Annotated in this window: 51 protein-coding genes and 1 pseudogene (1 of these 52 only partly in view); 19 read left to right on the top strand and 33 right to left on the bottom strand. The window is 69.0% G+C overall.

The annotated features are described in order from the left end of the window. The 3 genes from D7Y15_RS11130 to D7Y15_RS11120 form a co-directional block, all read right to left on the bottom strand. Positions 1-344: the 5' portion of an HAD-IC family P-type ATPase gene (locus D7Y15_RS11130; RefSeq protein WP_233604897.1), read on the bottom strand. Its footprint begins 2539 nt before the window's first position; the window shows 344 of its 2883 coding nt (coding positions 1-344); it begins with the start codon at positions 342-344; its stop codon lies beyond the left edge, outside the window. A gap of 175 nt (positions 345-519) precedes the next feature. Further along, positions 520-1767, bottom strand: a complete 1248-nt coding sequence (locus tag D7Y15_RS46550; RefSeq protein ID WP_121752539.1) for a TerB family tellurite resistance protein — start codon at positions 1765-1767, stop codon at positions 520-522. 247 nt (positions 1768-2014) lie between these two features. Beyond that, on the bottom strand, positions 2015-2521 hold the full coding sequence (locus tag D7Y15_RS11120) for an SgcJ/EcaC family oxidoreductase (protein WP_120574991.1): 507 nt from the start codon (positions 2519-2521) through the stop codon (positions 2015-2017). A 269-nt stretch (positions 2522-2790) separates the two neighbouring features. On the opposite strand from D7Y15_RS11120, the gene D7Y15_RS11115 reads away from it, so the two are divergent. Continuing rightward, positions 2791-4341: a hypothetical protein gene (locus tag D7Y15_RS11115; RefSeq protein WP_121752538.1), complete on the top strand. Its 1551-nt coding sequence runs from the start codon at positions 2791-2793 to the stop codon at positions 4339-4341. Here the strand turns inward: D7Y15_RS11115 and D7Y15_RS11110 are convergent. Further along, the gene (locus D7Y15_RS11110) at positions 4335-4880 is read right to left on the bottom strand and encodes a DUF2378 family protein (protein WP_233596678.1); all 546 of its coding nucleotides are present in this window, start codon (positions 4878-4880) and stop codon (positions 4335-4337) included. The two genes, D7Y15_RS11115 and D7Y15_RS11110, sit on opposite strands and share 7 nt — an antisense overlap. A 213-nt stretch (positions 4881-5093) precedes the next feature. Between D7Y15_RS11110 and D7Y15_RS11105 the strand changes: the two genes are divergently transcribed. From D7Y15_RS11105 to D7Y15_RS11095, 3 genes are all read left to right on the top strand, one after another. Next, positions 5094-5912, top strand: a complete 819-nt coding sequence (locus tag D7Y15_RS11105) for an SDR family NAD(P)-dependent oxidoreductase (RefSeq protein WP_121752537.1) — start codon at positions 5094-5096, stop codon at positions 5910-5912. A 198-nt stretch (positions 5913-6110) separates the two neighbouring features. Continuing rightward, a complete protein-coding gene (locus tag D7Y15_RS11100; protein WP_120574987.1) occupies positions 6111-7289 on the top strand; it encodes an efflux RND transporter periplasmic adaptor subunit in 1179 nt (392 codons plus the stop codon). Positions 7290-7308: 19 nt separating this feature from the next. Continuing rightward, positions 7309-10416 carry an efflux RND transporter permease subunit gene (locus tag D7Y15_RS11095; protein ID WP_120574986.1) on the top strand — a complete coding sequence of 1036 codons (3108 nt, stop codon included), beginning with the start codon at positions 7309-7311 and terminating at the stop codon, positions 10414-10416. A 66-nt stretch (positions 10417-10482) separates the two neighbouring features. Here the strand turns inward: D7Y15_RS11095 and D7Y15_RS46380 are convergent, their stop codons facing one another. The 3 genes from D7Y15_RS46380 to D7Y15_RS11080 are packed head-to-tail and all read right to left on the bottom strand — an operon-like array spanning position 10483 to position 12157. Further along, the gene (locus D7Y15_RS46380) at positions 10483-10614 is read right to left on the bottom strand and encodes a hypothetical protein (RefSeq protein ID WP_255424544.1); all 132 of its coding nucleotides are present in this window, start codon (positions 10612-10614) and stop codon (positions 10483-10485) included. A 5-nt stretch (positions 10615-10619) separates the two neighbouring features. Further along, on the bottom strand, positions 10620-11219 hold the full coding sequence (locus D7Y15_RS11085; protein WP_120574985.1) for a hypothetical protein: 600 nt from the start codon (positions 11217-11219) through the stop codon (positions 10620-10622). Beyond that, the gene (locus D7Y15_RS11080) at positions 11216-12157 is read right to left on the bottom strand and encodes a 3-hydroxyacyl-CoA dehydrogenase family protein (RefSeq protein WP_255430341.1); all 942 of its coding nucleotides are present in this window, start codon (positions 12155-12157) and stop codon (positions 11216-11218) included. The genes D7Y15_RS11085 and D7Y15_RS11080 overlap by 4 nt, the downstream gene beginning before the upstream one ends. A gap of 301 nt (positions 12158-12458) precedes the next feature. Between D7Y15_RS11080 and D7Y15_RS11075 the strand changes: the two genes are divergently transcribed. Further along, positions 12459-13967 carry an aldehyde dehydrogenase family protein gene (locus D7Y15_RS11075; protein WP_121752535.1) on the top strand — a complete coding sequence of 503 codons (1509 nt, stop codon included), beginning with the start codon at positions 12459-12461 and terminating at the stop codon, positions 13965-13967. Between the two features lie 80 nt (positions 13968-14047). Continuing rightward, a complete protein-coding gene (locus D7Y15_RS11070; protein WP_121752534.1) occupies positions 14048-15733 on the top strand; it encodes a hypothetical protein in 1686 nt (561 codons plus the stop codon). Here D7Y15_RS11070 and D7Y15_RS11065 read toward each other — a convergent pair whose 3' ends face one another. Continuing rightward, positions 15734-16588 (bottom strand): class I SAM-dependent methyltransferase, encoded by an 855-nt coding sequence (locus tag D7Y15_RS11065; protein WP_120574981.1) that lies wholly within the window; start codon positions 16586-16588, stop codon positions 15734-15736. Positions 16589-16663: 75 nt separating this feature from the next. On the opposite strand from D7Y15_RS11065, the gene D7Y15_RS11060 reads away from it, so the two are divergent. Continuing rightward, on the top strand, positions 16664-17095 hold the full coding sequence (locus D7Y15_RS11060; protein WP_121752533.1) for a helix-turn-helix domain-containing protein: 432 nt from the start codon (positions 16664-16666) through the stop codon (positions 17093-17095). A gap of 20 nt (positions 17096-17115) precedes the next feature. Here the strand turns inward: D7Y15_RS11060 and D7Y15_RS11055 are convergent, their stop codons facing one another. The 5 genes from D7Y15_RS11055 to D7Y15_RS11035 all read right to left on the bottom strand — a co-directional run bounded on the left by D7Y15_RS11055 (position 17116) and on the right by D7Y15_RS11035 (position 22226). Continuing rightward, the gene (locus tag D7Y15_RS11055) at positions 17116-17433 is read right to left on the bottom strand and encodes a hypothetical protein (RefSeq protein WP_120574979.1); all 318 of its coding nucleotides are present in this window, start codon (positions 17431-17433) and stop codon (positions 17116-17118) included. Beyond that, positions 17433-19079 carry an SH3 domain-containing protein gene (locus D7Y15_RS11050; protein WP_121752532.1) on the bottom strand — a complete coding sequence of 549 codons (1647 nt, stop codon included), beginning with the start codon at positions 19077-19079 and terminating at the stop codon, positions 17433-17435. Before D7Y15_RS11050 ends, D7Y15_RS11055 begins: the two co-directional genes overlap by 1 nt. A 72-nt stretch (positions 19080-19151) precedes the next feature. Beyond that, entirely contained in the window at positions 19152-19679 is a 528-nt protein-coding gene (locus D7Y15_RS11045) for a glutathione S-transferase domain-containing protein (RefSeq protein WP_304988679.1), read from the bottom strand. 164 nt (positions 19680-19843) lie between these two features. Then, positions 19844-21076 (bottom strand): serine hydrolase, encoded by a 1233-nt coding sequence (locus D7Y15_RS11040; RefSeq protein ID WP_121752530.1) that lies wholly within the window; start codon positions 21074-21076, stop codon positions 19844-19846. A gap of 94 nt (positions 21077-21170) precedes the next feature. Next, positions 21171-22226 carry a lipocalin family protein gene (locus D7Y15_RS11035; protein ID WP_121752529.1) on the bottom strand — a complete coding sequence of 352 codons (1056 nt, stop codon included), beginning with the start codon at positions 22224-22226 and terminating at the stop codon, positions 21171-21173. A gap of 176 nt (positions 22227-22402) precedes the next feature. Between D7Y15_RS11035 and D7Y15_RS11030 the strand changes: the two genes are divergently transcribed. Then, positions 22403-22768: a hypothetical protein gene (locus D7Y15_RS11030; RefSeq protein WP_121752528.1), complete on the top strand. Its 366-nt coding sequence runs from the start codon at positions 22403-22405 to the stop codon at positions 22766-22768. A 3-nt stretch (positions 22769-22771) separates the two neighbouring features. Here the strand turns inward: D7Y15_RS11030 and D7Y15_RS11025 are convergent, their stop codons facing one another. Beyond that, entirely contained in the window at positions 22772-23560 is a 789-nt protein-coding gene (locus tag D7Y15_RS11025) for an AraC family transcriptional regulator (protein WP_121752543.1), read from the bottom strand. A 77-nt stretch (positions 23561-23637) separates the two neighbouring features. Here D7Y15_RS11025 and D7Y15_RS11020 point away from each other — a divergent pair, with 77 nt between their 5' ends. Then, the gene (locus D7Y15_RS11020; protein WP_121752527.1) at positions 23638-24129 is read left to right on the top strand and encodes a DUF1772 domain-containing protein; all 492 of its coding nucleotides are present in this window, start codon (positions 23638-23640) and stop codon (positions 24127-24129) included. A gap of 1 nt (position 24130) precedes the next feature. On the opposite strand, the gene D7Y15_RS11015 is transcribed toward D7Y15_RS11020, so the two are convergent. Continuing rightward, positions 24131-24538, bottom strand: coding sequence for a DUF3224 domain-containing protein (locus D7Y15_RS11015; protein ID WP_121752526.1), 408 nt, complete (start codon positions 24536-24538; stop codon positions 24131-24133). Positions 24539-24682: 144 nt separating this feature from the next. On the opposite strand from D7Y15_RS11015, the gene D7Y15_RS11010 reads away from it, so the two are divergent. After that, positions 24683-25480, top strand: coding sequence for an intradiol ring-cleavage dioxygenase (locus D7Y15_RS11010; RefSeq protein WP_121752525.1), 798 nt, complete (start codon positions 24683-24685; stop codon positions 25478-25480). A 24-nt stretch (positions 25481-25504) separates the two neighbouring features. Here the strand turns inward: D7Y15_RS11010 and D7Y15_RS11005 are convergent, their stop codons facing one another. Next, a complete protein-coding gene (locus D7Y15_RS11005; protein ID WP_120579859.1) occupies positions 25505-25948 on the bottom strand; it encodes a DUF4437 domain-containing protein in 444 nt (147 codons plus the stop codon). Between the two features lie 102 nt (positions 25949-26050). On the opposite strand from D7Y15_RS11005, the gene D7Y15_RS11000 reads away from it, so the two are divergent. Next, positions 26051-26974, top strand: coding sequence for a LysR family transcriptional regulator (locus tag D7Y15_RS11000; RefSeq protein WP_121752524.1), 924 nt, complete (start codon positions 26051-26053; stop codon positions 26972-26974). A 27-nt stretch (positions 26975-27001) separates the two neighbouring features. Here D7Y15_RS11000 and D7Y15_RS10995 read toward each other — a convergent pair whose 3' ends face one another. The 6 genes from D7Y15_RS10995 to D7Y15_RS10970 form a co-directional block, all read right to left on the bottom strand. Then, the gene (locus D7Y15_RS10995; protein ID WP_121752523.1) at positions 27002-27505 is read right to left on the bottom strand and encodes a nuclear transport factor 2 family protein; all 504 of its coding nucleotides are present in this window, start codon (positions 27503-27505) and stop codon (positions 27002-27004) included. A 93-nt stretch (positions 27506-27598) separates the two neighbouring features. After that, the gene (locus tag D7Y15_RS10990; protein ID WP_121752522.1) at positions 27599-28183 is read right to left on the bottom strand and encodes a hypothetical protein; all 585 of its coding nucleotides are present in this window, start codon (positions 28181-28183) and stop codon (positions 27599-27601) included. A gap of 11 nt (positions 28184-28194) precedes the next feature. Then, positions 28195-28953, bottom strand: coding sequence for an ABC transporter ATP-binding protein (locus D7Y15_RS10985; RefSeq protein ID WP_120579855.1), 759 nt, complete (start codon positions 28951-28953; stop codon positions 28195-28197). Beyond that, the gene (locus tag D7Y15_RS10980; RefSeq protein WP_120579854.1) at positions 28950-29921 is read right to left on the bottom strand and encodes an iron chelate uptake ABC transporter family permease subunit; all 972 of its coding nucleotides are present in this window, start codon (positions 29919-29921) and stop codon (positions 28950-28952) included. Before D7Y15_RS10980 ends, D7Y15_RS10985 begins: the two co-directional genes overlap by 4 nt. Then, positions 29911-31005 (bottom strand): ABC transporter permease, encoded by a 1095-nt coding sequence (locus D7Y15_RS10975; RefSeq protein WP_233604895.1) that lies wholly within the window; start codon positions 31003-31005, stop codon positions 29911-29913. Before D7Y15_RS10975 ends, D7Y15_RS10980 begins: the two co-directional genes overlap by 11 nt. Then, on the bottom strand, positions 30968-31993 hold the full coding sequence (locus D7Y15_RS10970; RefSeq protein WP_121752521.1) for a siderophore ABC transporter substrate-binding protein: 1026 nt from the start codon (positions 31991-31993) through the stop codon (positions 30968-30970). Before D7Y15_RS10970 ends, D7Y15_RS10975 begins: the two co-directional genes overlap by 38 nt. A 162-nt stretch (positions 31994-32155) precedes the next feature. Between D7Y15_RS10970 and D7Y15_RS10965 the strand changes: the two genes are divergently transcribed. Continuing rightward, complete coding sequence (locus D7Y15_RS10965) at positions 32156-33745, top strand: family 43 glycosylhydrolase (RefSeq protein WP_120579852.1); 1590 nt, start codon at positions 32156-32158, stop codon at positions 33743-33745. 12 nt (positions 33746-33757) lie between these two features. Beyond that, entirely contained in the window at positions 33758-34276 is a 519-nt protein-coding gene (locus tag D7Y15_RS10960) for an SHOCT domain-containing protein (protein WP_120579851.1), read from the top strand. Between the two features lie 32 nt (positions 34277-34308). Here D7Y15_RS10960 and D7Y15_RS10955 read toward each other — a convergent pair. The 3 genes and pseudogenes from D7Y15_RS10955 to D7Y15_RS10945 all read right to left on the bottom strand — a co-directional run. After that, positions 34309-35042: pseudogene (locus D7Y15_RS10955) on the bottom strand (IS5 family transposase); the annotation flags it as partial. A 141-nt stretch (positions 35043-35183) separates the two neighbouring features. Beyond that, on the bottom strand, positions 35184-36599 hold the full coding sequence (locus tag D7Y15_RS10950) for a PDZ domain-containing protein (protein ID WP_120579652.1): 1416 nt from the start codon (positions 36597-36599) through the stop codon (positions 35184-35186). Between the two features lie 10 nt (positions 36600-36609). Continuing rightward, the gene (locus D7Y15_RS10945) at positions 36610-36882 is read right to left on the bottom strand and encodes a DUF2277 domain-containing protein (protein WP_120579651.1); all 273 of its coding nucleotides are present in this window, start codon (positions 36880-36882) and stop codon (positions 36610-36612) included. Positions 36883-37018: 136 nt separating this feature from the next. On the opposite strand from D7Y15_RS10945, the gene D7Y15_RS10940 reads away from it, so the two are divergent. The 3 genes from D7Y15_RS10940 to D7Y15_RS10930 all read left to right on the top strand — a co-directional run bounded on the left by D7Y15_RS10940 (position 37019) and on the right by D7Y15_RS10930 (position 40075). Beyond that, positions 37019-37420 carry a hypothetical protein gene (locus tag D7Y15_RS10940; RefSeq protein ID WP_121752541.1) on the top strand — a complete coding sequence of 134 codons (402 nt, stop codon included), beginning with the start codon at positions 37019-37021 and terminating at the stop codon, positions 37418-37420. A gap of 263 nt (positions 37421-37683) precedes the next feature. Next, the gene (locus D7Y15_RS10935) at positions 37684-38877 is read left to right on the top strand and encodes an LLM class flavin-dependent oxidoreductase (RefSeq protein ID WP_120579650.1); all 1194 of its coding nucleotides are present in this window, start codon (positions 37684-37686) and stop codon (positions 38875-38877) included. A 91-nt stretch (positions 38878-38968) separates the two neighbouring features. Then, complete coding sequence (locus D7Y15_RS10930) at positions 38969-40075, top strand: ferrichrome ABC transporter substrate-binding protein (RefSeq protein WP_169821614.1); 1107 nt, start codon at positions 38969-38971, stop codon at positions 40073-40075. Position 40076: 1 nt separating this feature from the next. On the opposite strand, the gene D7Y15_RS10925 is transcribed toward D7Y15_RS10930, so the two are convergent. The 4 genes from D7Y15_RS10925 to D7Y15_RS10910 form a co-directional block, all read right to left on the bottom strand. Continuing rightward, complete coding sequence (locus tag D7Y15_RS10925) at positions 40077-41393, bottom strand: PQQ-binding-like beta-propeller repeat protein (RefSeq protein ID WP_120579648.1); 1317 nt, start codon at positions 41391-41393, stop codon at positions 40077-40079. 111 nt (positions 41394-41504) lie between these two features. Continuing rightward, complete coding sequence (locus D7Y15_RS10920; protein WP_233597324.1) at positions 41505-42662, bottom strand: trypsin-like serine protease; 1158 nt, start codon at positions 42660-42662, stop codon at positions 41505-41507. Positions 42663-42837: 175 nt separating this feature from the next. Next, positions 42838-45486, bottom strand: coding sequence for a winged helix-turn-helix domain-containing protein (locus D7Y15_RS10915; RefSeq protein WP_148712743.1), 2649 nt, complete (start codon positions 45484-45486; stop codon positions 42838-42840). A 48-nt stretch (positions 45487-45534) separates the two neighbouring features. Continuing rightward, positions 45535-46164 (bottom strand): histidine phosphatase family protein, encoded by a 630-nt coding sequence (locus tag D7Y15_RS10910; protein ID WP_121752517.1) that lies wholly within the window; start codon positions 46162-46164, stop codon positions 45535-45537. Positions 46165-46654: 490 nt separating this feature from the next. On the opposite strand from D7Y15_RS10910, the gene D7Y15_RS10905 reads away from it, so the two are divergent. Continuing rightward, a complete protein-coding gene (locus D7Y15_RS10905; protein ID WP_233604894.1) occupies positions 46655-48535 on the top strand; it encodes a nucleoside-diphosphate sugar epimerase/dehydratase in 1881 nt (626 codons plus the stop codon). Between the two features lie 77 nt (positions 48536-48612). Here D7Y15_RS10905 and D7Y15_RS45640 read toward each other — a convergent pair whose 3' ends face one another. Next, entirely contained in the window at positions 48613-49170 is a 558-nt protein-coding gene (locus D7Y15_RS45640; RefSeq protein WP_255424680.1) for a GNAT family N-acetyltransferase, read from the bottom strand. 625 nt (positions 49171-49795) lie between these two features. On the opposite strand from D7Y15_RS45640, the gene D7Y15_RS10895 reads away from it, so the two are divergent. Both D7Y15_RS10895 and D7Y15_RS10890 read left to right on the top strand, forming a co-directional pair. Further along, complete coding sequence (locus D7Y15_RS10895) at positions 49796-51169, top strand: hypothetical protein (protein WP_121752515.1); 1374 nt, start codon at positions 49796-49798, stop codon at positions 51167-51169. A gap of 124 nt (positions 51170-51293) precedes the next feature. Continuing rightward, positions 51294-52445, top strand: a complete 1152-nt coding sequence (locus D7Y15_RS10890; protein ID WP_121752514.1) for a DegT/DnrJ/EryC1/StrS aminotransferase family protein — start codon at positions 51294-51296, stop codon at positions 52443-52445. Here the strand turns inward: D7Y15_RS10890 and D7Y15_RS10885 are convergent. The 3 genes from D7Y15_RS10885 to D7Y15_RS10875 form a co-directional block, all read right to left on the bottom strand. Next, positions 52366-53112: a sugar transferase gene (locus D7Y15_RS10885; RefSeq protein WP_121752513.1), complete on the bottom strand. Its 747-nt coding sequence runs from the start codon at positions 53110-53112 to the stop codon at positions 52366-52368. The genes D7Y15_RS10890 and D7Y15_RS10885 overlap by 80 nt on opposite strands. A gap of 68 nt (positions 53113-53180) precedes the next feature. Then, positions 53181-54506 (bottom strand): lipopolysaccharide biosynthesis protein, encoded by a 1326-nt coding sequence (locus tag D7Y15_RS10880; RefSeq protein WP_121752512.1) that lies wholly within the window; start codon positions 54504-54506, stop codon positions 53181-53183. Continuing rightward, positions 54503-55723, bottom strand: a complete 1221-nt coding sequence (locus D7Y15_RS10875) for a glycosyltransferase family 4 protein (RefSeq protein ID WP_121752511.1) — start codon at positions 55721-55723, stop codon at positions 54503-54505. Before D7Y15_RS10875 ends, D7Y15_RS10880 begins: the two co-directional genes overlap by 4 nt. Positions 55724-55755 lie beyond the last annotated feature (32 nt).

The raw sequence follows: 55755 nt of genomic DNA, 5'->3' as shown, positions 1-55755 counted from the left end.
AGCCGGACCAGCACCGCCTCCACCGTCATCGCGTGCCACGACTCCCGGGGAGCGCTCCGCGTGCCTTGCACCGGGCGGGCCTGATGCGGGACGGGCCAGGGGACCGGCTCGTCGGGTTGCTGGCGCAGCTGGGCCAGCAGCGGGGCCCCCGGCGCGTAGCGCACCAGCAGGCGGCCGGTGCGGGGCTCCGCGCTTGCCTCCTCGATGCCGGGCCAGGTGGCGAAGGTGCGCTCCAGCCGCTTCCCGAGGGAGTGGTTCCACCGCAGGCCGGGGACCTCCAGGCGCAACCGCCGCGCCGCGGTCGCGTGGCGGACCACCCTCGCGGGTGCCGACTGTCCATCCATCAGGAACACCACCATTCGCCCACCCCCCCCCGACTGGCATCAAGAAATGGGGAGGGTGGTGCGTCCGGACAAGGAGGCTCGGCGCGCTGTCGGAAGATGAAGGTGTGACATCCGCGCGCCGGCTGTTCCACCCGTCAACACCCCGCTCCTCCTCCAGGGCCTGAAAGGGGGGGCCTCAGTGGATGCGCGTCGGCTCCTCCCGCGCTCCTGCCGCCCGCGGGGCCGGCGCCCCCTTCCGGCCGGCCGGCTGGCGTGCCGGTCGCGCGGCTCGCGCCGGGGCGGCGAACGCGTGTGCCACGCCCTCCTCGCGGTAGCGGTGCACCAGCGTGTCCAGGTGCCCGCCGTCCATGGAGGTGTGCAGGGCCTCCGCGGCCCTGTGCAGCAGGTCGCGCTCGGCCGCGGACACGGTGAGGTCCGCGGCGGAGAGCTGGTGGAGGGACCACATGAGGACCTCGCGCGCCCTGGCCGGCGCCGAGCGCAGGCGCTTGAGCCACGCGGAGACATCCTCCACGAAGTGGCCCACGGTCTCCTGGCGCCGTGTCGGAGAGAGCCGGGAGAGCTGGTGGGTGAGCACGGCGGACTCCTCCTGCCGGAGACGGCCGTCGGAGACGAAGAGGAACCACGCGCTCTCCAGCAGCAGGCTCACCCCCTCCGGGGCCACGCGGCGGATGGCCGCTTCGGAGTCCTCCAGCGCGCGGCGCAGTCGCACGTAGCTCAGCACCGAGTTGCCCAGGTGCCGGGTGCGCCGCCAGTTGGCCACGGAGGACGTCACCACGTTCAGGAACGGCACGAGGTTGCGCGACACGCTCTCGCCCAGCAGCTTCGCCCCCAGGTCCTCGCCCAGGTCGGTCGCCCTCGCCTGCGCCAGGTGCTCCACGCGCCCCAGTCCGAGCGAGTCCTCGTCCTTGTCCTCCGCATGTTCCCCCTGGCCGCGGGTGATGGCGTAGAGGCGCGAGAAGTCGGAGGGGTCCTCCGGGTCGAAGCGCACGCGGAAGGCGCTGGCCAGGTCGCACGCCATCCCCAGGTTGATGAGGGCGTTCACGAGCATCTCCGTCGTGATGACCAGGCCCGAGGCGGGGATGGCCAACATCAGTCCGGGGGCGCCCGCGTCCGCCGAGACCGCGGTGATGCCGGAGGTCAGCGAGCCGCTCCCCGCGCCGGAGAGGAATGCGGCCCCGCAGGCCCGCCGGATGATGGCCTCGGTGACGGCCGCGCCCGTCCCCTTCGCGGCGGGGGTCCTTTGCAGCATGTGCGCGTCGTAGTGCCGCAGGTAGATGGACAGCAGCTTGGTGAACCAGCGCCCCGTGCGCAGGTCCTTGGGGGAGAGCTCGTGCGTCAGCGCCCCTGCCAACTGCACGGAGCGTTGGAGGAGCGCCGCGCCCTCCCCTCGCTCTCGTGGAGCCAGTTCCATCGTCGCCGTCATGGTTCCTCCTCGCGGACCCTCGCCAATGGGGCCGGTCAGGCATTCCTGTGTGTCATTGCCTTGCAGGAACGTTGGACACGCGCGGACGCCCTGACAGGCACTGGCTCCGGAGGGACGGCCGCTGCCTGGGGCGCTCGGGATCCATGACCGCACCGGGCTGCGCCTACTCTCCGGCCTTCAGTACGTCGGAGCGGTCACGGATCACTTCGACTTCTTCGTCACGAAGAACGGCTGGTTCTTCGTCCGTCTACGGCACAGGCTTGGGAACCGGCTTCACGTCGGTGTTCTGGCCCGAGACGATGCGCCACTGCTTCTGGGTGCGCTTCAGCACGTACCGCATCTGCGTGCGCAGCAGCCCCTCCTCGGTGTTCTGCACGCCCGGAGGGAGGCCCGTGTGACCGGTGACCTCGTGCAGCGTGTCCACCACGGCGATGTCCTCGCTGGGGAAGCGGATCTTGCGCACGGTGACCTTGGCATGGCTGGTCTTGAAGATGCTCGCGAAGATGGCGGCGTGGCGCGTCTCGATTTCCGCGCGGCCCTGGAACACCGTGCCGACGATGTTGATGAAGTCAGCGTCGTCCGCGAAGTCCCGCGTCCATGCCGCCGCGTCGTGGGCGTTCCAGGCCTCGGTCTGCGCCTTCACCCACTGGCGGAGGTCCTGCTCGTCCCGGGCGTGGTCCGGGGCCGTGCACGCCGTGGACACCAACACCAGACTCAGCGCCGCGACGATTCCGAAAGAAGAAGAGCGGGTCATGGCCGCAGTCTGCCATGAGGGACGGTGATGGAAGGAGCTCACTTGCGAGTCCCAGCGCACGGGGAGTCAGTCGAACTGGACCACGCTCCAGACGTTGCTGAAATCCATACATGCCAGCGCTTCCTTCTGACGGACATAGAATCCCGCAGAACCTGGCGAAGGCGTCCGGTGTCGAAGTGCATGGGAGCAATAGGTAGGGAATGTGGGATATCGCTGCCATGCCGAGCGACGTGGAGCTAGACTCTGACGGAGCATGCGACTGAGGGCATATGCGTCTTCATCCCTTGCTGTTCACCGTGTTGCTGGCCGCGTGCGCCTCCCAGGGGCCCGCGTCACATCCGGTCTTCTTCATGCCCCAGGCAGCCGCGGTGGCTCCCGCCATCCCTGCCGAGGACTACGGCACCGCGCATCCGTTCGTGCTCGTGGACTCCGCACCAGACGGGCGGTGGCTCCTCGCCTGCCAGGCACGAGAGGACACCAACGGCGATGGGCGCATCGAGACCGTCTTGGGCTTCCACGGAAACATCGTGGGTGACGCGCTTCGCCCGTACCTCTTCCTGGAGCCCGGAGCGGGCATCCGCATCGACGAGGTGCTCGCCGTGGCTCCCACGGGACGCTTTCTCGTCCTGGTGCGTGACACCACGCTCTGGCTCCTCGACGTGGAGACCCGCGAGGAGAAGGTGCTGGTCTCGGATGTCACGCCCGACACGACGAGCCCCCATCCACCCATCCGCGCCAGCTTCTCCCGGGATGGCCTGCGGCTTCTCTACCTGCGTCCCGAGGGCGGGCGCCCCGTCGCCGTCGTGCGAGACCTGCTCCAGGGGACCGAGCGTGTGCTCGATGCGGGTCGTGGCCTGCTCGGACAGGCCCTGCTGGATCCCTCCGGTCAGTGGGCGGCGTTCGACGTGGTGGAGGACACGAACTCGGATGGAAAGGAGAGCTGGCCCAAAGAGGACACCACTCTCGCACCCGCCACATGCCGGGGGCCGGTCATGTCCAGTTCGCACTTCGGCTGGGAGGGCGACACCCCCGTGCGCCGCTACCGCCGGCTGGAGGGAGGCCCCCTCCTCCAGGGCGACGACGTCCTGCAACCCATGGGTAAAGGAATGCTGCGTCGCGCTCTGGACCGCTCCATCGCTCTCGAGCATGCGGATGGACGGCGGGAGACCTGGGTCCCCTCGGGCTGCAATGGAACCCTGTTGTTCGCGGACGCGGCGCACGAGCAGGTCCTGGTGGTCTGCGAGACACAGCCGGACCTCGGCCCCCTGGAATTGCACGGCGCCAGGGTTCATCAACCCCTGGGTTGGCAGATGTCTCCCCCATTTTCGGACCGGTACATCCACGTGTCCGGAAGCGACGGAAGGCTGCTGTCGTTGTTTGTTGCTTCCGAGCTCGAGCCTTCCAATGCGGTGCACGCCGTCATCGATCTGGAGCGGCGCACCGTCCGAGTGGTGCCCTTGGGGCAGGTGGTGGCTTCCCTGGGGGCGCATGCCCTCCTGGAGGAGAGCATCAGACCTGCTGAGCCCGGCGGCCAGTGGGGAGATCGGCTGTGGCTCTGGAACGTGGGGACAGGGTTTCCACCGAACGTCTTGAGCGAATCGACGGACTCCGGGCTGCTCTGGGCGGGCGACACGGTGCTCGTCATGGGGAAGCGGATCGACTTGCGAACGGGCAAGGTGCTGGGGGATGCCTCGGGCGGGGCTCTAGCGCTCGATATTCGAGGTCGGGTTCTGCGCCCGAGTCCCACCGCGGTGAAGGAACCGGGCGCGTCGGCCCAATCCGGTCCTGTCCGGTGGGAGCCCGCGCTGAAGGCTCACTGATCCCAGCGCACGCGGTACGAACAGGCGTGGCCGTTGAAGTCGAAGGGCTCCACGCGGATGTTCTTCGCGCCGGCCCGGGTCAGCCCCGCTTCGATGATGCCCATGTGGTAACCCGGGTTGCCGTTGCACTCGCTCACCTTGATGGTGTGGTCCGCGCGGCCGTGGGTGATGAGCTCGGTCTTCAGGTAGTTGTTCACCGTGGCGAAGCTCTCCTGCATGCGGGAGAGCACGCGGTCGGGCCCGAAGATGGGCCACAGGGACACGAGCGCCTTGCCCAGCAGCGTGTGCTCCAGGCCTTTGATGACGCCCATGCCGAGCCGCCGGTAGCCTTCCTTCGCGTCCACGTCCGGGTAGAGGTAGCGCGCGGTGATGCCCAGGGCCTCCGCGAAGACGTGACGAGGCGTGTGGTGCGGGATCTTCTCGTCCAGGTTCAGGCCGATGGCCCGCAGCCGGTCCTTGAGCTCCGGCGTGAGGCGCGTGCCCACGGAGCGCAGGAAGAGCCCCTCGATGGCATGGCGGTAGACGATCTCTTCACTCAACGCGGCACCCATCCCATGCGTCCGACCCAGGCCGGGGCGGGACGTGCTGGAGCATCCCTGGATTGTCCCTGCAATGCACACGGGCGCGGGGCCCACCTGCTGGGCATCGGCGAGGCAAGGGGGTGCCGCGGCCGACGCCCATGACCGCGCCGTTCGATTCGCACTCGCGGTGAAGTAGATTCACACCCTTCCGCGAAGCACACAGGAGCCACCATGAAGCTGATATCGAGCAGTGCCATCGTGACGGGGTCGGGCCAGGGCATCGGACTGGGAATCGCCGCGCGCCTCATGCGGGACGGAGCCAACGTCCTTCTCTTCGGGCGGACCCGGGAGAAGGTGGAGGCGACCGCCGGCGAGCTCAACCGGATGATGGAGGGGCGCGCGCGGGCCGTGCCCTTCGCGGGCGACGTGGTTCGCGCGGAGGACGTGGCGCAGGCCATTGAGGTTGCCACGCGTGAGTTCGGCCTCCCGGGGATCCTGGTGAACAACGCAGGGTCGGCCACCCTCCGCCCGCTCCTTGAGTTGCCGGCGGAGGAGTTCGACCAGATCCTGGCCATCAACCTCAAGGGGCCCTTCCTGTTCACCCAGGCGCTCGCGAGGGCGCTCGTCGCCGCGAAGCAGCCGGGCTCCATCGTCAACATCTCCTCGTTGAATCAGACGGCGGTGACGGATGGGCTCGCCCACTACTGCGCCTCCAAGGCGGGGCTCGCGAACTTCTCGAAGGTCGCGGCTTCGGAGCTGGGGCGGTACGGCATTCGTGTGAATGTCGTGGCCCCGGGCGCCATCCGCACCCCCCTGGCCGAGGGTGCCGGCCTCATGAAGGGCGCCATGGGGCGGGAGTTCCTCGCCCATACGCCGCTTGGAAAACCGTGTGGCGAGCCGGAGGACGTGGCGAAGGTGGTGTCGTTCCTCTGCAGCGACCTTGCGTCATGGATCACCGGTGACACCCTCGCCGTCGACGGTGGCAATCACATTCGCGGGCTGCACAGCTACGCGGACACACTGGGCCTCACCCGTCCCGTGGAAGGCTGAGTCGTCCGCCGCTTGGCTTCTCCAGCACGCGCCCGTAACGGCCACGTTACGGGTGCGCTCGAAAAAGCGCGCGCGAAACCAACCCAGGGAGTGGTCACAACCTGAACAGATTTTCAAGGGCGCAAACGCGCGGCGGTTCGGCTACAGGGCGGCGCATTCCCTGACACGGCTGCTCCCGTCAGCCCGTGGGTGCCCCAGATGCATGCCTCCGCTCCTGAAGTGCCTCTCTCCTCACCGCCCCGCGCCAGCCGCCTCAAGCGATGGATCATCGGCGTGGTGCTCCTGCTCGCGGTCTTCGCGGGGCTCGTGGCCGTGAAGGCGGGCCAGATCGTCTCGATGATCAACGCCGGTGAGACCTTCGTGCTGCCGCCTGAGTCCGTCACGTCCACCCAGGCGGAGTCCTTCGGCTGGCAGGGGACCCGGAGCGCCGTGGGCACCGTGATGGCGCTTCGGGGCGTGACCCTGAGCGCGGAGCTGCCGGGCGTCGTCAACGACATCCGCTTCGAGAACGGCGCTTCGGTGAAGAAGGGCCAGGTGCTCGTTCAGCTCGACACCTCCAGCGAGCAGGCCCAGCTGGCCGGCGCCGAGGCCGACGCGGAGCTCTCGCGGCTGAACCGCGAGCGCGCCGAGAAGCTCAACGCCCAGGGCGCCAATACCCAGTCGGACCTGGATGCCGTCCGCGCGCGGTCGCTCCAGTCCTCCGCCACCGTGGCCCACCTGAAGTCCCTCATCGCCAAGAAGACCATCCGCGCCCCCTTCGATGGCCGCATCGGCATCCGCCAGGTGGAGCTGGGCCAGCTCGTCTCCCCGGGCAACCCCATCGCGTCCCTGCAGTCCTCCACCCCCGCGCTCGTGGAGTTCCAGCTGCCCCAGCAGGCGCTGGCCCAGGTGAAGCAGGGTCAGAAGGTGCGCCTGCGCGTCGACGTCTTCCCGGGCGAGTCCTGGGAAGGGGACCTCACCACCATCAACCCCGAAGTGGAGCTGTCCTCCCGCAACGTGCGCATGCGCGCCACCGTGCCCAACGCGGACGGCCGGCTGCTTCCGGGCATGTTCGCCAGCGTGGAGGTGCTCTCCGACGCCAGCGAGCAGGTGGTGGCCATTCCCGCCACCGCCGTGCTCTTCGCCCCCTACGGTGACTCGGTGTTCACCCTCTCCGAGGGCAAGGACGCCGCGGGCAAGGCGGCCCTGCTGGCGCGGCAGCAGTTCGTGCGGCTGGGAGAGCGCCGGGGTGACTACGTCGCGGTGACGTCCGGCCTGAAGCCCGGGCAGACGGTGGTCAGCAGCGGCGTCTTCAAGCTGAAGAACGGCATGGCCGTCGTCGTGAACAACGCGCTGGCGCCGCCCGTCGAGGTCGCTCCCCTGCCGGTGAACCCGTAGGGCCGCGAGAGGCGAACCCATGAACTTCACCGACCTCTTCATCCGGCGTCCGGTCGTGGCGCTGGTCGTCAACCTCATCATCATCATCGCCGGCCTGCAGGCCCTGCGCTCGCTCAACGTGCGGCAGTACCCGCGCAGCGAGAACGCCGACATCACCGTCACCACGGTCTACGTCGGCGCCAACGCGGAGCTCGTCCGTGGCTTCATCACCACGCCACTGGAGCGCGTCATCGCCGCGGCGGATGGCATCGACTACGTCGAGTCCACGAGCTCGCAGAACGTCTCCATCATCCGCGCCCGGCTCAAGCTCAACTACGACGCCAACCGCGCCCTGAGTGAAATCAGCGCCAAGGTCGACCAGGTTCGTGGCGACCTTCCGCCCGAATCCCAGGTCCCCGTGATGGGCATCGAGTCCGCGGACAGCCAGTTCGCCGTCGCGTACCTCAACTTCACCTCTGACTTCCTCGAGCAGAACGAGCTGTCCGACTACCTGGTGCGCGTGGTGCAGCCCCGGCTGTCGTCGGTGGAGGGCGTGCAGCGCGCGGACATCCTCGGGGCGCGCACGTTCGCCATGCGGGTGTGGATGAAGCCGGACCAGATGGCCGCGCTCAACGTCAGCCCCATCCAGGTCCGTCAGGCGCTCGCCACGAACAACTCGCTCGCGGCCGTGGGCCAGACGAAGGGCTCGCTCGTGCAGGTGAACCTCACGGCGAACACGGGTCTGCGTTCCGTGGAGGAGTTCAAGCAGCTCATCGTCCGCAAGGATGGCGGCGCGGTGGTCCGGTTGTCGGACGTCGCGGACGTGGTGCTCGGCGCCGAGGACTACGACACCGACGTGACGCTCAACGGGAAGACGGCCGTGTTCGTCGGCATCTGGGCGCTGCCCAACGCCAACTCGCTGGACGTCATGCAGCGCATCCGCCTGGAGATGGACTCGCTCAAGAAGGACCTGCCCGAGCAGATCCACGGCGGCGTCGCCTTCGACGGCACGGACTACATCCAGAACGCCATCGACGAGGTGGTGAGCACGCTCATCGAGACGCTCATCATCGTCGTCATCGTCATCTTCCTGTTCCTGGGCTCCGTGCGCTCCATCCTGGTGCCGGTGGTGGCCATTCCGGTGTCGCTCATCGGCACGGTGTTCCTGATGCAGGTGTTCGGCTTCACGGTGAACCTGCTCACCCTGCTCGCGGTGGTGTTGTCCGTAGGCCTGGTCGTGGACGACGCCATCGTCGTGGTGGAGAACGTGGAGCGCCACCTGCGTGACGGACTGCGCCCGGTGGACGCCGCCATCAAGAGCGCGCGCGAGCTGGTGGGTCCCATCATCGCGATGACGCTCACGCTCGCCGCGGTGTACGCACCCATCGCCTTCCAGGGTGGCCTCACGGGTTCGCTGTTCCGCGAGTTCGCGCTCACGCTGGCCGGAGCCGTGACCCTGTCGGGCGTGGTGGCGCTGACGCTCTCCCCGATGATGTCCTCCGTGCTCCTGAAAGCGGGCCACGAGGACAAGGGGCTCGCGGGCGTCATCAACCGCGGCTTCGAGCGTCTGCGGGCCGCGTACTCCCGCTCCCTGGACAGCTCGCTGCTCGTCCGCGGGCCCGTCTACGCGGCGTGGATCTTCCTGAGCGTGCTCGCCCTGGTGATGTTCAACCAGTCGGCCCGGGAGCTGGCGCCCGTGGAGGACCAGGACTTCGTCATCGGCATCATGAGCACTCCGTCCAACTCCACCCTGGATCAGCTCAAGCCGTCCGTGACCAAGACGAGCGAGTTGCTGATGGACATGCCGGAGTCCAGCTTCAACTTCCAGATTGTCCAGCCGAGCAACGGCTTCTGGGGCCTGGTGCTGAAGCCGTACAAGGAGCGCCAGCGGACCACGGCGCAGGTGCTGGCGGAGGCGCAGGAGCGGGTGAACACCATCCCGGCGGTCCAGACCTTCACCCTCCAGCCCCCCGCGCTGCCGGGCGGTGGCAACTTCCCGGTGGAGTTCGTCATCGCGTCCACGGCGGAGGCGGAGGAGCTGCTGGGCTTCGCGCAGCAACTCCAGGAGAAGGCGACGCAGAGCGGGATGTTCGCCTTCCCGCCCATCATCGACGTGAAGCTGGACCAGCCCCAGTCGGAGCTCGAGGTCGACCGTGAGAAGGTGGCGCAGCTGGGCCTGAACCTGGGGACCGTGGGCCAGGACCTGGGGACCGCCGTGGGCGGCAACTTCGTCAACCGGTTCAACATCGCCGGCCGCAGCTACAAGGTCATCCCGCAGGTCCTTCGCTCCTCCCGCCTCACCCCGGAGCAGCTCAAGGACATCCACGTCACCGGTCCGGACGGCAAGCTCGTGGCCCTGTCGGCCATCGCGTCCATTCAGGACAAGGTGGCGCCCCGGTCGCTCAACCGCTTCCAGCAGCTCAACGCGGTGAAGCTCAGCGGCGTGGCCATCCGTCCGCTGGATGAGGCGCTCACCTACCTGGAGACGGAGGCCTCGCGCATCCTGCCCGCGGGCTACCGCATGGACTACACGGGCGAGTCCCGGCAGCTCCGCACGGAAGGCGACTCGTTCGCTCCGGCGTTCGGGCTGGCGGTGGTGTTGATCTTCCTGGTGCTCGCGGCCCAGTTCAACAGCTTCCGGGATCCGCTCATCATCCTCGCCGGGTCGGTGCCGCTGGCGCTCTTCGGCGCGCTGATAACCACGTTCCTTCGGATGCCGAACCCGATGATGCCGTACTTCACGGACAGCTTCACCACCACGCTCAACATCTACTCGCAGGTGGGGTTGGTGACGCTGGTGGGACTCATCGCGAAGAACGGCATCCTCATCGTGGACTTCGCCAACCGCCTCCAGGAGGAGGGCAAGTCGAAGCTCGAGGCGGTGAAGGAAGCGGCCTCCGAACGGCTCCGTCCCATCCTGATGACGACGGTGGCCACGGTCGCGGGCCACTTCCCGCTCGTCCTGGTGTCGGGACCGGGCGCGGCGGCGCGCAACAGCATCGGGCTCGTGCTGGTGACGGGCATGGCGCTGGGCACGCTCTTCACCCTCTACTTCGTGCCGGCCATCTACCTGCTCATCGCCAAGACGCGCACCGTGGCCGCCAGCGAAGCACCGGAGCTCCAGCAGGCGCCCGACGCCGCCACGTAGGCGAGGGCTGAAGCAGCGCCGTTGGTTGAGCCGCCTGGAGGCACCTGCCCCAGGCGGCTCTTCTTTTTAGCGACGGGACAGCGCGAGCTTCGCGCCGACCGCGATGAACACGCACCCCGTCACGCGGTCCATCCCGGGAGTGATGGCGAGGATGCCCGCGGCCACGAGGAACGTCAGCAGGGAGGAGGTGACTGTCATTGCCGCTACCTCAAGCCCCTCTCCGGAGTGCGCATGCGGATGGAGAGCGCGCGGCAGCCCGTGGCGGACTCCGCGTCGTCGGGCGGGGCCCACGCTCCGAGCGAGTGGTAGAGCCTGCCCTCTCGCCGCTCCAGGTAGAGGATCATGTTGAGCGGCCAGCCACTGCCCTGGAACAGATGCCGGTCCATGGGCGTGGGCTCCTGGCTGACGCGCAGGCCGCGCTCGTGAGGCGGGCCAATGCGGTGCCAGTCCGGGTGCAGGTGGATGGAGCCGAGCACTTCCAGTCCCTCGGCCTCGGCCTCGGCGGTGATGCGCAGCAGCTCGCGGGGCTCACACCAGTAGCCGCGCCTCCCGTTGGCGTAGCAGGCGCCGAAGCGGGGGATGATGGCCGCTTCGAACTCCTGGAGCACGGTGTCGTCCGTCTCGCGGATGTTGGTGGCGAAGCCCACGCGCTCCACGTGCATCACGTCGTCCGTGAAGCGGCCCAGCAGCACGGCCCAGCTGCGTGGCGGAAGCTCCGGCGTGCACGCCGCGTACTCCCGGACGGCATCCGCCATGAAGTCAGACAGCGCCGCTGGGTCCATGAGCACGACGTCAGCGCTCATTCGCCGGACTCCGGCGTGGGGAGGCGGCCCGCGGCCCGGTCCTCGCGCAGCTGCGTGATGAGGTGGCGGGCCATGCGCTCCTCGAAGGCGGCGGCGCTGTCTGGCGTCCACGGATAGAAGCCCTGGCCCGTCTTCAGGCCCAGCTCGCCCTGGTCCACCTTCTGGGCGAGCACCGGCGGCACCGGACGCCCCGAGCCGCGCAGGACATGGGTGATGAAGTCCAGGCCCACGAGGTCCAGCCGGTCGAAGATGCCGGAGGCCCCCAGGCGCCGCCCGATGCCCTGGGTGAGCACGCGGTCCACCATCTCCGGCGTGGCCACTCCCTCCTGCACGATTCGGAAGGCTTCGCCAATGAGCGCCTGCTGCAGGCGCGGGCCCACCGAGCCCGGCACATCCTTGGTGAACACCACGGGCGACTTGCCCAACTCTTCAAGGAATCGCCGCACTGTCTCCACCGCGTCGGGTGAGGTCTTCTCGCCAGGGATGACGTCCACCAGCGGCACCAGGTGCGCGGGCAGGTAGTAGTGCGCGGAGAGGACACGCTCCGGGTGCGCGCAGTCTCGGGCAATGGCTGTCACGCTCAGCGCGGTGGTGTTGGTGGCGAGCAGGGTGTCCGGTGACGCGAGCCGGTCCAGCTCCTTGAAGAGTTGCTGCTTGAGCGCCAGGTCCTCGGGGATGGATTCGATGACCAGGTCCTGGACCACGGCGGCCTCGGCGAGCACCGTGGTGCGATGGATGCGCGCGAGCGCGGTGGTGCGTTGCTCAGCGCCGAGCATCCCCGTCTCCACCAGCAGCGCGGCGTCGCGCTCCAACTTCACGCGCGCTGCCTCGCTGCTCTCCGCCTGCCTGTTGAAGAGCACCACGTGTCTGCCGGCGATGGCGAGCTCGAGTGCGATGCCGCACCCCATGGCTCCGCCGCCAACAACGCCAATCCTCATCAGCCGCTTGTGTCCCATGTGCCGCGAGCGTGGCCGCCCTCCGCACGCGTGGCAATCACTTGAATGGCGGCTGCAATTGTCCAGGACGCATGCGTGACGCGCCGAGCCTTCAGCGGCGTCACGGATTCACAAAGCGCCCGTGCTGCTCGCCTTCAGGGCGCGCACATCCCGTCCGACGGGCCCTTGCCTGCCTCCCCAGACAGACGGGGCGTGCATGACGATATTGCGCTCATGCCGCAGCTTGTCATGTGCCGGCGCTTCAATGGATTCAGCGCGCGTCAACGCGCGAGGAGGAGCACCCATGCTGGATACCGAACGTGTTGGCGAGCCCCTTCGTCGTCTTGAAAGTCGCATCCTGCTGGCCGAGGCCCGGAGGGCCGTGCCGGAAGCCTTCGACTCTCAGGGCCGGCTGCTCTCTCCCGTCGCTGGGAAGTGGGTCCAGCCGCCTGCCTGGTTCAATGCCATCTCGCCCATTGACGGCAGCGTCCTCGCGGAGCTGCCGCTGCTTGGCGCCGCCCAGGTCGCCACGGGGGTCGAGCAGGCAGCGGCGGAGTTCGCGCCCTGGGCGGCCCGTCGGCTCAATGACCGCGCCCGTGTCGTCGCGGAGGCGGTGGTGTTGCTGCATGCGCACCGGGATCTGCTCGTCCGGATTCTCGCGTGGGACATCGGCAAGACGTTGCCCACGGCCTCCAACGACGTGGACCGGTGTCTCGCGGGCATCGCGTGGTACCTGGAGCAGATGGACCGGATGATCGATGGCCGCAAGCCGCTCGGCCTGGTCTCGAACATCGCCTCCTGGAACTATCCCTTCTCCGTCCTGCTGCTCAACGTGCTCGTGCAGTCGCTCGCGGGCAACTCGGTCATCGCGAAGATTCCGACCCAGGGCGGCGGCGTCTCACTCACGCTCGCCTTCGCGTTGCTGCGCCGCGCGGGCCTTCCCGTCTCGCTCGTCGGTGGACGCGGAAGGGACCTCTCCGAGGCGCTCGTCGGCCATCCCCACATCGCGGGCGTCGCCTTCATTGGCGGCCGCGCCAACGGTGGCGAGGTCCACCGCCGCCTGCGTGAAACGGACAAGCGCTACGCGTTGGAGATGGAGGGCGTGAACGCCTACGCCATCACGCACTTCACGGATTGGGACGGGCTCGGCGAACAGATTCGCGCGGGCTTCGACTTCGGCAAGCAACGCTGCACCGCCTACACCCGCTGGGTCGTCGAGAAGTCACTCGTACCGAAGTTCGTCCGGACGTATGTCGATACCGTCTCCGCGTTGCGTGTCGGCAATCCGGTCCTGGGGGCGCACGTGGACTTCGGGCCGCTCATCTCCCCCAGCAAGGCCAAGGAGCTCCGCGCCCTCATCGCCGAGGCGGTGAAGCAGGGCACTCAGGTGCTGCATCAGGGGATGCTAGCGGAGGACGCCTTCACCGCTCGGCAGGAGCGCGGTGCATACCTGCCGCCCGTGCTGCTGTTCGGCATCCCGCGTGACAGTGAGCTCTACCTGCGCGAACCCTTCGGCCCCGTCGACATCCTGGTGTCGGTGGACTCCGAAGAGGAGCTGCTGCGGGAGGCCAACGTCTCCAACGGCGCGCTCGTGGCCTCGGTGGCGACGGACGACCCGGAGCTCGCCCGGCGCATCGCCAAGCGGCTCCATGCCTTCAAGGTGGGCATCAACGCGCTGCGTTCGCGTGGCGACCGTGAGGAGTCCTTCGGAGGCAGGGGCGGCTCATGGGCAGGCGCCTTCGTTGGTGGCACCCACCTGGTGCGCGCCTTCACGGACGGCCCGCATCCCATGGAAGGCAACTGGCCCGATTGAAGCGTTCACCCGCGCGTCAGTTCCAGGGGGACACGCGGCGTGGCAGCATGGTGCGACCTTGAGTCAAACGGGAGCGCACGATGCAGGCATTGAGGAACGCGGGCACGGTGTTGCTTGTGCTCGCACTGGGCGGTGGGGCTTTCGCGGAGGAGGACGGAATCTGGTCGCCCAATGACCAGTTCCACGAGCCGAATGGGGATTGCGAGCTCGTGGCCGTCCTCCCCTCGCCCAAGGGCGCCTGGGGCGTGGTGGGGCACACCTGCAATCGATTGAACGGCGAGCCCGTGGGCAGCGTCGTGGTCATCGACGCCCAGGGCAAGCGCGCCACGTCGCCGGCTTCCGTGGCGCTCGAAGCCGCGTCCGACCGGGACCGCATGAAGGAGCTGGTGCAACTGCTCGCCGTGCCTTCCGGGGGCTACATCGCGACGTATCGCTCCCGCGACGAGAAGGCTCCCAGAGGCGAGAGTGGGCCCGCGCCCGTGGCCCATGAGCTTGTCCGCCACACGGCGGCGGGGGCGAGGGCCGACGCCTTCAACAGCAAGGTGCGCGAGGCGCTGCTCGACAAGGTGGGCGCCTCGTCGTTCATCATCACCGCGGAGGTGGATGCGAAGTCGCGGCTCATCGTCGCGGCGTCAACGCCAGACGAGACCTACCTGAAGCAGGTGCCGCTGTGGCTGCTGCGCTTCACCCCCGAGGGCACCCTCGAACGCGCCGAGCGCTTCGACTCGGTCCTGAAGGAGCTCAAGCTGGGCTGGTATGTGTTGAAGCAGGTCCGTGCCCGGGCCGACGGAGGCCTCTTCCTGAGCGGCCGGTTCCAACCCGAGGGGATCCGGTCCGAGGTTCCCGTGCTCGCCCTCAACGCGCAGTGGAAGCCTGAACCGCGCTTCAACACGCCTCTCATCTCCTGGGCGATGAAGGGGGAGGGCGGCATCGAGTTGAGCCTCATCGCCCCCCGTGCGGACGGCTCGGTCGTCGGGGTGGGAGACGTTGTCCAGGGAGAGACGCGCGCGGACGTCATGCGCCTGACGTCCGACGGGCGGCTCGACCCCACCTACAAGACCTTCCGGCAGGAGGGGGCATATCCCCAGGGCCGCTTCATGCGCGTGCCGCAGATGGGGCTTGGACCGGGCGGGAGCCTCGTGCTGGCCCAGAACAACATCCCCGCCGTGGATCCGCCGGAGGGCCCCTGGCGTGCTCCGGGCCTGGTGCGCTTGAAGGCGGACGGCTCGGTGGATGCGCGGTTCCAGAAGGGACTCGGCGCGGGACTGCGCTACCGGAAGGCGGCGGCGGAAGTGAAGCGGAGTCCCGATGCCGCGGGTTTCCTCCGGATGGTGGCGGCGATGCCGGACGGGTCGGTGGTGGTGGATGGGCTCTTCGACGAGTTCGCGGGCCAGCCGGTGACACCGCCCATCCGGCTCGCGGCCGATGGCACCCGGGTGGCGGGCTTCCAGGCGCGATTCGAAACGGTCCTTCCGCCGAAGAAGGAGGTCCCCAACGCGACGACGAGCGCGTTCTTCCAGGCGGACGGCAAGACTCACTACGTCGAGTGCGCCCGGCCGGGAGAGATGACGGAGACGTTCCTCTACTGGACGAGTGGCGACATCTGGGGACACACCCCCTCGTGCGGGGTCCACCTCGGCGGGAGCATGGCCACACCCGCGGGGGCGTGGCAGCACTGCGATGCGCGGGTCCGCAGGGCCCAGGCCCAGGGGGCCACCTGCAAGGAGACGAAGGAAGCGCCGATGGGCCTCCGCCGCCGTCCGTGATCAGGGGCTCGCTGACGCCCTGGCCTCCACCTTCCAGCAGGCAGCGGTGTAGCGGACTTCCGCTCCGTGCACGAACGGCTCGAACGCGGCGCGGACCGTTTCGATGACGTGGGTGCGAGTCCGGTCGTCCGCGTCCTGGAGGACCCTGCTGAGGAGACCGAACCGGGTCAGGTAATTGACCAGCTCCTTCTCGGGCAGGGTGCAGGTGACATCGATGGGCTGGATGTCGATTCCGGCCCAGCCGCTCTCCTCAAGGATGCGGTGGACACGGTTCGAATCCGCGAAGGCGAACTGCCCTGGCGCGTCCGGCCGGCGTGCGGGGATGTTCGACACGAGCGGCGCCGCGGCGCGCTCGGCTGTCGTCATGAACGGATTCTCCGAAGGACTCCGCCACGCGATGGCCAGGAACTCGGCGTTATTCGTTGCGGCATGTCGCAGGTTCGCGAAGGCCCGGACGGGGTCCTCGAAGAACATGACGCCGAAGCGCGAGATGATCATGTCGAAGCTGGCGGGCTCGAAGGCGTGCAGCTGCGCGTTGGCTCGGATGAAGCGGGCCGGAGTGCCTTCCTGTTCAGCCCGGGCCCGGGCGGCGGCGAGCATCGGCTCCGAGATGTCGATGCCGGTGCAGTGGCCCTTCGTGCCCAGCCGCCGCGCGACCGCGAGCGTCGTGCTGCCCGTACCACAACCGACGTCGAGTACCTGGCGCGCGGAGCTTGTGACGACTGCTTCGGCGAGCAGGTCTTCAATCGGCTTGAACATTCCATCGAGTACCGCCTGCGCTTCGACCCAGGCGTGTCCGGCGGTGCCGTTCCATAGCTTCGTCTGCTCGTCCTCAAGCTGGCGCGTGTCATCCATGGGGATCTCCTCCTGCTTGCCTTCAAGAACCAGAAGCCGCAGGGTGCCACTTCAAGTCGACTTGAGGTCAAGAGGATGACTGAATTGGACATCACGGAGGTGGCGAAGCGCTCCGGCGTTCCCGCCTCGACACTGCGCTTCTACGAGGAGCGGGGGCTGATCGCCTCCATCGGCAGGCGGGGGCTGCGCCGTCTGTTCGGGCCCGAGGTGCTGGAGCGGCTGGCGCTGATAGCGATGGGGCGCGCCGCAGGCTTCACGCTCGATGAGATCGCACGGATGTTCGCGCCGGACGGGCGGCCGCGAATCGACCGGAAGATGCTCGCGACCCAGGCGGAGAAGCTGGACAAGACGATTCGCGAACTGAGCGCGATGCGCGACGGCCTGCGACACGCAGCGGCCTGCCCCGCGCCGAACCACATGGAGTGCCCCACCTTCCGCCGCCTCCTGCGAGGCGCAGCGTCAGGCGCGATGGGCGCGCGAAGGAGGAGGACACCGCGGCGGCCGTAGAGCCAGGACGAACTCAGTCATCAACCAATGGCGATCTCGGAGACTTCGTTGGGATCCAAGCCGCTGAGCCCCTCCAGAATCCAATCGATGCGTTCGAGAAGCGACTCATTCTTCGGGTTGCCTGCCAGTGCGTCCCGCAGCTTCCGGAGTTCATCCATCACCGCCGGCAGGTCTCCCACGTCGACAGTGGGGCCATTCTCGAACAGGGGAACCCACTTGAGTCCAAGCTTCTCGGCCGTAGGGAGCCACAAGGCGTGGTACGCCCCTTGGGTGGCAACCGGAATGTAGAGTGAGTCCCTGTCTTTCGCTTTGAATGTGATGAGAAATGCGACGGACATCAGCGGCTCTCTTGATGGTGGCCCATGGTGGCCCAGTCCGGGAGGGGCGGCAACCGGAGGTCAATGCCCCAGCGGACTTCGAACGTCCAGCCTGGATGAGCTGAGCGGAGCATCTGCAGCGCAGCCTCCACTCCTGCACGCAGTCCCGGAGTGTCCGCGTCGATGCGGAATTGCAAGCGACGGAAGCCTTGGATCTCCGCGAGAGTGGGGACCTCAGCCGAGCCCTCCAGAGTTGGCCGTGTTCCAGTCGCGGTACCTGTGAGCGCCTTGATGCGGGCGACAGTGCTCTTGAAGATATGCCTTCCGGCCCATTCCACTGGGTTTTTTGGTGGGTTTGACAGATGAAGCTCCCGCGCCGTCTTGTATTCGATAAGGAGCCGCTGGTGCATGTCGATCCCATCGAACTCTCCCAGGGACTGGTGATTCCCCTTGGGCGTTCGTTGGACGAGCTCCACTCCCCGAAAGAAGCGGGCTTCCATTATCTTTTGAGCCAATAGCCCCAGGGCTTCCCGTGGGCGCACTCCATGTTTCTCTCGAAAGAGATCGAGGCGCTTGTGAAGCCACTTCGCTAATTGGGCTTCTCCCAGCTTGCGCGCGAGGGCTGTCCCGCGCAGCGCGCGTACCATCCAGGACACCCCGCGAGACATCGCCAGCATGATCACGCCTTCCATGATGGCGCCGACCAGGGTCGCGACGGCCTCTGCGAATTCGCGCGCGGCGCGATCAATGGCGGCCGCGCTCCCCCGCGCCTCCCACACCGTGCCGATGAACTTGTGGAATGCCTTGGCGACCTTCCAGAGGGACTCCACCAGCCAGTTCAGCAACATGGCCAGTCCCAGCCACTCCAGGACGATGAGGCCGATCTCGAATCCGGCGGCTGCTCCTGGTGCGGCGCCGACTCCGCCTGCCAGCGCTCCGATTCCCGCTCCGATCGCGGTTGAAACCGCGAGCACCGCGATCCCGCCCAGCACCATCTCGGCCAACGCCATGACGATGTCTTGAAGGACCTTCTCCGTGTGCCGCGTGACGGACTCGCTGAGATACCGCGTGGAGAGGGCGACCGCGCGATGGAAGTCATCCCAGAGTTGGGTGACGCGCGCGACGGTGGATTCCAACGTCGTGGCGAGATTGAAGGATCGGGAGCCGGAATTGACGACGTCCGATAGGGATTGGGCGAAGTGACGACCCGGAATCCAGATCAAGGTGTCGCTGCGAAAGTGCACTTCACGCCAGCCCGTGGTTCCCGACGGCACCGCCAGGCGGTTCGTGTGTGCGAGGACATTGACGAAGAAGCGCAGGTCCTGACCCCACTGGGAGGCCAGATCGCCGTAATAGGCTTCCGCGATGGCAATGGCGGTTCCGGGCACGCCTGCTTCAACCCGATGCAGTCGCGCGCTGGGCTCGGGCAAATGGGTCCAGATGTACTCGGAGGCAGCGAAGCCCGTTTGCCCATGACGGGTGGAGATCTCAGCCCAGCCATCCTTCCATCGGCGGATGACCTGGACGGTCGTGTTGAAGGGCAGGGTCTGGATGATGTTCGACTCGGTGGTGCTCCGTGTCGCGCGAAGTCGTACCTCGGACGCCCCGTCCCACTGGATGATTCCCACACGGCCTACGGCTTCGCCGTCGTCGCGTACATCCCCCATGGTGATGTCTCCTGTCCAGGGACCTCCTCAATGATATACGAGACTCGCCCTCGCAGCGAAGCCCGGGTGAGTTCAGACATCAAAGCGGAATGGGGTGGCACTGGCGGATGGGCGCTGTGCGAACTGCTGACAGAAGCGGTTCAGCGTTTCGTAGGAGGCCGTGGGTAGGACGTCCCGGAACTCCAGATGGGTCACGAGGCAGAAGAGCGTGACCTCCAGGTAGCTCAGGTCCCGCTCGGGCGGGAGGGCGGCCAGCGCGGCGCTCGCGTTCTCCTCCAACCACGCCATCATGTTGAGCAAGGACTCACGGAGCTTGCGTGCGTGGGTCGTGCCCTCTCCGGCGCCAGCCATCTTCTCCATGACCAGCGTGACCTCTGTCGCCATGGCCTGAAGGGTGAGTTCCTGCATGTTCGCCAGCAGGGGCACGTCCAGGTCCTCCGGCCACACCACCCGGAGCCTGGGATTCGACTGTCGCCACAGCTCACGAGAGGTATTGAGCGCTCCGAACCAGACACCTTGAGCTGTCTTCAGGACGGGGATCCGGAGGGCGGGGTTGCCGCCATAGTCCTCCGGGTTCGTGGACAGGAGGTCCCGCACCACCTGGAAGGAATGGTCGACGCCCAGCTCCGCCGCGAAGAGCCGGGCAATGCGCGTGAAATGCGAGCTTGAACGGCCGATGAGGACAGGCTTGTCGAGCGTTGGCAGGGGAGCCTCCAGTCAATGTGACGTGGCAGGCTAACCCCATCTCGCCCCAACTCCACTCCCTATGGTCGGGAGGGCCCCTCCAGGGCCGCCATGATGATCCGCACGGCGATGTCCGGCTGGTCCCCTCCCATGTGGAGCGTGTTGACCGAATAGATGAGGCGCCGGCGCAAATCCCGCGTGGCGCCCATCCCGTTGTTGTAGCCGTGCCGGTCGCCCGTCTTGCCCCAGAAGATGACGCCGTCGATGTCGTGGCGCCTGAGGCCCGCGCTGTAGCTGGCGCGGCCGCCTCCCGCGGCGGGCAGGTCCGGGACGGTGAACAGCTCCTCCTGCTGCTTGCGTGGCAGCAGCCTGCCCTGGAAGAGCGCGACGAGGAAGCGGTCCAGGTCCTCGGCGGTGGAGATCATCTCTCCGGCGGCCCAGGGCACGGATTGGCTGGCTTCGGTGACGTCCACCAGGCAGCGCTCGCCGTAGGCGATGGCTCCCGCCGGACAGCCTGTCTCATCTGGCGCGACCTCCTCGTAGCCACGCGTGTGGCGCCCGGGAAGGGTCACGTCGTTGCCGGGCACGAAGGTGTCCCGCAGGTGCAGCGGCCGCAGGATGCGCTCGCGCACCGCGTCCCCATAGGGCCGGCCCGTCACCTGTTCGATGAGCAGCCCCGCCACGAGGTAGCCGATGTTGCCGTACTCCTGCTGCGTGCCCGGGGCGAAGCGGGGGCCCTGGGGGAGCGTCAGGGAGAGGAGCTCCCGGGGGCTGAAGCGCCGGAAGCGGTTCTCGAAGAACCAGTCAGGGTCCTTCTGCGGCACCGGCACGCCGGGCAGTCCGTGGGTGAAGTTGAGCAGCTGGCGCACGGTGATGGGCGCGTAGACGCCCGCGGGCAGCAGGCGCGGCAGGTAGTCCTGGACGGGCCGGTCCAGGTCCACGCGCCCCTCGGCTGCGAGCTGCAGCACGACGATGGCCGTGAACGTCTTCGTCATGCTGCCAATGCGGAAGTGCGCGTCCGCGGGCACCGGGGCGCCGGTGCGGATGTCGGCCACGCCGGACGTGCCCAGCCAGCGCCCGTCCGCGCCGCTCACCCGGACCAGCGCGCCGGTCACTTCCGCGTTCGGCAGGCCCGAGATGGCCTGTCGCAGCGCCTCGCGGTTCAGGGGCGGCAGGGGCGACCTCGCCGCCTCCAGCTCCTGTTCGCCCACTTCCAGCGCGGCACCGGCCGGTGCCTCCGGTCCGCAGGCGGGGGCCGTGAAGCTCGCGAGCAATGCCATACCCAGCCGCAGTCCGCGGTGCAGGACAGCCATGTTCCATCTCCTGTGAGGGAAGGGCCGGCGCTTTTTCCGGCCGGCGGATGGAACACCGGTGACCCCTGGCGGTGTCACCGGGCAGGGCGGAACTTCAATCCACCGCCACGTACAGCTGGCCGTCCTGGCCGATGGCGCCGGGGGAAAGCGACCATCCCTGGCCCTCCTGCATGAGGTAGAGCGTGCGCTTTCCCTCCGGCGAGCGCGCGGCCCCGATGAGCAGGTACCGGCGTGTCCGTTTCCCTCCGGTGAGCGTCAGCACGTCGTGCTTCACGCTCCAGGTGCCCTGGTCGTCGTCGGAGCCGAACTTCATCGCGCCCACCTGTCCGGACGCGCCCCCGTACTTGTATTGGAACGCGTGATTGGCGCCGAAGGTGTAGTCGATGCTGTAGGAGACCGCCGTCATGGTGGTGCCGCCGGTATAGGCGTTGACCCACTGGGCTCCGCTGCTGGTGCCGTAGATGAAGTGGCCCACCACCTCCGTGTCGTCCACCAGCGGCAGGCCCACGGGGCTCCCGCGCACACCCTTCAGCGCTTCCTCCACCCGGGCGTAGGACGTGTTCCAGGAGAACGAGGCCGACATGGCTTCGCCCAGGCCTCCGGGCGTCATGAAGCTCTGGATGAACACCAGCGGCTCCAGGCGGTCTCCTGCCTCCACCAGGTAGAGGCTCACCCGGAAGGACCGGTCGTTGTTCTTCGCGCGCACCACCGCCGCGGTGAAGAAGGCGCGGGCCCCATTGGACATGAAGCGCCGCATCACCAGTGGGTTTGGCTGTACGCCGTTCCAGTCCGCGCCAATGCGCTCCTGCCACACCTTCGCGAGCCGGCCCTCGGCGTCATCGAGCCCGGGCATGGCCGGCAGCCGGAGTGCTTCCACCCCCAGGGTGTTGCCCCGGTCGTCCCACTCGAGGATGAAGCGTCCGTCCTCCTGGGTCTTCCACCCCTGGGGCGCGTCGAACGCGAAGCCGCCGGGCTCGCCCGGGCTGCCGCCGCCGCGCGCCCGGCTCACCGCGCCTGGAGTTCCGGGCGTGTCGCTGTCTCCGGCGAAGAGCCCCAGGGCCATGAGCCCCAGGGTGCCGGTGCAGCAGAAGGCGCAGGCGCCTCCGACCATGAGGAGGATCCAGACGAGGGGACTCTTGGGACGGGCCATGGTGGGGTGCCTGGGATGGGGAGATGCGCCGTTCAGCCTCTTCTACGCGCTTCGGGCCCAATCTTCCCACACCCCCCATGGAGTGGATTTAACCGCGTTTAATCCCAGCCGTTCCGCGGGGTGCGTAGGGTGTCCGCCACCTGCCGCGATGGCAGGCCTTCGTGAGGGGGCAATCCATGTTGAACCACGTCGTGCGTTCGCTGTGCCTGGGTGCCGTGATGGCGTTTGCTTCCGCCTGTGGCGGGGCGATGGACGAGTCCGGGCCGGAGGAGGCGCTCGGGTCTGCTGAGCAGGCCGTCTGTCCTCAGGGAACGGCGGTCGCCGGGTGCCTGGACTTCGGTTCGGGCGGCTTCTCCGACGCGAGTTGTCCCGGGGGCATCAAGTGGAGCTACTGGGACTGCACGCAGTACAAGGCGGGCTCCGGGAGCAGCGTCCAGTGGTACCGCGCCAACTGCGGCTCGACGCAGTACTACATCTGCGGAGGGACCTACACGACGCCGCCGAACACGAACCCGCCGCGGTGCCTGAAGACCTGCTCGTAGGCGTCAGCGTCCCGCGCGCCGCAGGACGGCGGGCGTGAGCCCCGTCACCCGGCGGAACACCGTGGTGAAGTGACTCTGTGAGCTGAAGCCGACCGCGAGCGCGATGTCTCCGAGGGAGCGGGTCGTGTGGCTCAACTGGCCGCGTGCCCGCTCCACCCTCCGCTGCTGCACGTAGGCGTGCGGCGTCATGCCCATGGACTGCCGGAAGGCGCGGGTGAAGTAGAAGACGCTCAGCCCCGCGCGCCGGGCCAGCTCGCCCACCTGGATCCTCCGCGCGAGGTGCGCTTCGATGAAGAGCCGCACGCGGTGGAGCGCTGCCGCGGAGAGGCCACCGCGCCGCCGCGCCACTCGCGTCCCTCCGGGCTCCTGGAGCAGCTTCGCGACGCGGGCGGAATGACGGTCCTGCGACTTCCTCGCCTCGCCCAGGAACCGGGCGATGACCTTCAGTTCCGCCTCCGGCATGGGCGCCATCAACTGCAAGCCATCCGCCTGGACGGGGCCCCAGAGGGTTTCAATCCATTCGCGCGCATGCCCGGTGAGCGCGAGCTTCCTGTTGCTTCCCGAGCCCTCCCGCTGGACGTAGCCGGCGAGCTCCAAGCGCGCCACGTCGGCGCCGCGTGCGACCGCGCTCAGGGGCGCGGGGCCTCCGAAGTGCAGCTGCGCCAGACAGTTCAGCTCCGCGCGGCCGAGCGCGAGCACCTCTCCCACGGCGGAGTCGAACTCCGCGGAGGCTTCCTGGAAGCGGACGATGTCGGCGCCAATCTGGGCGAGCAGCGAGTGCCGGGGGCTCATGGAGAACACCGCAGGATTGAGAAAAACAGCACAAGGGCGCGAAAGACGTTCGCGGACACGGGACGCAAGCTGTCCCCATGATGAACCTGAAGCCCTCCGCGGCGGAAATCCTGTTGTGGCTCTTCGTGCTCAACCTGGGCGTCGCGTTCGGCGCGGGGCTCTATGAGCACCGCATCTCGCTCCCCCGGTGGCTCGACGTCACGGGCGGGCATTGGTCCTCGGAGGCGGCGCGGCAGGATGACGTGGGCCGGCGCTTCTGGGGCGTCGTCACCACGGGTCCGCTGACGCTGCTCACGCTGGCCAGTCTCTATTTCGCCACGCGGGCCACGGGGCCGCTGCGCTCCTGGTGGCTCGCGGCCGCGCTGGTGGTGCTCGTGGACCGGGTGCTGACCTTCTCGTACTTCATCCCCACGATGGTCCGGCTGATGCAATCGCCAGACGCTCCGGCGGCCGTGGAGACCGCCATGCGGTGGGCCCGGATGAACCAGCTCCGGCATGTCCTCGCGGGAGGCGCGTGGTTCGCCGCCCTTCAAGCCCTGTCATGGCTCCGGGTGACGAGAGGCGCGTGAGTCACGGCGCGTCCGGCAGGGTGTACTGGAAGTCGTAGGAGTGCTTCCCGCCCGGCGCGATGTCGATGGTCATCGAGCCGGCGAGCCCCGTGAGCTCGCCGGTTCCGGAGTCCGGTACCACGGAGATGACGAGGTCGGGCGCACCGCGCGTCATCACCCCGAAGTGCTGGAGCGCGAAGGTGCCGGCGCGGCCGTCCAGCGTCCCGTTGACGCGCTCCATGGCCACGTACCCCGCGGACCCCTCCACCGGCGTCCGCACCGCGATCATCTGTCCCTGGCTCGTGGCCTCCAGCGCACCGTGAAAGCGCTTGTCGAGCGTCATCCGGCACGGGGCCGCCTCCACCGCGCCTGCTTCCGGCGCCATGGGGGTGAGCTTGACGTCGAAAGGACCACTCGCGCGCTTCGTCATGGGTGTCTGCTCCCTTGTCTGGTGGCCGGACAGATACGCCAGGAGCCCCGCGCCTGGATTGCAAAAACGCGTCACCCCCGGCGTCTTAGGACTCGCTTAAGACCTTGGGCCTACTGTCACGGTCACTCCAAGGGGGCAGGGCGCATGAGTGACGATGAGCGGAATCACCACCACGGACTCCAGCAGGACCTGCGGGTCCTGGCGAAGCGCACGGACCGGCGGGAGCTGCTGCGCTGGATGGCCTTCACCAGCCTCATCCCCGTCATCGGCTGCGGAGGGCCGGACTCCAGCGGCAGCGGGGACACGTCGGGTTGCGCGAGGATTCCGGAGGAGACGGCCGGTCCCTATCCCGGTGACGGCTCCAACGGAGCCAACGCCCTGGTGCTGTCGGGCATCGTCCGGAGCGACATCCGCTCCAGCATCGCGAACGCGAGCGGCGTCGCGGCGGGCATCCCGCTCACCATCACCCTCACGCTGGTCGGCAGCGACGACAGCTGCACGCCGCTCCGGGGTTATGCCATCTACCTGTGGCACTGCGACCAGGCGGGGCGGTACTCCCTGTACTCGTCGGGCGTCACCCACGAGAACTACCTGCGCGGGGTGCAGGTGACGGACGAGGAGGGCAAGGTGACCTTCACCAGCATCTTCCCCGCCTGCTACAGCGGTCGCTGGCCGCACATCCACTTCGAAATCTACCCCTCGGTGGAGGCCACCTCCTCCTCGCGCAACAAGGTGGCCACGTCCCAGCTGGCCCTGCCGGAGGACGTCTGTGACACCGTCTACGCGACGTCTGGCTATTCGCAGAGCGTCCGCAACCTCAGCCAGATTTCGCTCTCCAGCGACAACGTGTTCAGCGACGGCGCGTCCACGCAGCTGGCGACCGTGACGGGCAACACCTCGGATGGCTATGCCGCGTCCCTGGTGGTGGGCATCAAGGTTTGACGCGTTTCCGGGCCCGCGGGGCGGCTACTTCGCCTTGGCGGGCGCGAAGTCGAAGGGCTTGTCCTGGGCGATGAGCATCACGCACTCGGCGTCCGGCGCGCACTGGTTGCGGTGCACCACCTTGCCGGGCTGGTCCCAGGTGCTGCCGGCCTCCACGGCGCCCGCTTCGGCGGCGCCCTCGCTGGTGTTCGTCATGCGGCCCTTCACCAGCACGCCGTGGTAGTCGGCGGAGTGGGTGTGCGGCCCGGAGTCGAACCCGGCGGGGAACTTCATCAGCAGGGCATACGGGCCCTTCTTCATGTCGCCCCAGAGCACGTGCACGGACGGGCCGCCCGGCATCATCTCCGTCCAGGTGAGCTTGTCATAGGCGGTCTGCTGGAACGCGGCGGACTCCTTGCCCTTGGCGGCGGCGAAGGTGAACGCGGAGACGACGGCGACGGCGGCGACGAGCTTGGGCAGGGTCTTCACGGGAGGCACTCCTCGGTGGAAGGAAACGCCGGGGAGGATGGCTTCTGGGCATCCCTGCGAAAATGCCCGATTCCGCAGGGCACCTCTGCGAAAGTGCAGGCCATGCCCGAATGGAGCGACCTGCGGCACTTCCTGGCCATCGCGAGGGAGGGGAACCTCTCCGCGGCGGCGCGGCGATTGAAGGTGGACCAGACCACGGTGGGCCGGCGCCTGGCCGTGCTGGAGAAGGAGCTGGGGGCACGGCTCTTCGACCGGACTCCCACGGGTCTGCGTCCCACGGCGGTAGCGCTGCGCATCCGTCCGGCCGCGGAGGCGGTGGAGGCGGAGGCGCTGCGGGTGGAGCGGCTCGCCAGCGGCGAGGACCTGCGTCCCTCCGGACCGGTGACCGTCACCGCGACGGACTCCTTCCTGGTCCACAACGTGATGCCGTGGCTGGCCGCGTTCCAGGAGCGCCATCCGGAGATCGAGTTGCAGCTGCTCTCCGGTTACGAAGCCCTGTCGCTGGTGCGGCGCGAGGCGGACGTGGCCATCAGGCTGGTCCGGCCGCAAGAGGCGTCGCTGCGGGCCCGGAAGGTGGCTGCCATTGGTGTCGTGCCGTTCGCGTCGAAGGCCTATCTCTCCCGCCGGGGGCCGGTGCGTTTCGACACGGGGCTCCAGGGGCACTCGGTGGTGGGGTACGCGCAGGACTCGCGGCGCTGGCCGGAGTCGAAGTGGCTGGACGTGCACGCGGCGAAGGCCACGGTGGCGCTGCGGCTGACGTCCATCCTGGGGCTGCTCCAGGCCGCGCGCGAGGGCCTGGGCGTGGCGCTGCTGCCGGCGTTCTTCGGCCACCTGCATCCGGAGTTGGTGCCTCTGCGTGACGCCCTGCCGGAGTTGGAGCGGACGGTGTGGCTGGTGTTCCACGAGGACCTGGCCCACAACGTCCGGGTGCGCGCGGTAGTGGACTTCCTGGCGGAGACCATCGGGAAGCAGGCGGAGGCGCTCGCGAAGCCTCCGGCCAGGTCCCAGAAGAAGCGCGCCCGGTGACGGGGCCGCGTCACCGCACGCCCGGAGTCACGGCGTGCCGAGCCGCTTGCCCCGGGCGAACTCCAGGCCCAGCAGGTTGCCGCGGTGGTGGATGGGATCCAGCGTGACCTTCTGGATGCGCCAGCCCTCCGCGGCCGTCTTCACCACTTCATGCGTATAGCGTCCCACCAGGGTCCACTCCTGGGGAAAACCATCCATGGTGAAGAAGTGGGACACCTCCGCGTAGGCGTGCACCGTGCCGCGCGTGGGGCTGGTGAACTCCGTGCGCACCGTGTTGGCCGTGGCGTGCTGCACGCGGGTGAAGCACTCCAGCGCCTTGTTGCCGAACTGCGCCAGCACGGCGCGCGGCGCGGTGGAGGGCGGCACTCCCATGAAGCGGGAGTAGTCCGACGTCACCTCCGGGGCGAAGACACGCTCCCACCGGGTCCAGTCGCCTGTGTCCTTGCCATGGTCGATGGCCTGCCCGTACTCGGCCACCAGCTCCTGCACGGCAATCCAATCCAGCGTGTACTCCAGGTTCTTCTCGCGCATCTCCGTCTGCCTTTCTGGAAGAGGGGATGCACAGGCTTTCACCCTCCGTGGAGTCGGAGCAAGCCGAGGATGCGCCGCTCAGAGGGGAGGGCGTCACGGCTCCGAAACGGTGATGCCCATGCCCCTGGGCGTGTCGGACAGTCCGATCACTTTCGCCCGGGCGCTCGCTTTCCACTCCAGTTCGACCGTGCCGGGGGTGGCGTCCGGCTGCACCTGGACGGTCAGGTTCGTGGCCCACTTACACGATGCTCCCATCTCGCAGGTCTCATCCAGGATCACGACGGTCCGCGCCACCACGTCCTCCCCCGTCTTCAGCACGACGGGCTGCGTGGGCACGGCCGGGTCGGGGCTGGCCTTGGACAGCGAGACGCGCATCCACGGCAGCGCTGTCCGCGAGGGGTCCGCTGGCGTCCACCGCGCCTTCACCTGCACCGTCAGCTCCACCTGGGCCTTCTTCGATGGTGGCTCCGACGCCGTGACCTTCACGGTGATGGAGCGCGTGAGATTGGGCGCCTCGGTCGTGAGGGTCAGGGGCGCGCTCGTGTGGGGCTCGGAGACGATGTCCTCGAAGCTGTTCCTGGACGTGGCCACGACGCTGGCGCATGCGAACAGCAGGAGCAGCCGCGAGGCCCAGTGGCGCAGGCGGGGGGACTGGGGGGCTTCACGGGTGGAGAACATGGGCCTGGGGCTCACCGGTAGTGGACCGCGATGCGCTTTCCATCGAGCAGGTGGATGTCGATGTCCATGTCGTAGATGTCGCGGAGCACGGCGGGGCGCATCAGCTCCTCCGGCGTCCCCTGGAAGGCGACCTTCCCGGCGCGCATGGCGATGACGTGGTCGGAGTAGCAGGAGGCGTAGTTGAGGTCGTGCAGCACCAGCACCACGCACTTGCCCAGCGCGTCCGCCGCGCGCCGCAGCTCCTTCATCATGGCCACGGCGTGTTTCATGTCCAGGCTGTTGAGGGGCTCGTCCAGGAGCACGTAGTGGGTGTCCTGGCACAGCACCATGGCCACGAAGGCGCGCTGGCGCTGGCCTCCGGACAGCTCGTCCAGGAAGCGGTTCGCGAGCGGCTCCAGGCCCAGGTGGTGGAGCGCCCCCTCCACGAAGGCGCGGTCCTCCACCGTGGGGCGGCCCTTGGAGTGCGGATAGCGGCCGAACGTCACCAGGTCTCGCACGGTGAGCCGCGAGGTGACGGCGTTGTCCTGCCGCAGGATGGCCAGCCTTCGCGCCAGCGCGTCGCCGGGCGTGCGGACCACGTCCATGCCGTCCACCAGCACCGTGCCGGAGGACAGCGGCAACAGGCGGCTCACCATGGACAGCAGGGTGGACTTGCCGGCGCCGTTGGGCCCGATGATGGACGTCACGCCCGTCTCCGGGAACTGGAGCGTGACGTCGTCCACCACCACGGTGTCTCCGTAGCGGCGGGACACGTTCCGGGCTTCGATCATCGCAGCACGCCTCGCATCAACAGGGTGATGAACATCAGGCCGCCCAGGAACTCGATGATGACGCGCAGGTTGGCGCCAAAGGAGAAGACGCGCTCCAGCACGAGCTGACCGCCCAGAAGGCCAATCACGGCCAGGAACACGGCGGCCGGCAGCACGTGGACGTGCCGGTGCGAGCGCACCAGCCCGTGCGCCAGGTTCGCCACCAGCAGCCCGAAGAAGGTCACAGGCCCCACCAGCGCCGTGGACACCGACACCAGCACCGCCACCACCGCCAGGAGCCGCGACACCGTGCGCCGGTGGTCCACGCCCAGGTTGATGGCCACGTCCCGCCCCAGGTTCAGCACGTCGCAGGTGCGCATCAGGCTGAAGCCCAGGACGGACGCGCCCAGGGTCATCAGCGCGGAGACGATGAGCAGGTCCGGGTCCGGGTTGTTGAAGCTGGCGAAGAAGCGGTCCTGCAGGAAGTCGAACTCGCCCGGCGCGATGAGGCGCTGGAGGAAGCTGGACAGGCTGCGGAACAGCACGCCCAGCACCACGCCCGTGAGCAGCAGCAGGTGCACGCTGCGCCGGCCGCCCTCGAACAGCCAGCGGTGCAGCACGGCGGAGAAGACCACCATGATGGCGACCTCCACCGTGAAGAGCAGCCGGCTGTCCAGGCTCGCCATGGTGCGCGAGCCCAGGAAGAAGAGCAGGCTTGTCTGCAGGAGCAGGTAGAGCGTGTCGAAGCCCATGATGGCGGGCGTCAGGACGCGGTTCTCCACCACGGTCTGGAACAGCACCGTGGAGACGGCGATGGCGTAGCCCACCAGCAGCACCGTGGCGACCTTGCGCGCGCGGAACGGCAGCACGAAGTCCCACTTGCCGCCCGCGTCCACGGTCATGAACACCACCACGCAGAACGCGGCCAGGCCCCCCAAGAGGAGCAGCCGCCGCTCATGGCCCTCCAGGCGCAGCGCGCTAGCCGACACGGTCGTCCCTCCGCAAGAGCAGGTGGAGGAAGAGGAGGCTGCCCACCACGCCCGCCACGGTGCCCACGGGAATCTCATAGGGCTGGCGCACCACCCGCCCCACGATGTCGCACAGGAGCACGAAGCCCGCGCCCAGCACCGCCACCCACGGGATGGAGCGGCGCGCGTTGTCACCCACGATGAGGCTGACGACGTTGGGCACCACGAGCCCGATGAAGGGAATCATCCCCACGGTGGCCACCACCACCGCGGTGACCATGGCGACGATGGCCAGCCCCAGCGCCAGGATGCGCGGGTGGCTCAGGCCCAGGTTGGTGGTGAAGGCTTCGCCCATGCCGGCGACGGTGAAGCGGTCCGCGACGACGTAGGCGATGACGGTCAGCACGAAGGCGCCCCAGAGCAGCTCATACCGGCCGCGCAGCACGCTGGAGAAGTCGCCCGTGGTCCAGGCCATCAGTGATTGCAGCAGGGAGAAGCGGTAGGCGAAGAACGTCGTCGCCGCGTCGAAGATGGCGCCCAGCACCAGGCCCACGACGGGCACGACGAGCGCCGAGCGCAGCGGAATCCGCCGGAGGATGAACAGGAACAGCGCCGTGCCCGCCATGGCGAAGCAGGCGGCGACCGCCGTCCTGGCGAGGATGGGGAGGCCGGGGGCGAGCAGCGTGACGGCGAGCAGACCCAGGCTCGCGGACTCCGCCGTGCCCGCCGTGAAGGGCTCCACGAAGCGGTTGCGCGCGAGCATCTGCATGATGAGGCCCGCGACAGCTAGGGACATCCCAGCCAGCACCAGGGCCAGCGTGCGCGGCACGCGGCTGATGACCAGGACCTGCACGGCGCGCTGATTCTCCGCCGGCGCCAGCAGCGCTTCCCACGACACGTGGCTCACGCCAATCAACAGGCTGATGCCCGCGAGCACCAGCACCCCGAGCACGGCCACGGCGAGCAGCGGCAGGGGGGCGCCCTTCGCGCCGCTCGTGGGCAGCGGCTCGGAGCGCGCGCTGACGTCGTGGGAGGCCACGGACGGGGCGCGCGGCGCGAAGCCCTGCTCAGGGAGCGGAGGGCTGTCGGGGCTTCGCGTAGACATCGGAGATCTGCTCCATCAGGCGCCGCAGGGACTGGATGCCGCCGCCGATGAGGTAGGTGTTCGCCGGCTCCAGGTACACGACCTGCCCCTGCTTCCAGGCCGTCGTCTGGTGCACCAGCTCGTTGTCCAGCAACCGCTGCGCGCCGCCGCCCTCGCCAATGGCCGCGTCCCGGTCGATGACGAACAGCCAGTCCGGGTTGGTCTCCAGGATGAACTCCGAGCCCACGGCCTCCCCGTGCAGCGACGCCTTGAGCGACGGCGCCGCGGGCGGGATGCCGAAGGTGTCGTGCAGCACGCCGAAGCGCGAGCCCGGGCCATACGCGCTCATCCGTCCTCCGGACGTCAGCACGATGAGCCCCTTGCCCCGGCTGGCGGTGGTGCCCTTCAGCGTCGCGATGGACTGGTTCAGCGCCTCCACCAGGGTGCGCGCCTGCTCCTCCTTGCCGAAGACGGTCGCCAGCCGCTGCGTGTTGCCCACCACGGTGTCCAGGAAGTGCGCGTCGTCCGTGGTCTGGTCGATGGTGGGCACCATGGCGGCGAGCTTCGTGTACCGGGCGCTGGAGCGGCCGCCGGTGATGACCAGGTCGGGCCGGGCGGCGTGCAGGGCCTCGTAGTCGGGCTCGAAGAGCGTCCCGTAGCGCGGGTACTTCTTCGCGTCCGCGTACTTCGCCAGCTGGCCGGGGAAGTACTCACCCGCCACGCCCTGAACGTCCACCCCCAGCGCGTCCAGCGTGTCCAGCGCCGCCAGGTCGAACACCACGACCTGCTTCGGGTGCTCGGCCACGACGGTGCTGCCCTGCGCGTGGGCAATGGTCCGGCCCGCTCCCGAAGCAGGGGCCGCCGCGTCAGCCGCCGCCGCGCCTTCCGAGGGCACGGGACCCGGGGCCGGAGCTCGCGGGCCCCGTGCGAAGAAGACCGCGAGAGCGATGACCGCGACCCCGATGAGGGCCACGAGGAGGGTGGGGAACCGCCGGGGAGTGGTGCTCACGGGAAAGGCAATCCAGAGAAAAGTGATATCAAATGAAATTGATATTCATTATCGAAGTTGCGGATATAGCGGATCGCCGCCGGACGGTCAAAACCCATCGGCCTTGCGCGGCCCGGGCCTTCCCTGGAAGCTTGGATTTCAAGACTTCCATGGAGAAGCCTCATGAAGCCCGTCCGAGCCGTCCTGCTGTTGTCCCTCCTCACCACGACCTTCGCCGGGAGTGCCCTCGCGCAGGACAACTCGCGCACGCTGCTCATGCAGTGGCTGGCGGATCCGGACGTCTACAAGGAGAACGACGACCTGTTCTTCCTCACCGGCACGGGCAACGGGGTGCTGCTGCCGCTGTATGAGTCCAACGACCTGACGACGTTCCGCTTCAAGCGCGACTACAACCCGTCCGCGACGGACCCCACCTACGACTACTGCTTCCTGTGGGCGCCGGACCTGAGCAAGGTGGGCAGCGTCTACCAGCTCCACTTCTCCGGCCACCGGGTGCCCAACGGCGCGGCGTGTCCTCCGGCGGGCCAGGAGGTGACGACCTTCGTCGCCACGGCGCCCGATTTGAACCTGGTCTTCGGCGTGCCCCAGCCCATCAACGCCAATACCACCTGGCCGCGCACCACCACCGGCACGGCGTGCCTGCCGCAGGGGTGCAACCGGAACATCCGCATCGACTCGGCGACGTTCAACGACGGCGCGGACCGCTGGCTCTTCTATGTCTGGTTCCAGAACGGCAACAACATCTCGTCGTTCAAGCTGGCCGCGCCCGGCACCGTCTACAACCACGCGGGCCCGGCGGTGTTCGCGACGCCGGCCTACGAGGAGGGCATCAACGAGGCACCGGAGCTCTTCAAGCGCGACGGGCGCTACTACATGGTCTTCAGCGGCGGTTGGTACAACAGCCAGTACGCCATGTACTACGTGATGGCGGACTCCATCCCGGAGCTCACGCGGGCGCGGGCGGTGCGGCGGATGTCCCTGCCGCTGAAGAACTCCGCGGGCCGGCTGGTGCAGTCCCACGGCCACGACGTCATCGTCGAGCGGCGGGGCGAGTACTTCAACGTCTTCCATCAGGGCGCCTTCGACAGCGCGGGCAACCTCACCTCGCGCAGCACGTACAAGCAGCGCGTCGCGTTCAAGCCGGACGGGGCGATGACGTCGCTCAACCAGGTGAACGTGCGCTGGAACCGGCTCGCGGGGTACAGCTACTCGCTGGACGTCGTGCTGAAGAATGGTTCGGTGGTGGGGCCGTGCACGTCGGTGGTGCTGCTGGGGCAGTCCAACAAGACGGTGTTCGACGGCGTGTGCCGCAGCGCCGGGGACCGCGTGGTGACGAAGGGGGAGATCGCCGCGTTCCGCCTCTTCTATTCCAACAACAACGTCTGGGGGCCGTCCGTGGAGAAGGCCTATGACGGCATCTCCGACGACGTGTCCCTGGAGCTGCCCGGCGGCGTCACGCCCTTCGTGGACCTGGAGTGGAGCGAGGAGGAGACGCTGGCGCAGTACTCCATCGACGTGCAGCGGCGGGACACGGGCGCGTGGATTGGCCCGTGCATTGGCGTGGGCGCCGTGAACAAGAGCCTGGCCTGGACCTACCAGGGGCGATGCGACACGCCGGGCATCAACGTGCCGTACTCCAACATCCAGGCCTTCCGCGTCTGCTCCGCGGTGAATGGCGACTGGGCCCACGCCCGCTGCGGCGCCGCCGCGTACGACGGGCGGGCCCTGCACTCGCGCATCAACATCCCCTAGGCTGGACGCCCCATGTTCGACGCCATCACCTCCGACCCCGCGCTCCTCGTCCTCCTCATCATCGTGGCGGGAGGGCTGGGCGTGGCGTTCGGACCGAAGGGGGGGCTGCTGGGGCTGCTGGGCGCCGGGCTGGATCGCACTGAGTTGGAGAACGGAAGGGCCGGCGAGGCCACGGTGCTGGAGGTACGGGACACAGCGATCCGCATCGACAAGCGCCCGGTCCTCCAACTGCTCCTGGAGGTTCACATCCCCGGCCGTGCTCCCTATCAGGCGCGGGTGAGCAAGCGGCTGCCGCCTCATTCGAGCACGGCCACCTGGGGGCCGGGGCTTCGGGTCCAGGTGATGGTGGACCCGATGAAGCCCCAGCGCGTCGTCATCACCGGCTTCGCGATGGCCGCCCCGGCCAGCCCGCCATCGCCCCCGGTGGATCCGGTCCGGGCGATGGAGGACCTGAAGCGCATGGCCGATGGCGGCCTCATCACCGAGCGCGAGTACGAGGCGAAGAAGGCGGAGATCCTCGGCCGCTTTTAGCGTCCGTGAAAGCGCCGGACTAGGGGGTGTCCCTAATTGAGCCACATCCGAGTGCAGGCGAGGTGGATGAGGGCAAGGTAGTTGCGGGCTGTCTTCTCATATCGAGTCGCGAGGCGGCGGAAGCGCTTGAGGCCATGGAAGAACCGCTCGACCAGATAACGAAGGGCGTAGAGCTTGCGGTCCTTCGAAAGGGCTCTGGGGCGCTCCGGCTTGGAGGCGATGACGGCCTTCATGCCGAAGAACTTGAGCAGGGCGCGGAACCAGTCCGCATCGTACCCGCTGTCGGCGATGCAGGCCGCGCCCACCGCGTGCATTATCAGGTCGTCGGCCTTGGTCATCTCGTGCCGCTGGCCGGGCGTCAGTTCGATATGGCGTGGCCGTCCTCGGCTGTCGACGAGGGCATGGACCTTGGTCGAAAAACCTCCTCGAGAGCGTCCCAGAGCGTTGTGTTGGACCCCCCTTTTCCTCCCGCGGCGTCCAGATGCGCCCGGATGGTGGTGCCATCGAGGATGGACGCTTCGTCCCCCGGCACGGGAGGATTCGACTCGAGCTGCACTTCCTTGAAGAGCCGCTCCCACACGCCGCGCTTCGACCAGTTGTTGAAGCGGTTGTACACGGACTTCCACTTGCCATATCGACCGGGCAGGTCTCGCCAGGGGCTGCCGGTGCGGGCGAGCCAGTACACGGCGCTGACAAACAGACGCTCGCCTTTGAGCGAGTGCCGGCCCCGCCGCGGAGGCAGAAGCGGGCGGATGCGCTTCCATTCCTGGTCGGTGAGTTCATGTCGGTGCATCCCCTGGGGTAGGCAATGGCCCCGCTTTAGTGCAACCCCTCCTGCTGATGCTCGGCCGAGGGCACGACTGCTACCCTCGGCCGCAGTTCATCTTCTCTCGTTTAGGGACACCCCCTAGTCGTAGCCGCACATGAAGACTGAGAAGTGGGAGCTGCCCCTCACCTTGTAGTGGAGCTTCCGGAATCCCGTGTGCGCGGCCTCGATGGCGGGATGGGCCAGGATCCACTTCATCGTGGTGGGCACGTCGTCACAGGGCTCGCTGAACGTGTCGTTGAGTTCCTCCAGGAAGGCGGAGGCCCTCGCGTTGGTCTCGAGCGCCTCCCGGCGCAGACCCTCCACCTGCGCCCGGGTGCGGATCTCCCGCGTCAGCGGCTCGCTGAGCCAGGTGCTTCCGTCGGAGAAGCGCACGTCCAGCGCGAGCCGCGCGGTGCGCCTCGCCGTCGTGTCCAGCGTGACCTGGAGCGGCAGGCCGGGCTCGTGGGCGTTCTTCCCCATGGGAACTGGCGTCAGCCGCCGGAGCACCTGGCCCTGGGCATCCAGCTCCACGAGGGTCGCCTCGGTGGGGCGGGGGACGAGCTGGTGCGCGAACACCTTCATCTGGAGCGGGGTCGTGTCTCCCACGAGGAAGTCCTTGGGCTCCTCCAGGACCAGCGGCGGTTGGGCCGGCCCAGGCTGGGAATGGAGATCGTCACAGCGCACGGTCAGCTTCACGTTGAAGTCGTGCTCCGCGGGAGGCAGTCCCTTGCAGGCCAGCTTGACGTGCAGGGTCTGCTGCAAGGCGGTGGGGGCGCCTTCACAGCGGAGCACCTGCTGCATGGGCCAGAGCGGCGGGGCCAACTGGATGGGGCCTCCCGCCTTGGTGGCATCCTCGGGTCGCAGCGTGAGGTTCACGTTCCCCGCGGCGCTGCTCAGCTCCATCTTCTCCAGGCTGTCGCCACAGGAGTGCCGCAGCTCGATGCTCGGATGGAACCAGAGGGGCGTGGCGCCGCCGCCGTCGATGCCGCTGAGCTTTCCCTTCATCACGTAGGCGGTGGTGTTCTGGCGGGCTTCGACCTGGGGCCGACGCATGGCCTCCACGGCGAACTGCACGAGCCGCTGCTGGTAGCGGCTGGCCTGGTTGGGGGTCAGGCGCGCCTGCTGCGCGTCCGTGAGCGGCACGACCGGGAACGGGTTGTCGGGGAGGGGCTCCCGGCTCTTGAGGATGAGCTGGTCGGAGCCCCGCTTCGTCTCCACCCGGAGCCAGAGGGTCTCGGCGGGCTGGGGCGTCAGCGCGTCCTGCAGGTCGGTGGCGTCGAGCTGGGGCAGGGGCACCCGGGTGAAGCCCCTGGGCGGCTGGGTGATGCCTGTCACCTTCATGCCCTTCTGGAGGCCCGCCTCGGCGGCGACGCTCTTGGGCTCCACCCGGGTGACGGTGACCGTCTCACCATCCGACCGGGCGGAGTAGCCCGCGGACTTCATCGTGACGGTGAATGGCGCCGCCGCGAACAGCCAGGCGCCAGCGAACGCGGACAGCAGCGAGGCGAGGAACATGGGGAGCACGTTAGCGCGGTGCGAAGCGCTTCGCGGACCGCAGCTTCGCCTTCATGGCCTCCATGTCGCGGTTGCGCGGCGGGGAGGTGGTCACCAGCGAGTCCATCAGCCGTCGCGCTGTCTCGGTGATGTCCTCGACGGCGCGGTTGAAGGCCTCCTCGTTCGCCTTCGAAGGGGCACTGGTGCCGCTCAGCTTCCGCACGAACTGAACGGCCGCCGCCCGCACCTCCGCGTCGGACGCGGGGGGCTCGAAGTTGAACAGCGTCTTGATGCTCCGACACATGGACGGGTCCCCTGGCGTGAAGTGCCGCCAGCGTACCCCACGCCCGTGCTCCCGCCGCCGGTGTGAACCCTATCGAATCAAATCTTGTGGGGATAAGCTGTCTAGCTGGATGTATCCGCAAGAGAGGATGAAGCTCATGAAGCTTGTATCGGGTGTGTTCGCGGCACTGGTCATCGCGACGCTGGCGGCCTGCGGTGGTACGGATTCCGGCGACGTGTCGGAGGACCTGGGACAGGTCTCCAGTGCCTTGTCGACCTGTTCGACGACCTGTGCGTCGGGGACGACGGTGTCGTGCTCGGGGAGCTCCTGCTCCTCCGTGGACGGCCAATATGTGCAGTGCAACGGCTCCTATCAGTACTGTCCCTCGACCCCTCCGCCCAGCTGCACGCGCGCCAACACGTGCACGTTCATTGACGGCACGTCGTGTCCCTCCGTCGGCACCTACCGGGATTGCTGTCTGAGCGGGCTGCCCACGGGGAGCTGCTACTGCAAGCCCGGCAACACCTGGACCTGCACCCTTCCCCCCGAGGATCCGTAAGCACGGCCCGCGAATCCATTCGCCGCGGAGTTCAACGCGCCCTATCCGAACCAGGCGCGCTGCATCGCCGCGCGGGGCGTGTACGACACCTCCCCGTACGACGACAGCCTCTACGTCTGCGACCTCATCCCGGCCGGTCTGGGCAAGGTCCACTGGGTGGAGTGACGGTCTCACCCACGCCGTCCGGAGCAGGTTGCTTCCGGACGGCGCGGGAGTTGTTCTTGTTGTTGCTGGAGACGTGAAACCGATTTCAGGGGGACATCATGCGGCTCGACATCTTTTCGGAGATGCAGCACCCGAAGGAACGCTGGAGCGGTCCGGACCACGAGCACCAGCTCATCCAGGAGACACTGGAGCAGGCGCGGCTGGCGGACGAGATGGGCTATGGCGTCTGGTGGCAGGTGGAGCACCACACCGCCGTGGAGTTCAGCTACAGCTCCGCGCCGGAGATCATGCTCACCGCCATCGCGCGGAGCACGAAGAACCTGCACGTCGGACACTCGTCGGTGCTGGCGCCCATGCGCTTCAATCATCCCATCCGGATCGCGGAGCGCGCGGCCTTCATCGACCACCTGAGCGGGGGCCGCTTCCAGCTGGGACTGGCGCGCAGCACCATCCCGGAGTGGCGCACCTTCAACATCGAGCCTGACTCCACGCGCGGGCAGATGCAGCAGGCGTTCGAGCTGGTTCCGAAGCTGTGGACGCAGGACAAGGTGTCGTGGGACGGGCCGGACCTGCGGCTCAAGGACGTCAGCGTCATCCCCAAGCCGTACCGCAAGCCGCACCCGCCGCTGTGGCAGGCGTGCTCCAGCCCCGCGTCCTTCGAGCAGGCGGGGCGCAACGGCGTGGGCGCGCTGGGCGTGACGCTCTGGGCCTCTCCGGAGGAGGTGGCGGAGATGATCCACATCTACCGCGAGGCGCTGCGCACGCGCTGCGAGCCGGTGGGCGCGTTCGTCAACGACCAGGTCGCCTTCTTCACCTTCGTGCACTGCGCGGACAGCGAGCGCGAGGCGATGGAGAACGGCGCCGCGAAGGCCGCCGCCTGGTACACCAGCGGTTCGTTCACCTTCTTCGAGGCGAAGGACGCCTTCGTGAAGACAGCCGCGGAGCTGGAGGTGCTGGCGAAGGACCCGGCGGGCGGAGGCCTGACAGGCCAGTACCTGCGCAAGAAGGACCCGAACGCGCCGCAGTCCCAGGCGCAGCGCCTCCTGGGCCGCATCATGGGCGGTGAGCAGGTTCCGGACGAGCAGGTCTGGGAGGTGCTGAGCGCGCAGGACTCGCTCATCGTCGGGACCCAGGAGCAGGTGCGCGCGGGGCTCAAGCGCTACCAGGCGCTGGGCATCGACGCGCTCATGTCCTTCCACCAGGTGGGCGCGCTGGCGCACGACAAGGTCCTGAAGAGCATCCGGCTCACGGGCGAGCTCATTCCGGAATTCCGGACACCGGCCGCGCCGTAAGAGGGAAGGAGAGGGCAGGGGAGCGTGGAGGTTCAACACCCACGCTCCGCGCCACTTCTCCCGCGCGGCGGGACGGAGCAAGCTGAACTTCGTGTCCCGCCGCTCACAGCTGCTCCTCCTGCTCGGCGTGTCAGTGCTCCTGCACGCGGCGCTCCTCTTCGCGCTGTGGCGGAGCCCGTCCGCCAACGTCCGGCGTCACGAGCCGTCGCGGGTCATCGAGATGGAGGTTGTCACCCGGGACGCACGACCCGCGCCGCCCGCGCCCGAAGAGGAGCCGAAGCGCTCGCCAGCGCGTCCGGACGAGCGCGAGCCCTCCACGCGCGCCCGGAAGAAGGACGAAGCGCCGTCGCAGCTGGCGGAGCGCGAACCCTCCACGCGCGCGGGGAAGAAGGACGAAGCGCCAGCTCCACCCGAGACTCCCGGGACCGCCGCTTCGGAACCCATCGCGGAAGCGCCCGCCGAGCCCGCGTCACCTCCGGTCCGGGATGTCCCGCTCCAGTTGGAACCGCCCGGGCTGCTGGGCGGTGGGCTCCTCAAAGGGCCTCCGTCAACGGGGCGGACGATCCGCAACGTCCCCGGCTCGGAGCCGGACCCCAAGGCCCTGGCGGCCCGTGAGGCGGAGGAGGCGCGTCAGAAGGTGGATGGCTGGGCCAAGGATGCGACCGCGTCCTCGCGAGCCACGGGCGCGACGCCTCCCTACTTCGCGAAGCTGCGCCAGGGCTTCTCCGAGCGGCTGGTGAACCCGCCCCCTCCCAACACCGATGTGCTCGCCCGCCGGCTGAAGCGCGAGCAGCTGGAGTCCATCGAGCGCTTCGGCAAGACGGGCACTCCCTTCGCGCCCCAGGCGCGCGACGTCCGGCGCGAAACGTCCGATCGGCTCCTCGCGGCCGTGGAGGCCGGGCGCGCGGCGAATATGTACATGGTGGACGTCACGGCCCCCGTGCTCGCGCTCGTCGCCATCGTGGAGGTGCGGCAGGCTCGCGACGGCAGCCTCATCGACCTCCAGGTGCTGGAGGGCTCCGGGGACCCGAAGTTCGACCGCTGGGCGGTGTCCCACCTGCGGGATGCGCTCGCCAGCGCGGAGGCTCCCACGGACGGCGGCGTGGGCATCCGCGAGGACGGGATGCGGACCCGCTGGCGGTTGGAGGAGTACCTCGGCAACCCCCGCGTGCGGGTCCACCTCATCTCCATCTACTGATTCATTCCGTCCCGATGCCGCCGATGCGCTCGCCCGTCGCGGCGTCCAGCACGCGAAGGCTGCCCCATTGCGGTACGTACACCCGGCCGCCCCGGACCCAGAGGGCCGTCAGCTGAGAGGTGAAGTTGGATTCGGGCAGGGCCACGTCCCATGCCACGGCGCCGGTGCGCAGGTCTCGCCGGATGAGTTGTGCACCGCCCTTGTCCAGCTCATAGACGACGTAGACGGCGTCCTGCGTGATTTCCCCCACCTCCGGCGCGGTGTCCCGCAGGAGGAGCGGATCCTTCTCCGACACGGTGTCGTGCCACAGCGGCTTGCGGTTGCCCGGCGCGTACAGCCCCACCAGGGGCACCTGCGTCCCCGGCCACCGCGTGCCCAGCGCCAGCGTATAACCGCCCGTGCGGAAGAGGTACTTGGTGGAGAAGCCGCGGATGTCGGAGGGCGGGTAGCTGGAGCGCTCGCAGGAGGTGGGGTGCTCCGCCGGCCGGCTCATGTTGCACGTCTGGGGACTCAAGGGCGGCGTGGCGCAGCCCTTCGGCGCACGGGGCGCGGGCTTCGCGGTGGCCGTGAGCGTGTCGAAGAGCAGGTGCTGGTGGTCCACCAACTCCACCCAGACGGACGTCGTGTCTCCGGGCGGGATGCAGAGCCGGCGCGGCGAGTCCGTCAGCGGCACGCGCCCCAGCCGCTTTCCGGTCTCCAGCTCCAGCAGGTTCACCGTGCGCTGCTCGCTCATCACCAGCCGGCCGTTCTGGGCGATGACCTTCGTGTAGCGGGAGGCGTCCGGCCCTTCCGAGGGCGACGACTCCCAGAGCTTCTGGAACGTCCGGCCGTCGAACGCGGCGATGAAGTGCCGGAAGCCGGAGCTGGGTTCGTGCACGCTCACGTGGCCGACGATGTCCTCCGTCCCATCCCCGTTGACGTCCACGAACGCAGGCGCGCCCCGCTCCACCCACTGGATGCGCTCGGGCGCGGGCTTGGGCGGCTCGGGCGGAGGCGTGGGGATGACTGGAGGCGCAACGGGGCGGACGGCCGCGGGAGGCGGGGTGCGGATGGGCTCGTGCGTGTCCGGGCCTGCGGCGAGGAAGAACACCGCGCCCATGACTCCCATCAGGACCATCACCGCGACGCCCGCGAGCATCACCACGACCTGCTGGTTCTTCTGGGCGGGCGGCGGCGCGCGCGGGCCGGGCTGCACCGGAAGCGGGCCGTCCAGGTCGAAGGCGTGGCCGCAGTAGCCGCAGACGTAGTGCGTCTTCGCGGTCTGGGGTGTGAAGGGCGCGTTGCAGTGGGGACAGCGCGAAGCTCTGGGCCGGGCCATGACACCGGGTGTAGCACTCCATGCCCACGAGGTGGCTGAAACACGAAAGCCCCCTCCCTCCGCGAAGGGAGGAAGAGGGCTTTGCGCACTCACGCCGGTGTCAGGCGGCGACTACGGCACCGTGGCGAGCAGGGAGACGCCCGAGTACGCGGAGTAGCCGCGCACGGAGACGTACCAGGTGCCGGCCGCGGGGGCGGTGATGGTGCAGGACTCCCCGTTGCCGCTGAGGTACGGACGGCAGTTGTACGCGGTCGTGGTGGGCTGCGAGCCCTGGCGCACGTAGAGGTCCGCGTCACCCGTGCCGCCGGACTGCTCCACCGTCAGGGTGGTGGCGCCCGCGGGGACGGTGATGGCGTAGTGCTTGAAGGAGCTGGCCGCGCCGGAGATGCCGGTCTGGTTGAGCAGCGTCTGCGTCGGCTGCTGCGGGGCATTGATGGTGGTGTTGATCCAGCTGGCGAAGGACGACACGCGGCCGTACATGCCCGCGTACGACGCGTCGGCGCAGCCGTAACCCCAGCTCACGATGCCCGCGAGCACGCGGGTGCTGCCATTGAGGACGGTGAGGGGACCGCCGCTGTCACCCTGGCAGGAGTCCTTGCCCGGGGCCTTCGCGCCCAGCTGGTCCGCGGTGATGGTCTCCTCACCCTGGTAGTCGGCCTGCGCGGCGGCGTTGCTGATGATGTTCACGTCCACCGTCTGGAGCGTGGTCGGCAACGAGGAGGAGCCGCTGGACAGCGTGCCCCAGCCCGTGACGCGCGCCACGGCGCCGACGCCGCCCACGCCCGAGGCCTCATCCGCCGCCGTGACGTACGGGATGGCCTTCACGTTCGCGCCGCTCAGGTCCAGGGGCGAGGACAGCTTGAGGAGCGCCGCGTCCTTGCCGTAGTTGGCGTCCACGTAGCCCGGGTACACGACCACCTGGGACACGGTGCGGACCTGCCCACCGGTGGTGGTGGTGCGGTTGGTGACGCCCGCCACGATGCGGCCCGGCTTGGAGATGCTGCCACCGGAGTTCACGCAGTGCTGCGCGGTGAGGATCCAGCTCTCGTTGATGATGGAGCCGCCGCAGAAGTGGCTGCCGCTGCTGCTCTGCAGCGACACCTGCCAGGGGTTCGCCGCGATGGTGGTCGCCGAGCCACCGACGATCTCCTGGGTGGTGGCGGCGGGAGCCGGCGTCTCCGGCTGGGCCTGCTTCTCTTCCGTGGTCTGGGGACCGCAACCGACGACCAGCAGCGACACCGCGCTGGCAGCAGTCCAGCGACGCACCATCTGAGCCGAAATCATGTGAACCCCGTTTTTGTTGGAAAATATGAGGCGGCGGGATTCTGGATGAACCCAGGACTCCTTGTAAATGCCCTGGCCGACGATTTATTGTAACTGGATAACTACTGTGATGGGGTTGGCGTGACTGCTACAGCGTGTCACATGTCCAGGCTCTGGATGTCTACTCGGCGACGAAGGTGAAGCCTGGAGACACCTCCAGGCGGTAGCCGGGGTCCTCGAAGACCACCCGGGTGCCGGTGCCCTCCAGCATGTCTCGCACGTGGCTTACGTGGACGCGCAAGGCGTTGTCATGCAGGCGCGGGTCGTAGTCCGCGTTCCACATGGCGCGCACGCAGTCCTCCTTCGGCAGGATGCGGCCTGGTTGGCGGGCCAGGGCGTAGAGCAGCCTTCGCGGCAGGGCTCTGCGCTCCAGGGAGACGGTCTTCCCTGGGGCGCGCAGCTCGTGACGGCGGGCGTCCAGCACCACCTCTTCCGGCGCGGGCGCCTGCGGGAGGGAAGCGGCTTGCGCGGCGGAGGCGAGTGGCCGGTTCAGCTCCGCCATCAGCTCGGGGTCCACTCCTCCCCTGGTGCCTTCGCGCGTGGCCTCCTCCAGGGCCTGCGCCGCCTCGCGGGCGCGGCCCGCGTGACGGTGGAGCGTGGCGCGGGTCAGGTGTCCCAGCATGCGCTCCAGCGCGAAGTCGTCACCCCGGGCCAGGGGCTCCAGCGCGGTGAGCAGCGCCGTGGCGCGCGGGGCGTCCGCGCTCCGGGCGGCGGCCAGGGCGGCCAGGGCGCGCTGGCGGGCGGCGATGCCGGGGCGCACCTCGCGGGGCTCCACTGTGACGGGCGGTGCCTCCGGCCCCGGCACGTCCAGCGTGCGCGCCACCCGGGCGGCGCGCATCAGCCCCACCACGCCGCGCGCCCGGACCTCTTCCTCCACCGCGTCCAGCTGTGCGTGGCCCTCCGCGCGCCGGCCCATTTCCAGCAGCATGCGGCCCGAGCCCACGCGGCACAGCAGCCGGACGAAGAGGTAGCCCGCCTTCTCCGCGCGGCCTTCCGTCTCCCTCAGCGCCGCGAGCGCCGCTCCGCGCTGTCCCGACTCTCCGCGCACCCACGCCGCGATGCAGTCCAGCTCCAGCGCGAGGCGGGGGGCGCCCAGCTGGCCCAGGCGCTCCCGGGCGCTGGCGAGCGCGGCGTCGGCCTCCGTGAAGCGGCCCAGCCGGCTGAGGATGCCCGCGGACATGGCCGCCACCAGGGGGCCCCGCGAGTCGAGCGGCGCGTCCTCCAGCAATGACACACATTGGGCCAGGGGCTCCGCCAGCTCGCTGTCCCGGCCTTCAATCCAGAGCATCAGCGCGCGGGCGTAGGCGCACCAGCCCAGCACGCGCCGGTCCCCGGTCGCGGTGGCGGCGTTGTCCAGCATCGCCAGGGATTCATCCAGCCGTCCCTGGAAGAAGCGCAGCGCGGTCCATGCCAGCAATTGCTGGAGGAAGACCTCCGCGCTGCTCGGCACCGGCATGGACTCCAGCGTGCGTTCGCAGGCCTCCGGCTCCATAGCGAAGAGGGCCACCCGCACCAGCACGGCGCCCACGCCCTCGCGCAGGGCCTCGTTCGACTCCGGGTCCGGCGCTCCGGCGTCGGCCTCCAGCGAGGCGCGCAGGGCCAACAGCTCCGGATAGGCCCGGCGCAAATCCAGCAGCCGCACCCGCGCTCTCGCATGGGCCAGCTTCACCTGGGGCGTGCGCAGCGCGGCGGGCAGCGAGTCCAACAGGCCCAGGAGTTCGTCCGCGGCGCCGTGGCGCACCAGGGCCTCCGCCTGCGCGACGATGAAGTCCGCGCGCGCTTCATGCCGGCCGAGCGCCTGGAGGTGGCGGCACACCGCGCGCACCCGGACCACGGCGGGCAGGGGCTCCTCTTCCAGGGCCTCCAGCAGCGCTTCGTGGCCCGCGCGCGCTTCGTCCGGCGACAGCAGGGACACCATCGCCTCGCGCACCAGGTCGTGCACGCCGTGCCGGCCCCGCGAGTCCGTCTCCACCAGCAGCTTCGCGCCCAGCTGGCGCAGCGCCTGGTCCGCCGCGTCGCCGGACAGCACCGGCCGCAGCGTGCTCATGGTGAGCGGCAGCTGGCTCAGGGACATCATCGCGGCCAGCCGCCGTTCGTCCGCGGGCAGCGCGGCGAGCGCCGCCCGCACCGGTTCGTCCCCGCCCGTGTCGCCCGCGTGGGCGCGGCGCAGGAGGAAGGGCAGGCCCCGCGAGCGGCCCCACGCCGCGTCGAAGCCGTCGCGCTCGCCGTAGAGCGCGTCCAGCTCCCGCCACAGCTCTCTCGCGGCCTCCTCCGGCAGGCCCTCCAGCCGCAGCTCCACCCGGTCCGGACTCGCCGCGTGCCGGGGCACCGACTCGCGCGAGGTGGCCAGCAGCGTGCCCTGCCGGAGCCGACCTCCCAGGTCCTCCACCAGCGCGGCGCGCTCCGGCGGCCCGAGCACGTGCAGGTCGTCCAGCACGCACAGGGCGCGGCGCGCCTCCAGCTCCCCCGCCAGCGCCTCCAGCCGGGACGCGTCCGACAGGGCCTGGGCCACGGGCGCTTCGCTCAGCAGGCGGCGCACGTCGTCCACCACCGTGTCCAGCGTGTCCCCGGGCCGCACGCGCCGGTGCACGACGGGCCCCCGGTGCTTCGCGGCCACCGCCGCCACCAGCGCGGACTTGCCCGCCCCGGGCAGCCCGTAGACGACGCCCGTGCGCACGCGCCTCAGCATGTCCCCCAGCCGCCGTACCTCCTGGGCTCGGCCCACGAAGACAGCAGGCGGTCCCAGCCCCGGAGCGGTTGGCGTGCGCATGGCGCGCGTCATTGTACGTCCATCCAGGCACGGTCCGTCACAGACGCTTCAGGTGTCGTCCAGGCTGAGCGCGCTCAGGTGGCTGACGTCCCCCCAGGTCACCATCCGCAAGGACCCGTCATGGAGGTCGAACTGGTTCCAACCCGCGTTGAGGACGGAGAAGGCGCGCGGCGCGGCGGCGGGGATGCCCAGGCAGTGGCGCAACAGGGCGCTGAGCAGGCCGCCATGGGTGACCACCACGACGCGGGCCCCTGGATGGCGCGCACCCAGCTCCTCCAGGCAGTGCAGCGCCAGCCGCAGGCGCTGGGACGCGCTCTCCCCTTCGGGCACCACGTAGTCGGCATGTCCCTCCGCGTACGCGGCGAAGACAGCCGGGTGACGCTGGCCGGCCTCCGCGCGCGTCAGCCCTTCGAGCACGCCCAACCCGCGCTCCCTCAGGCGCGCGTCCCGCTGGACGTCGTGGCCCGTCCTCGCCGCGATGCGGGAGGCCGTCTGCACCGCGCGGTCCAGGTCGCTGCTGTAGAGGGCCTGGAAGGGAAGGGTGGCCAGCCGCGCCGCGAGCGCCTCCGCCTGCCGCTGCCCTTCACGGCTGAGCATGCTGTTCAGGTGCCCCTGCAGGCGCCCCAGTGCGTTCCACTCCGTCTCCCCGTGCCGGAGCAGGATGAATTCGGTCGTCATGGCCCAAGCGTGGCGGGCGGGCTCCGGCGGAGCAAGACTCGCGAAGTGTCAGTCCGGCGCCGCCGCCATCGCGCCACGGCCGCGCCCGCCCCTTCCTCCCGGGGATGTGTCACATCGATGAAACGCCACCGCGGCAGGCCAGGTGCCCATGGAGGCCCGGCGCCTGGGAGCCCTGGGGATGTCTGTCTTCTGGCCCCGTGGGGCAGGGCGCCTGCTCGCTGGCGAGCACGTTCCCGGGAATCAGGTCGGACAGCACTCCTGGACGGCTGTGATGACACTGGACGCGCGTCCACCTTTCCGCGATTCCGAGCTAGGGCGTGTCTTCCTGATTACGCGATGGGAGGACGGCGGATTCTCCGTGGACGCTGGGCCGGAGGGGGAGACATCGATGAAACACGGTCAGAATCTGGAAGCGATGAGCCTGGACGCAGGGCCACGGGAAACCCCGGAGCACGCACCGCGAAGGACTCACCGTTTCGGCTGGCTGAGAATGCTGGGCGTGGACTCGGTCCTCATCGCCAGCTCGCTGGTCGCCGCCACGATGCTGCACTTCGCGGACGGGCTGTCCCCGGCCTGCAAGGAGGTCCTGCCCCGGGCCGTGGCGCTGCTGGTCGTGGTGCGCCTGGTGACGCTCATCTGGCTGGGCCTGCACCGCTGGTCCTTCGACCGCTCCGGCATCCACGAGGCGGTCCGGCTGGAGCTGGCCAGCCTCGCGGGCACCATCGTGTTCGAATTGCTGCGCTCCATCTTCTTCATGGAATCGCTGCCGGGGCAGGTGGTCGCGCTGGAGTTCTTCATCACCACCACGCTGCTGGGCTTTCACCGCTTCGCCCCGCGCATGGTTCGACAGTGGTACCTGGACCGTCAGCGCGCGCGGGCGCAAGGCTCCCAGCGCACCCTCATCGTGGGCGCGGGCAGCGCCGGAGACCTGCTCCTTCGTGACCTGGTGCGGGACCGCAACAGCCCGTGGCACGTCATCGGCCTGGTGGATGACGACCCCGGCAAGCAGGGCACGTACCTCAATGGCAAGCCGGTGCTCGGCGTGCTGGACGCGCTGCCGGAGCTGATGAGGAAGCACCGGGTGACGCAGGTGCTCATCGCCATCCCCCGGCTGTCCCCGGAGCGCACCCGGCACCTCTTGAGCCTGTGCCGGCACCAGAGCGTCAGCTTCAAGATCATCCCGGCCTCGTTCGCGTACCTGGACCAGAAGATCACCGCCGCCATGCTGCACGACCTGTCGCCGGAGCACCTGCTGCCCCGGGATGCCATCTCGTTCGACCATGACGAGGTGCACCGGCTGGTGACGGGCCGCCGCATCCTCGTCACCGGCGGCGCGGGCTCCATCGGCAGTGAAATCGTCCGGCAGGTCGCGGGGCACTCGCCCGCGTCGCTGGTGGTGGTGGACATCAACGAGAACGAGCTCTACCTGCTGGTGCGCCAGCTGCAGTCGCGCTACCCGCACGTGCCGGTGCACTCCGTGGTGGCGGACATCCGCGACCTGGACCGGCTGATGCGCATTGGCCAGGAGTTCGCGCCGCAGTACGTCTTCCACGCGGCGGCGCACAAGCACGTGCCCCTGATGGAGGACTCGCCGGAGGAGGCCATCAAGAACAACGTCTTCGGCACGCAGAACGTGGCGCGCATGGCGGACGCGTGCGGGGCGGAGCGTTTCATCCTCATCTCCACCGACAAGGCGGTGAAGCCCTCGTCGGTGATGGGCGCCTCCAAGCGGCTGGCGGAGATGGTCATCCGCGACATCGCGGTGACGTCGCGCACCACCTTCTGCGCCGTCCGCTTCGGCAACGTGCTGGGGTCCGCGGGCAGCGTGGTGCCGCTCTTCAAGCAGCAGATTCAAGCGGGCGGCCCCGTCACGGTCACCCACCCGGACTGCACCCGCTACTTCATGATCATCCCGGAGGCGGTGGGCCTGGTGGTGCTGGCCGGCCTGGGCGGCTACGGCGAGCTGTGCATCCTGGACATGGGAGAGCCGGTCCGCATCGCGGAGCTGGCCGCGAACATGATCACCATGACGGGCCTGGTGCCGGACAAGGACATCTCCATCGTCTACACGGGCCTGCGCCCCGGAGAGAAGCTGGAGGAGACGCTCATGTCCGAGGAGGAGGAGCTCACCCAGAAGGTGCGCAACCGCATCAAGGTGGCCCGCAGCCCCGCGCCGCCCGCGGACTTCCAGCTCCAGCTCAGGCGCCTGGACCGCGCGGCCCGCGCCGGTGACTCCCACGACGTGAAGCGCGCCCTCCAGGACCTCATCCCCGCGTACACCCCGTCGAAGATGACGGGGACGGTGGCGAAGGTGTTGCCCGCCTTCGGCCCCGCGAAGCCATCCTCGGCGGAGCAGAACGTCAGCGCCTGACCCCACGCGGCCCCGGCCGTCCATGAGGAGCCCCGGTCTCCCGTGCCCCTTCGAGGGCGGGAGGCCGGGGCTCTTCGTCATGGGAGGTGCTGGGAGCGGTAGGCCGGAAAGAAGCCGCTGGCGGGGTGGCCCTCCGAAAGCGAAGCGTACGCCGCCGCGTCGCAGACGATTTCGTGCGTGTGGATGCGGCCGCTGGCGTTGGAGAAGCCGCGCTTGAAGTCCTCCAGGCCGTCCCCCGGAGAGAGCCCGCCCCCCAGGTGAAGCGGAAGCCCCAGCCGCACGCACAAGGCGCTCATCTCGCCGAAGACGTTCTTCGCCGGTGAGCGCGCCAGGTGCGCATCCGCCGTGCCGCCCAGGTAGTAGTGCAGGAGTCCGTCGCTGCGGACGACCAGGGCCGCGGAGGCGACCGTCCCATCCGGCGCGCGCGTCGTCGCGAGCCAGGCCTCCGGGGACGCGAACAGCTCCTCGAAGTACGCGTCGGAGAAGAAGTACCGGCGGCACGCCTGGTCCCGGACCATGGTCTGCCGGTACACCTCGCGAAACCCCGCGCGCTCTTCAGGCGGTGCGTCCCGGGCCGCACACACGGTGCTCACGAATCCCAGCCGGACATTTCGCCGCATGTGTCGGCGGTGCATCTCCCGGGGTGTGAGCGGGCGGCATGGGTCCACGAAAAAGACCTCGTTGCGCGCGGTACCACCCGAGAAGCAATGCGGTCCCTGGACCCGCTCCCTCACGAAAATACTGACCAGTTCCGTGCCCCGCCAATCCACGGCAGGTGCTGGCACCTCGCTCAACCCGTCCAGCTCACCGCCCGGAAATCCATACGGAGAAATGGCGTCGCGGTACGAAGTCCCCTCAATCGCTCGCACGATGAGTGGGATTCGCAACGTCCTGCGTGTATCGGTTTCTTCAATCGCCAGCGTATGGGTGACCTGCTCCGCGCGCAGGTGATTCTCAGAGCGGAAGTACTGCCCGGATAGCGCCGAGGCGCCCGCGTCGGGAACCAGCATGGCGCTCGCCTGCCCTGTCCTCGTCATACACCCCCCACCCCTGATACCGCACATACCGGCTCAGGCGGACAGGCCCATGGGGCCTTGGACTGACAACTCACGGGCAGTCACCGTGTCTTTTTTTGTCTAATCACAAAGGAATTACCTGGGTCGCCAAAACATTTTGGCGTCCGGTGAACGCACTCCGGCGTTCCCACAACAGGGTAGCCTACCGGGCGGTTGACGGGAGCTACCCCACAGGACCCCCCTGATGTTGGAATCCCGTCGTCGCAACTCTGGTCGTGCCCTGTCGTCCCTGTTGTCGCTGACCCTGCTGGTGGGTGGTGGTGCTTGCGGCCCCCAACCCGAGCAGGACGGTGCCAGCACGGCCAGTCCCAACGGAGATAACACCCCGGGCAGCACCGAAGTCTCCACCCCTGACGCGGACACGCTCGCTCCCTCTTCCCCCGAAGAGCAGATCGCAGTGGGTCCCTCCGAGCCGGAGGCCGAGGCTGCTCCCACCACTCCGGAGGCGGACGGTTCTGCCGCCGCGGAGTCGCCTGCCCCCTCCACCGCGGAGGAGGGCCTTGGCACCACGGCCCAGGCCGCCACCAGCCTGCGCTCGGTCGCGGCCTGGGAGACGCTGTTCCTGAACCGCTGGAACTCGGAGCACACCTCCAGCTTCCTGCCCAAGAGCCAGTCGCTGGACAGCTGGCAGTTCTACGACCTCGCCTACGGCGTCGATGGCAACACCGCGATGTATCGCGCCACCGGCAAGACGCAGTACATGGACCGGGCGCTGCTGTATGTGAACAACATGGTCAACCACGCGAAGGTCTCCTCTTCGCTGCCCAGGAGCCAGTTCAAGGACAGCTACCTGGGGTGGGCGTCCGCCCGCTCGGACACGCTGGGCCAGGAAGTCCCCCTGTTCGAAAGCTACTGCTGGCGTTACGTGACGCGCATGCTGCGCACCATCCGTGAGACGCCCGCGCTCTACAACAACAGCACGTACAAGACGCAGTACGACAAGCTGCTGGCGTTCACCGAACGGAACATGTTCGAGAAGTGGAACAAGCGCGGCGCGAACAGCTACCTCTACCGCGTCAATACGCACATGGCGTCGCACTGGGCGTACATCGCCATGGACCTGTCGAAGATGACGACGGACGCCACGAAGAAGGCGCAGTACCTGACCGTCTTCAACAACATCAACCGTGACATGCCCAACAACACCTCGTCGCTGCGCGGCCAGCTGATGACCAGCCCGGTGAACTCCAACGCGTACTTCTGGGCCGCCGAGTGGGGCTCCAAGAAGCGCCCGGGCCAGGACGTGGCGCACGGCAACGGCGTGATGGCCTACATCGTGGAAGCCCACGACGCGGGCATGGAGTGGACGGACGCGGACATGCGCAAGTTCGTCGTCACCCTGAACAACGTCATCTGGCCGTCCGCCAAGAAGTACGGCAACTACGTGGACGGCACGGGCAGCGGCACGGGCTGGTTCAATGACGGCCTGGTGAAGCTGGGCCGCTACAACGCCGCCCTCCAGCAGCGTCTGGAGACCCACACCGTGGGCCAGAACACCCAGTACTACGGCAACGGCGCGCTCAACGCGAAGCTGCTGTCCCAGGGTTCGGCGCTCTAAGCCGAATTCCACGATGTGAAACAAACACCCCCTCCTCCCGCCCGAGCGCGCGGGAGGAGGGAGTGTGCGAACGCTCCAGGCAATGCCGGGGTCCATGGACCCGGTCTTGCCTGGAGTTTTTCGCATGTCCTCCCGCATCTACCTGTCTTCGCCCCACATGGGCACGCTCGAGCGCGGCTATGTCGACGACGCGTTCGCAAGCAATTGGATTGCCCCCCTGGGCCCCCACGTCGATGCCTTCCAGGAGGAGTTCGCCCGGTGCGTGGGGACGCCGCACGCGCTGGCGCTGAGCTCCGGGACGGCCGCGCTCCACCTGGCGCTCCAGCTGGTGGGCGTGGGGCCCGGCGACGACGTGCTGGTGAGCACGCTCACCTTCTCCGCGTCGGTGAATCCCATCCGCTACCTGGGCGCGTCCCCGGTCTTCATCGACAGCGAGCGCACGTCCTGGAACATGGACCCCGCGCTGCTGGAGGAGGAGCTGGCGATGCGGGCCCGCCTGGGCCGGCTGCCCCGCGCCGTGGTGGTGGTGCACCTGTACGGCCAGAGCGCGGACCTGGATCCCCTCATGGCCACCTGCGACCGCTACGGCGTGCCCGTGGTGGAGGACGCGGCGGAGGCCCTGGGCAGCACCTACAAGGGACGGGCCCCTGGCACGGTGGGCCGCGTGGGCATCTATTCGTTCAACGGCAATAAAATCCTCACCACGTCCGGCGGCGGGATGCTGGTGTCCGCGGACGGCGAGCTGGTGCAGCACGCGCTCAAGCTGGCCACGCAGGCGCGAGACACGGCGCCGCACTACCAGCACTCGGAGGTTGGCTACAACTACCGGATGAGCAACGTGCTGGCCGCCATCGGGCGGGGGCAGCTGCACGTGCTGGAGGACCGGGTGGCCGCGCGCCGCGCGAACCACGCCTTCTACGCGGAGGCCTTCCGGGGCCTGCCGGGCATCCAGTTCATGCCGGAGGCCCCGTGGGGCCGTCACACGCGCTGGCTGACGACCCTCACCATCGACCCGGAGGCGTTCGGCGCGGACCGGGAAGCGGTCCGCACCGCGCTGGAGCGGGAGAACATCGAGGCGCGGCCGGTGTGGAAGCCGATGCACCTTCAACCCGTCTTCGCGAACTTCGAGCGGCGGCGGGGCAGCGTGGCGGAGGACCTGTTCCGCCACGGCCTGTGCCTGCCGTCCGGTTCCAACCTCACGCGCCGGGAACTCGAACGGGTGGTGGAGGCGGTCCAAGCCGTTCCCCGGAAACAGGGGCTGCGGACGGCGGGCTGACCTGGGCCTGTTCCTGCTGCCGGAGCGCCAGGACCCTGGCCTCCGGCTGCGGGGTGCCCATGAACTTGTGCAGGGTGGCCTCGCTGGCGAAGGAGATGCCCTGGCGCTGCAGCACGCGCACCACCGTCAGCGCCAGTATCTTCAGGTCCAGCGCCACGCTCCAGTGGTCCACGTACCAGACGTCCTGCCGGAAGCGCTCCTCCCAGGAGAGCGCGTTGCGGCCGTTGATCTGCGCCCAGCCGGTGATGCCGGGCAGCACGTCGTGGCGCCGCGCCTGCTCCGCGGAGTAACGCGGCAGGTACTCCACGAGCAGCGGACGCGGCCCCACCAGGCTCATGTCGCCCCGGAGCACGTTCCACAGCTGCGGCAGCTCATCCAGGCTGGTGGAGCGCAAGAGCCGCCCGGCCCAGGTGAGGCGCTGCTCGTCCGGCAGCACCTGTCCGTTCGCGTCCGTGGCCTCCAGCATCGTGCGGAACTTGAGGACGGTGAACAGCTGGCCATTCTTCCCCGGGCGCCGCTGCCGGAAGAGGACGGGGCCGCCCAGGGTCAGACGGACGAACAGGCCCGTGGCGGCCATCACGGGGGAAAGGCATATCAATCCCACTCCTGCCGCCACCACGTCGATGCACCGCTTGAGGAACAGCCCGGTTCCTGCCTGTCTTTGCATGGGGACGTCGCTCCTTGAAGTCGGAAAGGCTAGAAATCCTTTCAGTCCTCCACCACGACCCCTGGGACTCATCCTGTTGTCGGCTCCCGTGCATCCACGGGGCCCGCTGGGGCGGTCCGAAGCGCTTGCGCGGGCTCCGGTGCCGTCAGCCGCCGCCAGACGCGCAAGGTCAGCCAGACGCTGCACGCGAGTTCCGACACCCACCCCAGCCCCAGGGCCCATGCGGCCCCCACCGGGCCCACGCGCGGCACCCACACCGCGCTGCCCAGCGCGACCACGGCCACGGAGACGACGAGCAGCACCACCTGGCCCTTGAGCTCGCGCGCCGCGGTGAGTCCCACCGCGAGGCTCAAGCAGACGTACTCCAGCGCCGCCGCCCCCATCAGCCAGACGAACAACGTGAGATTTCCGGCATAGGCGGCGCCGTAGAAGAGCGTCAGCGCCCACCGGCCGAGCAGTGCCGCACCGGCGATGGCGCACAGGCCCACCCCCGCGGACGCCGCCGTGAAGCCCACCAGCACCTTGCCGTAGCGGCGCGCGTCCCCCGCAGCGTGGTAGCGCCCCAGCCGGGGGCTCACCGCCTGCCCCAGCGAGTGCACCACCCGGCCGCCCAGCGCGGCGAAGTACGCGAGCGCGGCGTACATGCCCAGCTCCGCATGGCCCGCGTGTGCCTCCAGCAGGTAGCGGGGGATGTTGGGCCGCAGCGCGCCCATCAGCGCGGTGAGGCCCAGCACCCAGCACAGGAGGAAGAGCGCCTTGAGCCGCGTGCCCTCCGTGCGCCACGGCGTGCGCCAGAGGGTGCTCCAGGGGCGCACGCCGGGGAACTCGCGCCGGAGCGCCCGCGCGTCGAAGACGAAGAGGACGATGGCCCAGGCGAAGGCCATGGCCGCCGCGCCGGCGATGGGGCTGTGCGTGAGCCACAGCGCCAGCGGCACCAGCACCACGGACAGCACGCTCTTGGCGATGGTGGACCGGGCGATGAGCCCCAGCCGCTCCACCTTCTGGAGCGCGCCGTAGAAGACCTCGCTCACCGCCTCGAAGCCCTTGGCCAGCGCCACCAGCGCGATGACCCAGCCCGCGTGGAGCGAGTCCGCCATCCCCGTGGCGATGGCGCAGCACATCGCCACGCCCGCGACGACGTTGAGCACCATCAGGCCCAGGTAGTGCTCGAAGCCGAAGGCGCTCCGGGCGTCCGTGGCCTGGAGCGTGCGCAGCTGCATGCGGGACATCAGCAGCACCGGGGCGGTGATGGCCAGGGCGAGCGCGAACTGGCCCACCTCCTCCATGGTGGCCAGCCGCGCGAAGGCCACCAGGACGCCCCATTGCGCGAGGGCATAGATGAGCCCGGCGGAGAGCGACCAGACGAAGTTGCTCCCCACCGAGCGCGCTGTCATGACCGGGCCGCCGCGCGCTGCAGTACCTCTGACAGCCGCTTCGCCGCGATGTCCGCGGAGTAGCGCTCCCGGCCCAGCTTCCCGGCCAGCGCGCCGGCCTCCGCGAGCCAGCGCGGGTCGCGCAGCCTTTTGGCCAGCATGGCCGCCGCGGCGGGGATGTCCTTGGGCGGCAGCCTGAGGCCAAAGGCCTCCCGGTCCAGCAGCTCCGCCTGCCAGCCGCCGTAGTTGAGCGCCAGCGGACGGCCCGCCGCGAGCGCGTCGAAGAACTTGTTGGCGGAGTTGTCCTGCATGCCCGGCACGTCCGTGAACATCGACGTGGCGATGGTGGCCGCGCTCAGCACCGCGGGCACCTGCTCCTTGGGCACGCTGGGCAGGAAGAAGAGGTTCTGGTTCTTCACGCCCAGCCGCTCCGCCAGCGCGTGCAGCAGGGACTCCTCGCGGCCCTTGCCCATGATGACGAAGCGGACCTCCGGGTCCAGCCTCCGCATCTCCGCGGCCACCCGCACCAGGTACTCCACGCCGTTCACCAGCCCCAGCGTGCCCGCGTACAGCACCATGGGCCTGTCCCCCAGCCACGCGTACTTCTGCCGGAGCTCCTGGCCCGCGGACGCCGGCACCTGGAAGCGGTCCGGGTCGCAGAGGTTGGGGATGATGGTGATCTTCTCCGACGGCACGCCCGCCGCCTCCACGCCCGCCTTCATGCCCGGCGACAGCGCGACGATGTGCTCCGCGCCCGCGTACGCGGCCCGCTCCAGCAGCTGAGCGGCCAGGATGGCGGAGCGGCTCTTGAGCGCGCCCACCGCGATGGGGATGGCGGGCCACAAGTCGCGCACCTCGAAGACCATGGGCCGCTTGTTCCACCGCGACGCGGCGATGCCCGGCACCGCGATGGTGAGCGGCGTGCTGGTGGCGAAGAACACGTCCGCGGGCAGCTGCGCGGCGCGGCGCGTGGAGTTGACGGCGAAGTGGCTGAAGGCCCGGATGCGGTCCGGGTAGCTCATGGCGTTGTTGTACGGCACCGGCAGCCAGTGCACCTGGATGCCGCTCTCGTTGGACTCGCGCCAGCCCTTGCCCGTGCCTCCGTCCGTGCGGGTGTCGGAGGTCACCATGTGGACCTCGTGGCCCATGGAGACCAGGCGCCGCGCGAGCTCATAGGAGCGCGTGCCCCCGTGCATGGTGGGGGTGTTGAAGTACTGATGCAGATAGACGATGCGCATGTCAGGCGGCTCCTGTGAATGAGGGTTGGGGA

The sequence above is a fragment of the Corallococcus sp. AB030 genome (assembly GCF_003668965.1).
Lineage (GTDB): Bacteria > Myxococcota > Myxococcia > Myxococcales > Myxococcaceae > Corallococcus > Corallococcus exiguus.
This window is presented reverse-complemented; position numbering and strand designations above follow the sequence as displayed.

Coding starts and splice junctions, on each gene's coding strand:
- D7Y15_RS11100 (WP_120574987.1), top strand. CDS start 6,111: ATGCATGCCTCCGCTCCTGAAGTGCCTCTCTCCTCACCGCCCCGCGCC.
- D7Y15_RS10940 (WP_121752541.1), top strand. CDS start 37,019: ATGAAGCTTGTATCGGGTGTGTTCGCGGCACTGGTCATCGCGACGCTG.
- D7Y15_RS10875 (WP_121752511.1), bottom strand. CDS start 55,723: ATGCGCATCGTCTATCTGCATCAGTACTTCAACACCCCCACCATGCAC.
- D7Y15_RS10885 (WP_121752513.1), bottom strand. CDS start 53,112: ATGCAAAGACAGGCAGGAACCGGGCTGTTCCTCAAGCGGTGCATCGAC.
- D7Y15_RS10910 (WP_121752517.1), bottom strand. CDS start 46,164: ATGACGACCGAATTCATCCTGCTCCGGCACGGGGAGACGGAGTGGAAC.
- D7Y15_RS10945 (WP_120579651.1), bottom strand. CDS start 36,882: ATGTGTCGGAGCATCAAGACGCTGTTCAACTTCGAGCCCCCCGCGTCC.
- D7Y15_RS11070 (WP_121752534.1), top strand. CDS start 14,048: ATGCAGGCATTGAGGAACGCGGGCACGGTGTTGCTTGTGCTCGCACTG.
- D7Y15_RS10960 (WP_120579851.1), top strand. CDS start 33,758: ATGTTCGACGCCATCACCTCCGACCCCGCGCTCCTCGTCCTCCTCATC.
- D7Y15_RS10905 (WP_233604894.1), top strand. CDS start 46,655: ATGCTGGGCGTGGACTCGGTCCTCATCGCCAGCTCGCTGGTCGCCGCC.
- D7Y15_RS11025 (WP_121752543.1), bottom strand. CDS start 23,560: ATGAGCCCCCGGCACTCGCTGCTCGCCCAGATTGGCGCCGACATCGTC.
- D7Y15_RS10965 (WP_120579852.1), top strand. CDS start 32,156: ATGAAGCCCGTCCGAGCCGTCCTGCTGTTGTCCCTCCTCACCACGACC.
- D7Y15_RS10915 (WP_148712743.1), bottom strand. CDS start 45,486: ATGCGCACGCCAACCGCTCCGGGGCTGGGACCGCCTGCTGTCTTCGTG.
- D7Y15_RS10975 (WP_233604895.1), bottom strand. CDS start 31,005: ATGTCTACGCGAAGCCCCGACAGCCCTCCGCTCCCTGAGCAGGGCTTC.
- D7Y15_RS11050 (WP_121752532.1), bottom strand. CDS start 19,079: ATGGGGGATGTACGCGACGACGGCGAAGCCGTAGGCCGTGTGGGAATC.
- D7Y15_RS11060 (WP_121752533.1), top strand. CDS start 16,664: ATGACTGAATTGGACATCACGGAGGTGGCGAAGCGCTCCGGCGTTCCC.
- D7Y15_RS45640 (WP_255424680.1), bottom strand. CDS start 49,170: ATGCACCGCCGACACATGCGGCGAAATGTCCGGCTGGGATTCGTGAGC.
- D7Y15_RS10895 (WP_121752515.1), top strand. CDS start 49,796: ATGTTGGAATCCCGTCGTCGCAACTCTGGTCGTGCCCTGTCGTCCCTG.
- D7Y15_RS11115 (WP_121752538.1), top strand. CDS start 2,791: ATGCGTCTTCATCCCTTGCTGTTCACCGTGTTGCTGGCCGCGTGCGCC.
- D7Y15_RS11080 (WP_255430341.1), bottom strand. CDS start 12,157: ATGAGGATTGGCGTTGTTGGCGGCGGAGCCATGGGGTGCGGCATCGCA.
- D7Y15_RS10880 (WP_121752512.1), bottom strand. CDS start 54,506: ATGACAGCGCGCTCGGTGGGGAGCAACTTCGTCTGGTCGCTCTCCGCC.
- D7Y15_RS10950 (WP_120579652.1), bottom strand. CDS start 36,599: ATGTTCCTCGCCTCGCTGCTGTCCGCGTTCGCTGGCGCCTGGCTGTTC.
- D7Y15_RS10985 (WP_120579855.1), bottom strand. CDS start 28,953: ATGATCGAAGCCCGGAACGTGTCCCGCCGCTACGGAGACACCGTGGTG.
- D7Y15_RS11120 (WP_120574991.1), bottom strand. CDS start 2,521: ATGACCCGCTCTTCTTCTTTCGGAATCGTCGCGGCGCTGAGTCTGGTG.
- D7Y15_RS10935 (WP_120579650.1), top strand. CDS start 37,684: ATGCGGCTCGACATCTTTTCGGAGATGCAGCACCCGAAGGAACGCTGG.
- D7Y15_RS11085 (WP_120574985.1), bottom strand. CDS start 11,219: ATGAGCGCTGACGTCGTGCTCATGGACCCAGCGGCGCTGTCTGACTTC.
- D7Y15_RS46550 (WP_121752539.1), bottom strand. CDS start 1,767: ATGACGGCGACGATGGAACTGGCTCCACGAGAGCGAGGGGAGGGCGCG.
- D7Y15_RS10990 (WP_121752522.1), bottom strand. CDS start 28,183: ATGTTCTCCACCCGTGAAGCCCCCCAGTCCCCCCGCCTGCGCCACTGG.
- D7Y15_RS11065 (WP_120574981.1), bottom strand. CDS start 16,588: ATGGATGACACGCGCCAGCTTGAGGACGAGCAGACGAAGCTATGGAAC.
- D7Y15_RS11035 (WP_121752529.1), bottom strand. CDS start 22,226: ATGGCCCGTCCCAAGAGTCCCCTCGTCTGGATCCTCCTCATGGTCGGA.
- D7Y15_RS11040 (WP_121752530.1), bottom strand. CDS start 21,076: ATGGCTGTCCTGCACCGCGGACTGCGGCTGGGTATGGCATTGCTCGCG.
- D7Y15_RS11075 (WP_121752535.1), top strand. CDS start 12,459: ATGCTGGATACCGAACGTGTTGGCGAGCCCCTTCGTCGTCTTGAAAGT.
- D7Y15_RS46380 (WP_255424544.1), bottom strand. CDS start 10,614: ATGACAGTCACCTCCTCCCTGCTGACGTTCCTCGTGGCCGCGGGCATC.
- D7Y15_RS11020 (WP_121752527.1), top strand. CDS start 23,638: ATGATGAACCTGAAGCCCTCCGCGGCGGAAATCCTGTTGTGGCTCTTC.
- D7Y15_RS11030 (WP_121752528.1), top strand. CDS start 22,403: ATGTTGAACCACGTCGTGCGTTCGCTGTGCCTGGGTGCCGTGATGGCG.
- D7Y15_RS11095 (WP_120574986.1), top strand. CDS start 7,309: ATGAACTTCACCGACCTCTTCATCCGGCGTCCGGTCGTGGCGCTGGTC.
- D7Y15_RS10995 (WP_121752523.1), bottom strand. CDS start 27,505: ATGCGCGAGAAGAACCTGGAGTACACGCTGGATTGGATTGCCGTGCAG.
- D7Y15_RS11105 (WP_121752537.1), top strand. CDS start 5,094: ATGAAGCTGATATCGAGCAGTGCCATCGTGACGGGGTCGGGCCAGGGC.
- D7Y15_RS11000 (WP_121752524.1), top strand. CDS start 26,051: ATGCCCGAATGGAGCGACCTGCGGCACTTCCTGGCCATCGCGAGGGAG.
- D7Y15_RS11055 (WP_120574979.1), bottom strand. CDS start 17,433: ATGTCCGTCGCATTTCTCATCACATTCAAAGCGAAAGACAGGGACTCA.
- D7Y15_RS10920 (WP_233597324.1), bottom strand. CDS start 42,662: ATGGTGCGTCGCTGGACTGCTGCCAGCGCGGTGTCGCTGCTGGTCGTC.
- D7Y15_RS11015 (WP_121752526.1), bottom strand. CDS start 24,538: ATGACGAAGCGCGCGAGTGGTCCTTTCGACGTCAAGCTCACCCCCATG.
- D7Y15_RS11010 (WP_121752525.1), top strand. CDS start 24,683: ATGAGTGACGATGAGCGGAATCACCACCACGGACTCCAGCAGGACCTG.
- D7Y15_RS10890 (WP_121752514.1), top strand. CDS start 51,294: ATGTCCTCCCGCATCTACCTGTCTTCGCCCCACATGGGCACGCTCGAG.
- D7Y15_RS10925 (WP_120579648.1), bottom strand. CDS start 41,393: ATGGCCCGGCCCAGAGCTTCGCGCTGTCCCCACTGCAACGCGCCCTTC.